We start from the raw sequence: 56563 nt of genomic DNA, 5'->3' as shown, positions 1-56563 counted from the left end.
CGGCGCGCTCGTGGAACTCGGCGACGCTGCGCGCCCCGGCGTAGGTGAAGGAGGAGCGGACGCCCGAGGTGATCATGTCGAGCAGATCCTCGAGCGAGGGCCGCAGGGGGTCGAGGTAGATCGTCGAAGACGAGATGCCCTCCGCGAAGAGGCGCTTGCGCGCGAGCTCGTACGCGTCGAGCCGCCCGAACCGCTCCTGCACGGCCTTCGCCGACGCCATGCCCCAGCTCTCCTTGTAGACGCGGCCGGCCGCGTCCGTCCGCAGCTCGCCCGGCGCCTCGATGGTGCCGGCGAACCAGGAGCCGACCATCACGGAGGAGGCGCCCGCCGCGAGGGCGAGTGCCACATCGCGGGGGTAGCGCACTCCCCCGTCCGCCCAGACGTGCGCGCCGAGCTCGCGTGCCCGCTCCGCCGTCTCGAGCACGGCCGAGAACTGCGGCCGGCCGACGGCGGTCATCATGCGGGTGGTGCACATGGCGCCGGGTCCGACGCCGACCTTGAGGATCGACGCGCCCGCCTCGACGAGGTCCTGCACCGCCTCCGCGGTCACGATGTTCCCCGCGGCGATCGGGACCCCGAGATCCAGTGCCGACACCGTCCGCAGCGCCCGCAGCATCGACTCCTGGTGCCCGTGGGCGGTGTCGAGCACGAGGACGTCGACACCGGCGGCGACGAGGGCGCGCGCCTTCGCGGCCACGTCGCCGTTGATGCCGACGGCGGCGGCGACGCGCAGCCTGCCGTCGGCGTCCAGCGCCGGGTCGTAGATCGTCGAGCGCAGCGCTCCGGTGCGCGAGAGCGTGCCGACCAGGGCTCCGTGGTGCAGCACCGGGGCGAAGTCGAGCCCCGCCTCGACCATGAGATCGAAGGCGGCGCGCCCGGTCGTGACGTCGTCGGCGTCGATCGACGGCGGGGCGTGGTGCACGAGGTCCCCGAGCAGCGCGTCGGGGAGCGCGGTCGCGAGCCGCGAGGCGGGCACGCAGCCCAGCACCGCACCGCCGGCGTCCTGCACCACGAAGCCGTGGCCCTCCACGGCGGGCAGGATCGCGAGCGCCTGCTCGACGGTCGTCGAGGGATCCGCGGTGAGCGCGCCGGAGAAGGCCACCGGCTGCTCCTTCACCCAGCGGATCGCCGCGTCGAGAGACTGCAGCGGCATGTCCTGCGGGAGGACGCCCAGACCGCCTCGCCGGGCGAGCGCCGCGGCGAGCCTCGGACCCGTCACCGAGTTCATGTTGGAGGAGACCAGAGGGATCGTCGCTCCGGTGCCGTCGCCCGGGGCGAGCGAGACGTCGAGCCTGCTCGTGACCGAGGATCGGCCGGGGACGAGGAACACGTCCGAGTAGGTGAGATCGCCTGAAGGGGTTCCGCCGGAGAAACGCATGCCTGGAACGCTACTCCGGCCCGCCCGCGGGGCCGGTGACCGAGATCCGGGCTAGGCTTGACGACCGGGACGGGACCAGGCGACGACGCCGGTGCTCACGGGCGAGGACGACGTTCTCGCGGTGTGGTGCAGGCGTCGAGGGATGCGCGGGCCCGTCCGGATGATCGAGGACGAATCAACGGAGAGAGTGGGCGATCGGCTGTGTCGAGCCAGTTGACCGGAGTGGGAACAGACCAGGGCGCGGAGGACTTCGGAGCCAACGAGTGGCTCGTGGAGGAGCTGTACGAGCAGTACAGCGCCGACAAGGCCTCCGTGGACGAGTCCTGGTGGCCGATCCTGGAGCGCTACGGTCAGCAGCTGGCGGCGAAGGCGCCGGCGGCTCCTCCCGCGCCGCAGCCTCCCGCCGAGAAGCCGGCCGCTGAGAAGCCGGCCTCTGAGAAGCCGGCCTCTGAGAAGCCGGCCGCCGCGGGTCCCTCGACCAGCGCGGGTGCCACGGTGACGCATCCCGTCACCGCGCCGCAGACCGGCGCCGCGCCCGCCTCGCGCACCACGTCCAAGGAGCCGAAGAAGGCTCCGATCCCGGCCGATGCACCGGTGGGCAAGCCCGCCGACGTCGACACGGAGGCGCAGGAGGAGGACGTCGTCACTCCGCTGCGCGGCATGGCGAAGAGCCTCGCGACCAACATGGACGCCAGCCTCACCATCCCGACGGCGACCAGCGTCCGCACGATCCCGGCGAAGCTGATGATCGACAACCGCATCGTCATCAACAACCACCTGCGCCGCACCCGCGGCGGCAAGGTCTCGTTCACGCACCTGATCGGCTGGGCGCTCATCCGCGCGCTCAAGGACTTCCCGAGCCAGAACGTCTACTACGACGAGCCCGGCGGCAAGCCCTCCGTGGTCGCCCCGGCGCACGTCAACCTCGGCATCGCGATCGACATGCCCAAGCCTGACGGCACCCGCGCCCTGCTCGTCCCGAGCATCAAGCGCGCCGACACCCTGAGCTTCACCGCCTACCTGTCGGCCTACGAGGACCTCGTCAAGCGCGCCCGCGGCAACAAGCTCGTCGCCGGCGACTTCGCCGGGACCACCCTGTCGCTGACCAACCCGGGCGGCATCGGCACGGTCCACTCCGTGCCCCGCCTGATGAAGGGCCAGGGCTGCATCATCGGCGCCGGCGCGCTGGAGTACCCGGCCGAGTTCCAGGGCTCGTCCGAGAAGACGCTCATCGAGCTGGGCATCGGCAAGACGATCACGCTCACCTCGACCTACGACCACCGCGTCATCCAGGGCGCGGGATCCGGCGAGTTCCTCAAGATCGTGCACGAGCTGCTGCTCGGCGGCCGCGGCTTCTACGAGGACATCTTCGCGGCGCTGCGCATCCCCTACGACCCGATCCACTGGTCGACCGACATCGCCGTCGACCTCGCCGAGCGCGTCTCGAAGACCTCGCGCGTGCAGGAGCTCATCAACTCGTTCCGCGTCCGCGGCCACCTCATGGCCGACGTCGACCCGCTCGAGTACGTGCAGCGCTCGCACCCCGACCTCGCCATCGAGAGCCACGGGCTCACCTTCTGGGACCTCGACCGCGAGTTCGTGACCGACGGCTTCGGCGGCAAGCGCCAGCTGAAGCTGCGCGACATCCTCGGCATCCTGCGCGACTCCTACTGCCGCACCGTCGGCGTCGAGTACATGCACATCCAGGACCCGGAGCAGCGGGCCTGGATGCAGCAGAAGCTCGAGCGCGGCTACGAGAAGCCCGGCCACGACGAGCAGCTGCGCATCCTCGGCCGCCTCAACGAGGCCGAGGCCTTCGAGACCTTCCTGCAGACGAAGTACGTCGGCCAGAAGCGCTTCTCGCTCGAGGGCGGGGAGTCGCTCATCGCGCTCCTGGACGCCGTGCTGCAGGGCGCGGCCGACGAGCAGCTCGACGAGGTCGCGATCGGCATGGCCCACCGCGGTCGCCTGAACGTACTGACGAACATCGCCGGCAAGACCTACGGTCAGATCTTCCGCGAGTTCGAGGGCACCCAGGACCCGAAGACCGTCCAGGGCTCGGGCGACGTGAAGTACCACCTGGGCACCGAGGGCGTCTTCCGCGGTGCCGGCGGCGAGGAGATCCCCGTCTACCTGGCGGCGAACCCCTCCCACCTCGAGGCCGTCAACGGCGTGCTCGAGGGCATCGTCCGCGCCAAGCAGGACCGCAAGCCCATCGGCACCTTCACCACCCTCCCGATCCTCGTCCACGGCGACGCGGCGATGGCGGGTCAGGGCGTGGTCGTCGAGACCCTGCAGATGTCCCAGCTGCGGGCGTACCGCACCGGCGGCACCATCCACATCAACATCAACAACCAGGTCGGCTTCACCACGCCTCCCCACGAGGCGCGGACCTCGGTCTACTCGACCGACGGCGCGAAGACCATCCAGGCACCGATCTTCCATGTGAACGGGGACGACCCCGAGGCCGTCGTGCACGTCGGGCAGCTCGCCTTCGAGTACCGCCAGCGGTTCCACCGCGACGTGGTCATCGACCTGATCTGCTACCGCCGCCGCGGGCACAACGAGGGCGACGACCCCTCGATGACCCAGCCGCTGATGTACAGCCTCATCGAGGCCAAGCGCTCGGTTCGCAAGCTCTACACCGAGGCGCTCGTCGGCCGCGGCGACATCAGCCAGGAGGAGTACGACCGCTCGCACCAGGACTTCCAGGACCGCCTCGAGCGCGCGTTCGCCGAGACGCACGCCGCGCAGACCGGAGCGATCCCGGTGATCTCGCCGGACGGCGACTCCGTGGCCGACCTCGAGCTGCCGGACGCGCAGCAGGGCGGCGACTACCCGGGCGAGCCCGAGAGCACCGGCGTGAAGGAGGAGGTCGTCCGCCTGATCGGCGACGCCTTCAACAACCCGCCCGAGGGCTTCACGGTGCACCCCAAGCTGCAGCAGCTCCTCGCGAAGCGCCAGGAGATGAGCCGCTCGGGCTCCATCGACTGGGCGTTCGGCGAGCTGCTCGCGCTGGGCTCCCTGCTGATCGAGGACACCCCGGTGCGCCTCGTCGGACAGGACACCCGTCGCGGCACCTTCGTGCAGCGTCACGCCGTCCTGCACGACCGCGGCAACGGCCAGGAGTGGCTGCCGCTGATGAACCTGTCGGAGCAGCAGGCGCGGCTCTGGATCTACGACTCCCTGCTGTCGGAGTACGCGGCGATGGCCTTCGAGTACGGGTACTCCGTCGAGCGACCCGACTCGCTCGTGCTCTGGGAGGCGCAGTTCGGCGACTTCGCCAACGGCGCGCAGATCGTCATCGACGAGTTCATCTCCTCCGCCGAGCAGAAGTGGGGCCAGCGCTCGTCGCTCGTGCTCCTGCTGCCGCACGGCTACGAGGGCCAGGGCCCGGACCACTCCTCCGCCCGCATCGAGCGCTACCTGCAGATGTGCGCCGAGCAGAACATGACGGTCGCCCGCCCGTCGACTCCGGCGTCGTACTTCCACCTCCTGCGCCGTCAGGCGTACTCGCGTCCGCGCCGACCGCTCATCGTCTTCACCCCGAAGGCCATGCTGCGACTGCGCGGTGCGTCGAGCCCGGTCGAGGACTTCACCGCCGGCCGGTTCGAGCCCGTGCTCGACGACGCCCGCATCCAGGACGCGTCGGCCGTGAAGCGCGTGCTGCTGCACGCCGGCAAGGTCCACTACGACCTCAAGGCCGAGCTCGAGAAGAAGCCCGACGACGGCATCGCCCTCGTGCGCCTCGAGCAGTACTACCCGGCGCCGATCGAGGGGCTGCGTGCGATCGCCGAGCGCTACCCGGACGCGGAGTTCGTCTGGGTGCAGGACGAGCCCGAGAACCAGGGCGCCTGGCCGTTCATTGCGCTCGAGGTCGCTCCGCAGCTCGGACGGCCGATCCGGGTCGTCTCGCGCCCGTCCGCTGCGTCGCCCGCGGCGGGCTCGGCCAAGCGGCACGCCTCCGAGCAGGCCGACCTGCTGGCGCGGGCCCTCACCCGGTGATCCCCGGCTCGTGAAACGACGTTCGGCTCGTCAGAACCCGGGGTTCTGACGAGCCGAACGTGTTCCTGCGAGCCGGAGCGGAGCCGGAGGCGCCTGCGCGGGCCGGACGCGAGCGCGTCGACCCGAGCGCGCGAGCTAGGCGCTGACTGTCTCCGTCGAGTGCGACGCCTGCGCCTCGCGCAGCATGCCGAGCACCTGGGCGCGGAGGTCCTCCGGCGCCGTCTCCTTGCACGCGCGCTGCACCGCGACGGTCAGCACGACGCCGACCTTCGCCTCACCGGAGCAGTCGGGGCAGTTCGCCATGTGCTCGCGGATGTCGGCGGCGTCCTCCTTGCACAGCTCGTTGTGCAGGAACTCCTCGAGTTCCGCCTTCGCCTTGGTGCAACCGCAGTCGGTCATTTCGTGCTCCCGGAAGTGAAAGCGGCGCGGAACCCGCGCTCGCGTGCGTAGTCGGTGAGTCGTTCGCGCAGCATGCGGCGGCCGCGGTGCAGCCGGCTCATGACGGTCCCGACGGGGGTCTTCATGATGTCCGCGATCTCCTGGTAGGAGAATCCTTCGACATCGGCGAAATACACGGCGAGCCGGAAGTCCTCCGGGATCGCCTGCAGGGCCTCCTTGACGGCGGTGTCGGGGAGGTGGTCGATCGCCTCGGCCTCGGCCGAGCGGCTGGACGTGGCGGTCGTCGACTCCGCGCCGCCCAGCTGCCAGTCCTCGAGCTCGTCGATGGCGCTCTGATAGGGCTCGCGCTGCTTCTTGCGGTACGAGTTGATGAACGTGTTGGTGAGGATCCGGTAGAGCCACGCCTTGAGGTTCGTGCCCTGCTCGAACTGCCGGAACGCACCGAACGCCTTCGCGAACGTCTCCTGGACGAGGTCCTGGGCGTCGGCGGGGTTCTTCGTCATCCGCAGACCCGCCGCGTACAGCTGGTCGATGAAGGGCAGCGCCTGCTGCTCGAAGAGCGCGCGGAGGTCGACGGGCGCGTCGGGCTCGACGGTCGCGGCGTCGTCGAGGGACTCCTCGACGGTCTCCTCGATCGTCTGCTCCGCCTCGTCGGGCGCCGGCGCCTCGGCGGCGGTGCGGGGGCGTGTGGTGTCGTCGCGTGTCATCACAAGCGATCCTAAGCCGCGCAGGCCCGCGGGCACCGGGATGGACGCCGCGCCCGGGAGGCGCACGGGACGCTCGAGGACCGCTTCCGCTGATGCTGACGCCATGCTCCGCCTCCGTTCCTCCGCTGCCGACTATCCTGATAACCGATGGTCTTCTCGCGTTATTCCGCTCCCGAGTTCGATCCGTACGGCGACGCCCGCGCGCTCCCCGGAGAGGACGACTGGTCCGCGCCCACGGCGGCCGGGCCGCTCGACGCGTTCGTCGAGCTCCCCGGCTCGAAGTCGCTGACGAACCGCGAGCTCGTGCTCTCGGCGCTGGCGTCGTCCCCGTCGACCCTGCGCGCTCCGCTGCACTCGCGCGACAGCGCTCTGATGATCGAGGCGCTCCGGTCGCTCGGCACCGGCGTCCGCGAGTCGGGCGCCACCGGCGCGTTCGGCGCCGACCTCGTGGTCGAGCCCGCGGAGGAGCTGCTCGGCTCCACGACGATCGACTGCGGACTCGCGGGCACGGTCATGCGCTTCGTGCCGCCGATCGCGGGTCTCGCCCTGGGCCCGACCACCTTCGACGGCGACGCCTACGCCTACAAGCGCCCGATGGGCGCGACCATCGCGTCGCTCCGCTCGCTCGGCGTCGACGTGGCCGACGACGGACGGGGCTCCCTCCCCTTCACGGTGCACGGCTCGGGATCCGTCCGCGGCGGCGCGGTCACCGTCGACGCCTCCCGTTCGAGCCAGTTCGTGTCGGCGCTCCTGCTCACCGGCGCCCGCTTCGACGAGGGCCTGCACCTGCGCCACGTCGGAGAGCGGCTCCCCAGCCAGCCGCACATCGACATGACGATCGCCTCCCTCGCGGCCCGCGGCGTCGTCGTCGGCACCCCCGCTCCCGGTGAGTGGACCGTCCAGCACCAGGAGATCTCCGGCGCCGACGTCCTGCTCGAGCCCGACCTCTCGAACGCCGCGCCGTTCCTCGCCGCCGCTCTCGTCACCGGCGGCCGCGTGCGCCTGCGCAACTGGCCCGAGACCACGACGCAGGTCGGCGCACACCTCGAGCGCTTCCTCCCCCTCTTCGGCGCGAGCGTCGAGCGCGACGGCGGCGACCTCGTCGTCACCGGCGGCGACGAGATCCTCGGCGTCGACCTCGACCTGTCGGAGGGGGGCGAGCTCGCTCCGGCGCTGGCCGCCCTGGCCGCGCTCGCGTCGACTCCGAGCACGCTCACCGGGATCGGCCACATCCGCCACCACGAGACCGATCGCCTCGCCGCCCTCGCGGCCGAGATCACAGGTCTCGGCGGCTCCGTCACCGAGCTCGAGGACGGCCTGCGGATCGAGCCCGCGACGCTGCACGGCGGTCGCTGGCGCACCTACTCCGACCACCGCATGGCGCACGCCGGGGCCATCATCGCCCTCGCCGTCCCCGGAGTGGTCATCGAGGACATCGCGACGACGTCCAAGACCCTCCCGCAGTTCCCCGAGCTGTGGCGCGCACTGGCGGGGTCGGTCTAGCCGTGTCCTGGTGGACCGACAGCGGTTTGGACGCCGACGGCGTCCTCGACGACTTCGACGGCTACGACGAGTCGGACGCCCGGGTCCGGCCGAACCCCAAGGGCACCAAGCCGCGCACCAAGAACCGGCCCAGCTACGAGGACGCCGAGATCGCGATGGTCCTCGGGGTCGACCGCGGCCGCTACACCGTGATGATCGGCGACGGCACTCCCGAGGAGCACGAGTTCACCGCGGCCCGCGCCCGCGAGCTGCGTCGCCAGGCGATCGTCGCCGGCGATCGGGTCGACGTGGTCGGCGACACGACGGGTGACGAGGGCACGCTCGCCCGCATCGTCCGGATCCGCGACCGCTCGACGCTGCTGCGCCGCAGCGCCGACGACACCGACGCCATCGAGCGCGTGATCGTCGCGAACGCCGACCAGATGCTCTGCGTCGTGGCCGCCGCCGACCCCGAGCCGCGCACGCGTCTCGTCGACCGCTACCTCGTGGCCGCGTTCGACGCGGGCATCACGCCGATGCTCTGCATCACCAAGACCGATCTCGCCGATCCCGGGCCGTTCCTGAAGAACTTCGAGGGCCTGGACCTGCGCGTGTTCCTCTCGAGCCAGGACGAGCCCCCGGTCGACGAGATCGCCGAAGCGCTGCTCGGGCACGAGACCGTCGTCGTGGGCCACTCCGGAGTCGGCAAGTCGACCCTCGTGAACAAGCTGGTGCCCGACGCGCACCGCGCCACCGGCCACGTGAACACGGTCACCGGCCGGGGGCGCCACACCTCCTCCTCCACCGTCTCGCTGCGCGTCGAGCGCGACGACCGGCACGGCTGGGTCATCGACACCCCTGGAGTCCGCTCGTTCGGCCTGGGCCACGTGAACACCGACAACATCCTCGGAGCGTTCACCACCCTCGCCGTCCTCGCGGAGGACTGCCCGCGCGGCTGCACCCACCTCCCCGACTCCCCCGACTGCGCGATCGTCGAAGCCGTCGAGAAGGGCCTGCTCGGCGCGAGCGGCCCCGAGCGCCTCGACTCGCTGCAGCGACTCCTGACCACCTTCGCCCCGACCGACGGAAGCAGACGATGACGAGCACCGCCCTCCCCCCGATCCCCGCCGACGAGAGGCTCGCCGCGGGCGACACCGCTCCGGACTTCACCCTGCCGGACCAGGACGGGACGCCCGTCGCTCTGGCCTCGTACCGCGGCACGCGCGTGATCGTCTTCTTCTACCCGCAGGCCGACACCCCCGGCTGCACGACCGAGGCCTGCGACTTCCGCGACAGCGTGTCGTCGCTCCGCTCGCAGGGCTACGAGATCCTCGGAGTCTCGCGCGACACCCCGGAGGCGCTGCGCCGCTGGGCGGACGAGCAGCACCTCGACTACCCGCTGCTGAGCGATCCCGACATGGCCGTGCACCGCGCCTACGGCGTCTGGGGCGAGAAGAACTCCTACGGGAAGACGATCGTCGGCGTGCTGCGCTCGACGTTCGTCGTGGGCGCCGAGGGCGAGCTGGAGTTCGCGCAGTACAACGTCCGCGCCACCGGCCACGTGCAGGCGCTGCGCAAGAAGCTCGAGCTCGCCTGAGCGGGGCTCAGAAGCCCTCGTTGGAGCGCGGGGCGTAGTCGGCGCCGAGGGCGCTCAGCTCCTCGGCGCTCAGCTCGAGGTCGACCGAGGCCACTGCGTCGTCGAGGTGGTGCATCTTCGTCGCTCCGACGATCGGGGCGGTCACGGCCTGCTGCTGCCGCACCCAGGCGAGGGCGATCTGCGCGCGGGACACTCCGCGCTCCTCGGCGAGGCGCGCGACCGTCGCCGCGGTCCGCCGGTCGGAGTCCTCCTGCTGGTGGTAGAGCGTCTTGCCGTAGAGGTCGGTCTCGGTACGTCCCGTCGTCTCGTCCCAGTCGCGGGTGAGGCGGCCGCGCGCGAGCGGCGACCACGGGATCACTCCGACGCCCTGATCGAGGCAGAAGGGGTGCAGCTCGCGCTCGTCCTCGCGCTGGATCAGGTTGTACTGGTCCTGCATCGACACGAAGCGCGTCCAGCCGCCGAGATCGGCCGTGTACTGCGCCTTCGCGAACTGCCACGCCCACATGCTCGACGCTCCGATGTAACGTGCCTTGCCGGAGCGCACGACGTCGTGGAGCGTCTCCATCGTCTCCTCGATCGGCGTCTCGGGGTCCCAGCGGTGGATCTGGTAGAGGTCGACGTAGTCCGTGCCGAGTCGGCGGAGACTGTCGTCGATAGCGCTGAGGATGTGGCGGCGCGAGAGCCCGCCGCCGTTGGGGCCGGGGCGCATGCGGCCGTGCACCTTGGTCGCGATGACGACCTCCTCGCGGACCGCGAAGTCGGCCAGCGCGCGACCCACGATCTCCTCGCTCGTACCGTCGGAGTAGACGTCGGCGGTGTCGAACGTGGTGATGCCCAACTCGAGCGCGCGGCGCAGGAACGGCCGGGACTCCTCCTCCCCCATGCTCCACGCGTGAGCGCCCCGCTCGGAGACGCCGTAGCTCATGCAGCCGAGGACGACGGCCGAGACCTGGAGGCCGCTGGAGCCGAGACGGGTGTGATGCATGGTGAGGCCTTCGCGTCGAGAGCAGGGACTCCCCAGCCTGGCAGCCGTGCCCGGGAAGGCGCTAGACGGCCTCGCGCCGGGTCGCCGCCACGACGCTCGGGAGGAAGATCGTGACCGCGGCGACGAGGGCCGGGCCCAGGAGCGCCCAGCCGATGTCCGGGACGGCGTACTGGCCTTGGAACGCGCCGAGTGCGACGGCCATCTGCACGAGCTGCAGAGTCAGCGCGGAACCGCGCATCCAGCTCCGGCGCCGGATCGCCCCGAGCGTGGTCGCGGCGGCCCAGCCGAGGGCGATGAGCCCCAGCACCACGATCGCGATGCCGCCGCCCGGAGTGTCGGAGCGCGTGGTCAGCAGCTCGACCAGCAGCCACCCCGCGAGCACGGCCAGGGCCAGGGTCTCGAGGGCCAGGATCGCGATGAGGAGGAGCAGCCCGAGGGGGTGCCGCGCGCTCTTCGGGCCGGTCGGAGGCGTGTTCGCGTCGATCATCACAGCCACATCCCATCCTGGACTCTTGATTCGGGTGAGCCACCATGAGAGGCTACTTGAGTTCGTTTCACCGCTCACAGGGTCGTGGGTTTCCGCAGATGTGAACAACCCGATCCTGTCGAGCCGCGAGGCCCGATCGCGACACGGGTGAGCTCGTCCGGATGAAACGGGCGTCACCCCGTCCACCACCCCGAACCGCCTTGCGCAGCCGCGTGAGGCCTCGTGGCGTGCGCCGGTGAGTGCGCCCTGATCCTCCGCCTCCGAACTCGATCATCGGCGTGACTCGATCATCTCACCCGAACACTGCGTGGTTCCTCCACGCACGCCTTCACACAAGGAGCACCTGCATGGACTGGCGCGACAAGGCCGCTTGCCTCACCGCTGACCCCGAGCTTTTCTTCCCCGTCGGGAACACCGGGCCCGCCGTCGACCAGATCGAGAAGGCCAAGTCGGTGTGCGCCCGCTGCACCGTCACCGAGGTCTGCCTCCAGTACGCCCTCGAGACCGGCCAGGACTCGGGCGTGTGGGGCGGACTCAGCGAGGACGAGCGCCGCGCACTCAAGCGCCGCGCCGCCCGCGCCCGCCGCGCCTCCTAGACGCACCGGCCGCACCGCGGCCCGCAGTTCCCGACCCCCGCTCGCCTCCCGGCGACGGGGGTCGTCCTGTTCCCGGAGTCAGTCGCGCGGGCGGGCGAGCCAGCGCAGCGGCATCTCGATGGTCACCTCGGTGCCGCGCCCGACGAGCGTGTGCCAGTCGATGGTGCCGCCGAGCTCGCCCTGGATGAGCGTGCGCACGATCTGGGTGCCGAGCCCCGAGCCGACCTTGCCCTCGGGCAGGCCCACGCCGGTGTCGCGCACCTTGACCGTCAGCACGTCCTCGCTGCGCGTGGCGACGATCTCGACATCGCCCTCGCGGCCGGCCAGCCCGTGCTCGACCGCGTTCGTGACGAGCTCGGTCAGCGCCAGGGCGAGCGGAGTCGCGTACTCGCTGGGCAGGTTCCCGAAGCTTCCACTGAGCTTGGGGTGCACCGTGGTGTTGTGCGTCGACGCCACCTCGGCGATCAGCATCAGCACGCGGTCGAAGACGGCGTCGAAGTCGACGTCCTGGTTGAGGCCCTCCGAGAGGGTGTCGTGCACGACCGCGATCGCCGCCACTCGGCGCATCGCCTGGGTGAGCGCCTCGCGGGCGAGGTCCGAGTGCGTGCGGCGGGCCTGGATCCGCAGCAGGGACGCGACGGTCTGCAGGTTGTTCTTCACCCGGTGGTGGATCTCGCGGATGGTCGCGTCCTTGGTGATGAGCTCGCGCTCCTGGTGGCGCAGCTCCGTGACGTCGCGGCAGAGGACGACCGCGCCGACCCGCTCGCCCCGATCGCGGATCGGGATCGCGCGCAGCGACACGGTCACTCCGCGCGCCTCGATGTCGGTGCGCCAGGGAGCCCGCCCGGTGACGACGAGCGGCAGGGATTCGTCGATGACGAGCTTGCCCTGGATGAGGCTCGTCGTGACCTCCGCCAGCGACTCCCCCTCGAGCTCGTCGGCGAAGCCGATGCGGTTGAACGCCGAGAGCGCGTTGGGGCTCGCGAAGGTCGTCACGCCGTCGACGTCGAGTCGGATGAGGCCGTCGGAGGCGCGCGGGGCGCCGCGCCGCGGTCCGGTGGGGGCGCCGAGGTCGGGGAAGTCGCCCGACGCGATCATCGAGAACAGGTCGTTCGCGCAGTCGTTGAAGGTCAGCTCCTGGCGACTGGGCGTGCGCGTCTCGCTGAGGTTGGTGTGCCGGGTGAGCACCGCGATCGGGCGTTCGGTGGTCTCGGGGTTCGAGGCGCCCAGGCGGCGGATGACCGGCACGGCGCGCACGCGCGTCGGGGTCTCCTCGAACCAGTCCGGGGCGGACGTGTCGACGATGCGGGCGGTCTCGAACGCCTCGACGACCTGCGCCCGCCACTCCGACTTGATGCGCTGACCGACGAAGTCGCGGTAGAAGAGGGTCGCCGCGCTGGAGGGTCGCGCGTGGGCGACCGCGACGAAGCTGTCGTCGGCGGTCGGCACCCACAGGACGATGTCGGCGAACGCCAGATCCGCGAGCAGCTGCAGGTCGCCGACCAGCAGGTGCAGCCATTCGACGTCCGCGTCCGTGGAGCGGCCGTGGGCGAGGACGAGATCACTGAGGGTCGACACGACGACCAGCCTAAGCGGTCGTTCAGGGCCACCCCGAACGGGTGAGCCGGGGCCTCGGAATCACCTCACAAGCCGCGTTGCGCGCCTGCTTATCCACAGTGGCGCGACCGGGACGATGGTGAGCATGTCTCGACTGCTTCGATGGGTCGTCCCCCGCGTCTGACCCTGAGCGCGACCCGCACCCGCCCGAGCAGAAAGGTGACCCGACCCATGGATCGCTCGTTCAGCCACTGGAGCACTCCGCATGAGCCGCCCCTCGCACTCCTTCGACTACCGCTCCCTTCCTCTCGAGGCCGGCGCCGCGGGACGGCCGACTGTCGCGTTCTTCGCCGCTCAGCCCGCGACGCGAGCGGAGCTGCCGGACCCGGAGCCGATCCTCGCGCGGCTCACGTTGCTGGTCGTCGAGATCCTCGCGGGCTCCCGTGAGATCGACCAGATCGCCCGCTGGCTGACCGACGACGTCTACCGGCATCTGCAGAAGCGCGTCGTGCTGGCGTCCCGCGCGAGGAGCCTGCAGAAGCGGCCGACGCACCGGATCCCGTTCACCGTCGGCCGGGTCGTGATGTCGGAGCCGCGCGACGGTGTCGTCGAAGCGGTCGTCCTCGTGCACAACCGCGTGCGCACCCGCGCCGTCGCGATCCGCCTGGAAGGCATGGATGCGCGGTGGCGCGCCACCGCCGTGAACGTGCTGTGACCGGCGCCTCGGCGCGGGCGGGGCACGCGAGCCGCGGATCCGCGACCGAGAACGCCGCAGGCCCCGCCCCCGCCGAAGCGGGAGACGGGGCCTGCGGAACGGGCGTCAGCGGCGCTTGGACTGCGCGCGGCGCTCCTGGCGGTTGGCGGGGGTGTCGTCCTCGCTCGGCGTCTGCCGGCCGAAGGCGCCGGTGGTGGAGGCGTCCTCCTCCTCGCCCTCGGGCAGCGCCGCGCGGGCCTCGGCGGCGCGGGCCTTGGCGGTGGCCGCCTGCTGCACCTGGCCGCGCTGGTTCCGGACCTCGACTCCGCCCGAGTCGCTCGGAGCCGAGTAGCTGAGCTTCTCGACCGGGGCGACGGGCTGCGCGAGACCCTTGGCGGCGACTCCGGCGACCTCGCCCTGCTTCTGGGTGACCTCGACCTCGAGGTTGAACAGGAAGCCGACGGTCTCCTCGCGGATCTGCCCCATCATCTGCTGGAACAGGGCGAAGCCCTCGCGCTGGTACTCGACCAGAGGATCGCGCTGCGCCATCGCGCGCAGGCCGATGCCGTCCTTCAGGTAGTCCATCTCGTAGAGGTGGTCGCGCCAGCGGCGGTCGATGACGGACAGCACGACGCGGCGCTCGAGCTCGCGCATCGCAGGCGAGCCCAGCTGATCCTCGCGGCGCTGGTAGGCGAGCTTCGCGTCCGAGAGGATCTCGCGGCGCATGAACTCCTTGTTGATGCGGCCGCGGCTGCCCGCCTCCTGCACGACCTCGTCGATCGTGAGGCTGATCGGGTAGAGCGTCTTGAGCTCGGTCCAGAGGGCGTCGAAGTCCCAGTCGTCGCCGTTGCCCTGGCCGGTGTGCACGTCGAGGATCTCGTCGATCACGTCGACGAGGAACTTCTGCGTGCGCTCGTGCAGATCGTCGCCCTCGAGGATGTGACGGCGGTCGGAGTAGATCGCCTCGCGCTGGCGGTTCAGGACGTCGTCGTACTTCAGGACGTTCTTGCGGATCTCGGCGTTGCGCGCCTCGACCTGCGACTGCGCGCTGCGGATCGCCCGCGAGACCACCTTCGACTCGATCGCGATGTCGTCCGGCACGTTGCCGCGACCCATGAGGGCCTCGGCGGCGCCCGAGTTGAACAGGCGCATCAGGTCGTCGGTCAGCGACAGGTAGAAGCGGCTCTCGCCGGGGTCGCCCTGACGGCCCGAGCGGCCTCGGAGCTGGTTGTCGATGCGACGGGACTCGTGGCGCTCGGTGCCGAGCACGTAGAGACCGCCGGCGGCCTGGACCTTCTCGGCCTCCTCGGCGACCTTCGCCTTGACGCCCTTGAAGACGTCGTCCCAGGCGGCCTCGTACTCGTCCGGGGTGTCGACGGGGCTGAGGCCCTTGGCGGTCATCTCGGCGACGGCGAGGAACTCGGCGTTGCCGCCGAGCATCACGTCAGTGCCTCGACCGGCCATGTTCGTCGCGACGGTGACGGCGCCGAGGCGGCCGGCCTGGGCGACGATGGCCGCCTCCCGCGCGTGGTTCTTCGCGTTCAGCACCTCGTGCCGCACGCCCTTCTTGGCGAGCAGGCGCGAGAGGTACTCGCTCTTCTCGACGCTCGTCGTGCCGACGAGGACGGGCTGGCCCTTCTCGTGGCGCTCGGCGATGTCCTCGACGACCTGCGCGAACTTCACCTGCTCGTTCTTGTAGACGAGGTCGGGGTTGTCGATGCGCTGCATCTTGCGGTTCGTGGGGATCGGGACGACGCCGAGCTTGTAGGTCGCCATGAACTCCGACGCCTCGGTCTCGGCGGTTCCGGTCATGCCCGAGAGCTTGGAGTAGAGGCGGAAGTAGTTCTGCAGCGTGACGGTCGCGAGGGTCTGGTTCTCGGCCTTGACCTGCACGCCCTCCTTCGCCTCGATCGCCTGGTGGATGCCCTCGTTGTAGCGGCGCCCGGCGAGGATGCGGCCGGTGTGCTCGTCGACGATCATGACCTCGCCGTTCAGCACGACGTAGTCCTTGTCCTTCTTGAACAGGGCGCGGGCCTTGATCGAGTTGTTCAGGAACGAGATCAGCGGGGTGTTGGCCGACTCGTACAGGTTGTCGATGCCGAGGTAGTCCTCGACCTTCTCGATGCCGGGCTCGAGGACGCCGACGGTGCGCTTCTTCTCGTCGACCTCGTAGTCCTCGCCCTCGACGAGGCGCTTGGCCAGCCCCGCGAACTCCGAGAACCAGCGGTTCGCCTCGCCCGATGCCGGGCCGGAGATGATCAGCGGCGTGCGCGCCTCGTCGATGAGGATCGAGTCGACCTCGTCGACGATCGCGAAGAAGTGGCCGCGCTGCACCATGTCCTGGGCCTGCCACGCCATGTTGTCGCGCAGGTAGTCGAAGCCGAACTCGTTGTTCGTGCCGTAGGTGATGTCGGCCGCGTACTGCTCGCGGCGCTGCTCCGGGGTCTGGCCCGAGAGGATCACGCCGGTCGTCATGCCGAGCGCGCGGAACACGCGGCCCATGAGCTCCGACTGGTAGGACGCGAGGAAGTCGTTGACCGTGACGATGTGGACGCCGCGGCTGGCGATGGCGTTGAGGTAGGCGGGGAGCGTGGCCACGAGGGTCTTGCCCTCACCGGTCTTCATCTCGGCGATGTTGCCGAGGTGCAGGCCCGCGCCGCCCATCAGCTGCACGTCGAAGTGGCGGAGGCCTAGGGTGCGGCGGGACGCCTCGCGGACGGCGGCGAACGCCTCCGGGAGCAGGTCGTCGAGCGATTCGCCGTTCGAGTAGCGCTCGCGCAGCTCGACGGTCTCGTTCTTCAGCTCCTCGTCGCTGAGGTGCGTGAAGTCCTCTTCGAGGGCGTTGACGGCTTTCGCGTAGTTCTCGAGGCGGCGGAGGATCCGCCCCTCCCCGACGCGAAGGACCTTTTCGAGAACTGAGGCCACGGGGTACTCCAAAACGTAGAAGGCAGGCGCCCGGCGCCAGAGCGCGGACCGCGACCAGCCTAGTCGCGGACCGCCGGGCGCGGATCGTCGGACGCGTCCGCCCTCGGCGGACGCACGGGTCCGCGCACGAGGACGGGCCCCGGCGCTGCACGCACCGGGACCCGTCCGAGGACCGCGAGGACCTAGACCGCGGTCTGCTCCGCGAGCTCGTCGGCCTCGTCGCCGAGGGAGATCACTCCGTAGTCCCAGCCCTTCCGGCGGTAGACCACGCTCGGGCGTCCGGAGTCGGCGTCGATGAACAGGTAGAAGTCGTGTCCGACGAGCTCCATGTAGTCGACGGCGTCGTCGACGCTCATCGAGACGGAGGCGAAGACCTTCTTGCGGATGACGACGGGGCAGTACGGCTCCTCCTCGACGTCGTCCACCGCCTCGGCGGGGGCGGTCTGCACCGGGATCACCCCGGTGCTGACGGCCTGGAGGACGGCGGCGTCGGCCGGCTGGATGCCGACTCCGCTGAAGTCCGCGGCCGCCGCGTCGCGCAACGACGTGGGCCGGTGCTGGCCTCGATGGACCTTCTTGCGATCCTTGGCTCGTCTCACGCGTTCGAGGAGCCGCCCGAGGGCCACGTCGAACGCCGCGTACTTGTCCGCTCCGTCGGCCTCGGCCCGCACCACGGGCCCCTTGCCGATCAAGGTGAGCTCGACGCGGTCGCCACCGCTCGCCCCCTTCGACTCGCTGTGGCGGCTCGCCCTGATCTCGAGCGCGAGCGCCCGGTCGGCGAGGTGGGCCACCTTCTCCGACTTCTCCGTCGCGTACGCGCGGAAGCGATCGGTGATGCCCAAGTTGCGTCCTGTGATGTCGATGTCCATGACAACCTCCCAGTCGAGTACGGCGTGCCGCCTTTCTCCGGGCGGACCGTTCACGCCGTGGAGCCCACCGTAGTCCCCGGTCACCGAAGTGTCACCGGACGTTCATCGGAAGACGCGTGCGGAGTTCCCGGGAGTCTCCCGACGATCCGGCGACCGCCGCAGCCCGGTGGCGCCCAGAGCGACGGCGCCGCGTACTGTTCCGCCCGCCGCCTCGACGGCGCGCCGGAGCTCGAGGAGCGTCGCGCCCGACGTGACCACGTCGTCGACGAGGACCGCTTCGAGCCCGTCGAGGCGGTGGCGCGCCGCGAACGCGCCGTCGAGGTTGCCGCTGCGCTCGCGCCGGTCGAGGCCCACCTGGTCCACGGAGCGACGCGTGCGCGTGATCGGACGCGCGACCTTCCCGCCGCAGCCGCGGACGAGGAGGTCGACGGGATCGTACCCGCGCCTCATCCGGCGGCCGTGCGAGCCCGGAGGGGCGACGAGCGTCGCCGCGCGGCCGTCGAGCGCGTGCGCGAGGGCCGGGCGCAGCCGGGCGGCGAGCGCACCGGCGGCGTCGCTCCGGCCCTCCTCCTTCAGGGCGACCACCAGTCGGCGCACGACCCCGGTGTACGGAGCGCCGGAGGTCACGACGAGCGGGCGCCCCGGCGGCCCGAGAAGGCGCACCGGGGGCGTCGGGAGGGCGGCGAGGGCTTCGGCGCAGTCGTCGCACGGCACGCGCACCACCGGGCGGCCGCAGGCGGGGCAGTCGACCGGGAGCAGGACCGCCAGGGCGTCGAGGAGGGAGTCGCGGAGCATGCGCCGAGCTTGGTCGGCAGCGGACCGGCAGGACACGCCGAGTGCCGGAGTCGGTCGCGGATCGTCCTGGGGAGGAGCCTCAGGACCCCATTCCGGTCTGTGTCGCGAGGAGCCGGACGTCCGTCGCGATCGTCTGCCACGCGGAGCCGCGCTGCTGGCGCAGCTCCCCGCCCTCGGCGAGGATCCGGATCTGCGTGGTCGCGTTGCCGGCCGCGATCTGCGTCGCTCCGCTCGTCGTCCCGAGGGGTGTCGCTCCTCCGCCGAGCTGGTGGAGGGTGACGACGTCCTCTCCTGTGGAGCCGCGGACGACCGAGACCACGTCGAGCTCGTCGGTCCAGCCCGCCGTCACCGCGGTGCCGAGGGTCGAGGCGAGGACGACGGGCTCGCCGACGGCCACCGGGTCGCCGCCGCCGGAGCGCGAGATCCCGGCCACGAGGACGGACGCCTGCTCGCCGTCCTGCACCAGGGCGAGCATCCGGGTGCCGTCCCTCGAGACCGAGAGCGAGGCGATCGTCTCGATCTCGGACCACGCCGTCGCGATCTGGAACGACTCCGTGCCGTCGGGCGAGTACGCGACGAGCTGGTTGGGCGCCGCCGACGGCACCGACCACACGTAGCCGAAGGGATCGATGGCCGGCGCGGTCAGCCCGGCGCGGGCGTCCAGGAGGACGTCCGCCTGATCCGGAGCGACGAGCGAGACCCCCGCGGCCGACAGCACCGCAGCGGCGGCCTCGGAGTCGGCGCCCCGCTGCTCGCCGAGGGCGACGGCTCGCGGCGAGAGCGCGCGCACCCGGTCCGACACCGCCGTCTCGGTCAGGCCGGCAGAGCCGAGGAAGCCGAACGCCTCGTCCGTGAGGACCAGCGGGCGGGTGTCGACGCGTGGACTGATCGGCAGTCCGCTCACCTCGACGGGCACCTCGATCGGGTTCTGCTCGACCGAGAGGGTCACGCCGGTCACGTTCGAGACCGAGGCGAGGCTGCGGCTGAGCTGGAGGCGCATGAGGCGCCACTGGCGCTCGTCGGCCTCGAGGGCGGCGGAGTTCAGATCGACCACGGCCTGCTGCGACTCGACCGGGACGGTCTCGGCGGCGAGCGCCGTGCCGGTCGGGAACGCCGAGGCGACGGCTCCGGAGTCGCTCAGCCAGGGCGTGGGGCCGCGCAGGAGCTCGGTGACGATCGTGGTGCTCGTCGAGCTGTCGGCGCGCGACGCGAACCAGCGGAGGTCCGGCACGAGGTACGTGTAGGACGGATCGAAGTAGTACAGCGCGTGGGTCGAGAAGACCTGCTCGAAGGTGGTGCGGTCGATGACGACGCCGCTGGGCGGCGCGCTGATGCGCCACTCCCCTTCCTCCTGGACGAAGCCGTAGTCGAGGCTCAGCGCCGTCGTCGACGAGACCTCGGTGTAGACGCCCGTCGCATCGACCTCGGCGACCGGCGTGATCGACAGCGTCAGCGTCGACGCCGACTGCTGTGCGGGCGAGCGCTGGCCCTCGTCCACCGTGACGTGCTCGCTTGGCGTCCAGTCGGCCCCAGAGGAGAGGAACTCCCGGGCGATCTTGTAGTTGCTCTGCGGGCTGGACGCCGCGTCGATGAAGCCGGTGAGGATCTCGCGCTGCGAGGCGCCCATCGCCGGCCCCGAGGGCAGGAAGTCGTATTGGAGGTCCTGCGGCGCGGCGTCCGGTCGCCCGACGCCCACGTCGCCGTCGCGCGGGATGCCCGCGCAGCCGACAAGCGCGAGCAGCAGGGCCGCGGCTCCGGCGAGCGCCCGGAGGCTCCGCCGGCTCACGGCACGGCCTCGGGCAGCGGGGGCATCACGATCGGACCGGTGAAGGCCTGCTCCCCCGCGTCCACGGGCGGGAGGGGCAGCGGCGAGGAGTCGATCCGCTCGCCGCGCCGGCGCGGGATGGTCAGGCGGAAGCACGCTCCGCGGTCGGGCATCGACCAGACCTGCAGCCAGCCGTGGTGCAGGGCCGTGTCCTCCTGGGCGATGGACATGCCCAGCCCCGTCCCTCCCAGCGTGCGCTTGCGGGAGGGGTCCGCGCGCCAGAACCGGTCGAAGACCCGCACGACCTCCTCCGAGCTCATCCCGTGACCGTAGTCGCGGACGGCCAGGGCGACCGCCGTCGCGTTGCTGTCGACGGTGACGACGATCTCGCGGCCGTCGCCGTGCTCGATCGCGTTGCCGAGGAGGTTGCGGACGATGCGGCGGATGCGGCGCGCGTCCATGTCGGCGTCGAAGTAGCCGCCGGGCGCGGACAGGGTCAGCACGGAGCCGTTCGCCTCGGCGATCCCGCGCATGCCGTCGATCTCCTCGCTCGCCAGGCGCACCAGGTTCACCGGCTCGAGCTCGAGCTCGGCCGATCCGGCGTCGTGCCGCGAGATCTCGAGGAGGTCGGCGAGCAGGCTCTCGAAGCGGGCGATCTGTCCGTGCAGCAGCTCGACCGTGCGCTCGGCGACCGGAGGGAAGCCCTCGCGCTGGTCGTAGAGGACGTCGCCGGCGAGCCTCATCGTCGTGAGCGGCGTGCGCAGCTCGTGGGAGACGTCCGAGACGAACCGCTGCTGGACGCGGCTCAGAGTCGCGAGCTCGCTGATCTGCTCCTGCAGGCTGTCGGCCATGCCGTTGAAGGAGCGGGCGAGCGTCGCGATCACGTCCTCGCCCTTCTCCGGCATGCGCACGTCCCTGTCGCCGGCGGCGAGCCGCTGGCTCGTCAGCGCCGCGACGCGCACGGGAGCGACCACGAGGCGGACGACGACGTAGCTCACGGCCCCGATCAGCAGGATCAGGAGGAGGCCGGCGATGTTCAGCACCTGCTGCACGAACTGCAGGGTGCGCTCGGCGTCGGCGAGCGAGTAGCCGATGTAGAGCTCGTACCGCCCGGCGGAGCTGGGCAGCTCGAGGGTCGAGCCGACCAGGATGCCCGGCTGCTCCTGGCCGTCCGCGTCGAGCGTCACGGACTGCCAGTACTGCCCCTCGGAGCCCGCCTGCACCCGCTCGCGGAGGTCGGGGCTGATGACGCCGTCCTGCAGCTCGCGGTTGTAGATGTCCTGCGGCGCGAGCGAGGACGCGTCCTGGTCCGGGGAGCGCACGATCGCGATGAGCGCGGAGGAGGACGCGTCCCGGATCGCGGTGCGGACCGAGCTCATCACCTCCTCCATGTCCTGCCGGGTCGAGACCGTGGCGGCGTCGAGGTAGCCCTGCGCGGCGCGGGTGGCGCGGGAGGTGTCCCCCGTGACCTGCGTCAGCCGCGACTGGAAGAGGTTGTCGCTGATGCTGTACGACAGGTACGCGCCGGTCGAGCCGATCGCCACTCCGCTGAGCAGCACCGTGATCGCGACCGCGCGGAACTGCAGCGAGCGCCTCCAGGCGCGCAGCACGCGACGGGGCCACCGGCGGACGCCGGAGACCGGGAAGCGGCGCGCGAGGGACACGGTCAGGCCGGCAGGACGGCGCCGGCGCGGTAGCCGACGCCGCGCACCGTCATCACGATCCGGGGGTCGTCCGGATCCTTCTCGACCTTCGCGCGCAGGCGCTGCACGTGCACGTTCACGAGGCGGGTGTCGGCCTTGTAGTGGTAGCCCCACACCTGCTCGAGCAGCATCTCGCGGGTGAAGACCTGCTGGGGCTTGGAGGCCAGCGCGAGCAGGAGGTCGAACTCGAGGGGCGTCAGGCCGATGCGGGTGTCGCCGCGGCGCACCTCGTGACCGGCGACGTCCAGGCTCAGATCCCCGACCTGGAGAACGGCGTTCGCCGCGACCTGCGCGGGCCGCAGGCGGGTCTTGATCCGCGCGACGAGCTCCTTCGGGTCGAAGGGCTTGACCATGTAGTCGTCCGCACCGGACTCGAGGCCCTGCACGACGTCCGAGGTGTCGGACTTCGCGGTGAGCATGATGATCGGCACGCCGGACTCGGCACGGACCGCCCGGCAGACCTCGATGCCGTCCATGCCCGGGAGCATCAGGTCGAGCAGGAGGAGGTCGGGGCGGGACCGGCGGAACGCCTCCAGGGCGCCGGAGCCGTCGGCGCAGAAGGAGACGTCGTAGTCCTCCGCCCGCAGCACGATGCCGATCATCTCGGCCAGGGCCGCATCGTCGTCGACCACCAGAATGCGCGCGCTCATCAGCCTGTCTTCCTCGTCCTCTTCTCGCGCTCACCCCCCTGGGCACCCGCGGATGTGCTCCAGGCTAACCGAGTCCGCCCGGGCTTCGGCCGGACGCCGGGCGGGAGCCGCCGACGGGCCTGTGACAGCATGGGAGGGATGACCGACGCAGCTCACTGGCCACCGCCCGCGGAGCCCTCCGACCCGGCCTCCGTGCAGGACGCTCCGGGCCCGCCGACGGGTGCGCCGATCCCTCCCGCTCCGGTCGCTCCGCCGGTGTGGACGCCGTCGAGTCCCTGGCAGCCGACGGGTGCTCCGGCGGGCTGGACCCCGCCGCCGCGACCCGGGCTCGTCCCGCTGCGCCCGCTCGGCTTCGGCACGCTCCTCGGCGCTCCCTTCCAGGTGCTGCGCCGCAGCCCGCGCACCACCCTCGGCGTCGCCCTCCTCCTCCAGGGCGTCGGCTCGGTGCTGGCCCTCGTGATCTACGGAGTCGTCGCCCTCCTCGCCCTCGGCCGGATCGACCAGGCGGACGTCGCCGATCGGGACGCCGTCGGGGCCGGGGCCGTCGCGATCGTGATCCTGGCCGCGCTCATCCCTCTCGGCGTCTCGCTCGCCACGGGAGCCCTCGTCCAGGGGGTCGTCGTGCTCGAGGTGTCGCGCGCCGTACTGGGCGAGCGTCCGACCCTCAAGCAGCTGCTGGGTCGCCTCCGGGGCCGCTTCTGGGCGCTGGTCGGCTGGACGGTCCTCCAGGGCGTCGGGCTGATGCTGCTCGTCCTGGTCGCGGTCGCCCTTGCGGTGCCCCTGTTCGTCGTCGGCGCGCAGGACGCGGGGGCCGGCGCGATCGTCGGCGGGGTCCTCGTGCTGCTCTTCGCCGGGGCGGCGGCGACCGCTCTCGGCGTCTGGCTCGGCACGAAGCTCGCCCTCGTGCCCAGCCTCATCGTCGTCGAGCGCCTCCCGTTGCGTCGAGCGGTCGCGCGGTCGTGGCGGCTCGTGACGGGCGGATTCTGGCGGACCCTCGGCGCACTGGCGCTGATGCTCCTCATCGTGCAGGTCGCGGGCCAGGTCGTCGCGACTCCGCTCAGCCTGCTGGTGCCGATCGGCGGCGCGCTGATCGCCCCGACCGATCCGAACGCGCAGATCGTCGCGTCCCTGGTCGTCACGCTGCTCTCCCTCGCCGTGGGACTGGTGATCGGAGCGGTCGGCACGGTGCTGCAGGCCGCGGTCACCGGGCTCGCATACCTCGACCGCCGGATGCGGCGGGAGGGCTTCGACCTCGTGCTGATGCGGCATGTCGAGGACCGCGCCGCCGGGCTCCCCAGCCCGGACCCCTTCCCCGCCCCGGAGCGGGCGCCGCGGTGATCCGCGCCGTCCTGGCCGCGGCTCCGCTCGACCCCGACGCCCGCGAGGCCCGCCGCCTCCTGCTCGAGGAGCTGGCGGATCCGCGCTACCGCGCGGCGGAGCCGAGCTGGTTCGATCGCGCCGTGCAGGCGATCCGCGACTGGTTCACGTCGCTCAGCGTCCCGACCGACGGACCGGCCGTCCCGATCGCCGCCGTGATCGGGGTGCTCGTGGTCCTGGCGCTCGTGGTCACCGCCCTGCTGATCGCCGGGCGACCGAGCCTGCGGCGACGCAGCTCGGTGCGCGGATCGGTCCTCGCGGAGGACGACGGCCGGTCGGCCGACGAGCTCCGCGCGCTGGCCGACGCGGCGGCCGCCCGCGGCGACTGGGACGAGGCGGTGATCGAGCGCTTCCGGGCCCTCGTCCGCGCTCTCGACGAGCGGACGCTCGTGCGCGCCTCGCCGGGCACGACCGCGCACGGCTTCGCCCGACGCGCGCAGGCCGTGTTCCCCGCGGCCTCGGGGGCCCTCCGACGCGCCGCGGACGACTTCGACGGCGTGCGGTACCTCGACCGTCCGGGCGGCACTGAGGACTACGCGCGCATCCGTGCGCTCGACGACTCGCTCGCCCGGGAGGCCGCTCCCCTCGACCCGCTCTCGAGCACGGCGGACCGCCGGTGAGCGCGACCGACACGGTGTCGACGCCCCCCCTCGGCGCGCTGCTGCGCCGGGGGCGCCTCTGGGCCGTGCTCCTCGCCCTCGTCGCGGTCGGGACCCTCCTGCTCACCTTCGCGACGGGAGCACCGTCCCTCGCGCCGGACCTCGATCCCGACAGCGCCGCTCCGGATGGTGCGCGCGCGGTGGCGCAGGTCCTCCGCGAGCAGGGCGTCGACGTGGTCCGGGCGGACGTGCTCGAGGACGCGACCGCGGCGGCCGGCCCGGGAACGACCGTTCTCGTCGACGACTCCGACGCCGTGCTCGACACCGACCAGTACGCGGACCTCGAGGATGCCGCCGCCGCGATCGTCCTGGTGCAGCCGACCGGCGACGCCCTCGAGGCGCTCCTGCCCGGCGCCGCCTTCGCCGGGGCGCCCCTCGACGGCGGCGATCTCGACGCGGACTGCAGTCTGCCCGCCGCCGCGCGCGCCGAGAGCATCCCCTCGGGCGGCCAGACCTACCGGCTCCTCGACGGCGGAGCGACAGGCTGCTTCCCCTCCGGCGACGACGCCTACGCCCTGGTCTCGGGCACGAGCCCCGGAGGAGCGGACGTCACGGTCGTCGGCGACGCGGCCCTCCTCCGCAACAGCACCGTCGACGAGGGCGGCCGGGCCGCGCTCGCCCTGAACCTCCTAGGGGCCCGCGACCGGCTCGTCTGGTACCGCGTGAGCCTCGACGACCTCCGCGGAGAAGCGGCCGTCGATCCCGCCGATCTCGCCCCTGGATGGGTCACGCCCGCGATCCTCCTGCTCCTCGGAGTGGGCGTCGCCGCGGCGGTGTGGCGCGGTCGCCGCTTCGGTCCCCTCGCCGTCGAGCCGCTGCCCGTCGTCGTGCACGCCAGCGAGACCGCTCGCGGCCGCGCGCGCCTCTACGCCCGCGGAGGGACTCGGCTGCGCGCTCTCGACGCGCTCCGCATCGGCACCCTGCGGCGGCTCGCCTCGATGCTCGGCCTGTCCGCCTCCGCCGGGGTCGACGAGATCGTGACGGGAGCCGCCGACCGGCTCGGCCGCGACCCGGTCGCCCTGCGCCGCCTGCTCGTCGACGACGCGCCCGCGGACGACCGCGCGCTCGTCAGCGCCTCCGACGACCTCCTCCGTCTCGAGAGCGCCGTGCGCGCCGCCCTCGCTCCGACTCCGCACCCCGCCCGACGACAGGAAGGCCCTCTCCGATGACCGACTCCACCCTCCCGCCGATCGCCGACGACGAGCTGCGCGGCGAGCTCGACCGCGTCCGCACCGAGGTCGGCCGCGCCGTCGTCGGTCAGGACGGCGCCGTCTCGGGACTGCTCATCGCCCTGCTCGCGGGCGGCCACGTGCTGCTCGAAGGCGTCCCCGGAGTCGCGAAGACGCTGCTCGTGCGCGCCCTGTCGCTGTCGCTCGGGCTGGACACGCGGCGCGTGCAGTTCACCCCCGACCTCATGCCCGGCGACATCACCGGCTCGCTCGTCTACGACGCCTCGACCTCCGGATTCGCGTTCCGCGAGGGCCCGGTCTTCACGAACCTCCTGCTGGCCGACGAGATCAACCGCACCCCTCCCAAGACCCAGGCCGCACTGCTCGAGGCGATGGAGGAGCGCCAGGTCAGCGTCGACGGGCGGACCCTCGCGCTGCCCGATCCGTTCCTCGTCGCCGCCACCCAGAACCCGGTCGAGTACGAGGGCACCTACGCGCTGCCCGAGGCGCAGCTCGACCGCTTCCTGCTCAAGCTCGTCCTCGAGATCCCGCCGCGCGACGTGGAGGTCGAGGTCCTCTCCCGCCACGCCGTGGGCTTCGACCCGCGCGACCTGGCCGCGGCCGGCGTGCATCCGGTGCTCGACGCCGGCCGCCTGCGCGCCGCTCAGGAGTCGGTCCGCCGCGTCGGGGCCGGTCCCGACGTGCTGGGCTACATCGTCGACATCGCCCGCGCCACCCGCGAGAGCCCGAGCGTGAAGCTCGGCGTGAGCCCTCGCGGCTCGACAGCGCTCCTGGCGGCCTCGCGCGCCTGGGCCTGGCTGAACGGCTACGGATCGATCACTCCGGACCACGTGCAGGCGATGGTCCTGCCGGTCCTGCGCCACCGGATCCAGCTGCAGCCGGAGGCCGAGCTCGAGGGCGTGCGCACCGAGGCCGTCCTCGGCGGCATCCTGCAGCAGGTCCGGGTCCCGGTCTGACCCGTGCACCTCACCGGACGCTCCGTCCTCGTCCTCCTCGTCGGCCTCGTGCCTGTCGTCCTGCTCGGTGGGAGCGCGCACGCCGCCGTCGTCGTGCTCGCGCTCTGGCTGCTCGCCTGGTGCGTCCTGGTCGGCATCGACCTCCTCGTCGCGGGGTCGCCGCGCGCGATCGTACTGGAGCGGAGCGTCCCCGACCGGGTCCGCCTCGGTGAGCGCGCCGAGGCGGAGCTGCTGATCACGAACACCGGCCGTCGCCGCATCACGGGCGTCGTCCGAGACGCCTGGGAGCCGTCCGCGGGGGCGCTGCGCACCCGCACCGCCCTCCGGCTGCCACCTGGCGAGCGCCGCGCGGTCACGACGGTGCTCGAGCCGCGCAGGCGCGGCGAGCGCCGGGCGCTGCACGTGACCGTCCGCTCGAACGGGGTCCTCGGCCTCGCCGGGCGGCAGGCGACGCGCTGGGCCCCCGCGACGGTGCGGGTGCTCCCCCCGTTCCGGTCGCGCCGGCACCTGCCCTCGCGCCTCGCCCGGCTGCGTGAGCTCGAGGGCCGCACGAGCGTGATGATCCGCGGGCAGGGCACCGAGTTCGACAGCCTCCGCGAGTACGTCCGCGGCGACGACGTCCGCTCCCTCGACTGGAGGGCCACCGCCCGCCGCCGCGAGCCCGTCGTGCGGACCTGGCGCCCGGAGCGGGACCGCCGGGTGGTCGTCGTGCTCGACACCGGTCGCACCTCCGCGGCCAGGATCGCGGACGAGCCGCGGCTGGACACCGCGATCGAGGCGGCACTGCTCCTGTCGGCTCTGGCTGCCGGTGCCGGCGACCGGATCGACGTGCTCGCGTTCGACCGCACCCGTCGGGCACGGGTCCACGGCGCCACCGGCAGCGAGGTGCTCGGCCGCGTCGTCGACGCGCTGGCGCCGGTGCAGCCCCAGCTGATCGAGACCGACTGGTCGGCCGTGCCCGCGCAGCTGCGCGCCCTGGTCTCGCAGCGCTCGCTCGTCGTCCTCCTGACCGCGCTGGACTCGGTCGGGGCGTCCGAGGGCCTGCTCGCGGTGCTCCCTCAGCTCACCCGCACCCACACGGTCGTCGTGGCGTGCGCCGTGGATCCCGAGCTCGTCGAGATGGCGGCCGATCGCAGCGACCGCGCGGCCGTCTACACCGCCGCGGCGGCGGAGCGCTCGCTGAGCGACGCGGACCGCCTCTCCGCCGCCGTCCGCCGGCTCGGCGGCGACGTCGTGCTCGGCACTCCGGAGAAGCTCCCGCCGGCGCTCGCCGACCGCTACCTCGCGCTCAAGGCGGCCGGGCGGCTCTGAGAACGCGTCAGGCGTCGGCGATGCTCCGGGAGCCGCGGGCCGCACGGTCGAGGTCGCCGGTCTCGCCCGCGCGCGCCGCACGGCCGCCGAGCACGATCATGTAGGCGAGGAAGGCGAGCAGCGCCGCCGAGCCGATCCCGATCTTGACGAACCACGGCCACGGGGCCGGCGTCACGAAGCCCTCGATGACCCCGGCGACGAACAGCACGAAGACCAGCCCGATCGCGACGGTGAACAGGCTCCTCGCGTCCTCGGCCAGGGCCTGCCCGCGCGTGCGCGCTCCCGGCGCGATCCAGGCCCAGAAGATGCGCAGTCCCGCCGCCGCGGCGACGAACACCGCGGTCAGCTCGAGCTGACCGTGCGGGGCGATGTAGAGGAAGAAGGTGTCGCCCTCGCCGTAGTGGAACATGACGGCGACGGAGGTGCCCAGGTTCTGCGCGTTCTGCAGGATGATGTACGGCACGTAGACGCCGACGATCCCGAAGGCCACGCACTGCGCCGCGATCCACGCGTTGTTGGTCCAGACCTGGCCGGCGAAGGACGCGGCGGGGTTCTCGGAGTAGTAGTCGACGAAGTCGTCCTCGGCGAAGCGCCGCAGCTGCTCGTCGTCGCCGAGCGAGGCCAGCAGCCGTGCGTCGCCGAGGATCCACACCGCGAACAGGGTCGCGATCAGCGCCGTGGCGAGCGCGACCGCGAGGGTCAGCCAGCGGAGTCGGTGCAGCGCCGCGGGGAGCGTCACGACCGCGAAACGCGCGACCGCCGCCAGCGGGTCCTCGCCCGTCCCGGTGAGCCGACCGCGCGCCCTCGACAGCGAGACCGCGAGCCTGGCGCCCGCGGCGGTCGAGCCGGCCGTGGAGGCGATCGCGGCGAGATCGGCGGAGGCGGACTGGTACCGCTCGACGAGCTCGTCCGCCTCGTCGCCGGTCAGCCTGCGCTTGCGCGAGAGCTCGTCCAGGCGGCGCCAGTGCTCCGCACGAGCGGTCGAGAGAGCGTCGATGTCCATCTGTTTAGATGATAGCCATGGGCACCGATCGGGCGGACGACGACGACGGCCTGGTCACCGGCGAGGCGATCGCCCTCGAGGTGCCCGTCACGAGCTTCGTCCTGCGCGCGTGCGGCGCGATCATCGATCTGATCGCCGAGCTCCTGCTCGCGCTCATGCTCTTCTACCTGGTCTCGGTCCTCGCGGGCGACGGCGGGCTCGACGCGTCGGCCACCGCGGCGGTCGGCGTCGCCGCCCTCGTGACCTCCCTCGTCCTCGTCCCCGTCGTCGTCGAGACGGCCACGCGCGGACGCTCGCTCGGCAAGCTCGCCGTCGGCGCCCGGGTCGTCCGCGACGACGGTGGTGCGATCTCGTTCCGCCACGCCCTCGTGCGCGGCCTGACCGCCGTGCTCGAGATCGTGATGACGGCGGGCGGTCTCGCCGCCGTCGTCGGGCTGCTCTCGCGCCGCTCCCGCCGCCTCGGCGACGTCCTCGCCGGCACCCACAGCCAGCTCGAGCGCGTGCCCGCGGCGGCTCCGCTGCAGGCCGAGGTCCCGGCTCCGCTCCTCGGCTGGGCGGCGACCGCCGACGTCGCCCGTCTGCCCGACGCCCTCGCGCGCCGCCTCGCCCAGTTCCTCCGGCAGCGCGGCGGCATGACGGAGCCGTCCCGCTCCCGGCTGGCCGCCTCCCTCGCCCACGAGGCGTCGGCCTTCGTGTCGCCGGTGCCCGCGGCTCCGGCCGAGGACTTCCTGCTGGCGGTCGCCGCCCTGCGCCGCGCCCGCGAGGAGCGCGCCCTCCGCCTGTCGGCCGACCGCCTCGAGCGGCTGGCGCCCGTGCTCTCGGCGGGGCCACGGGGCTTCCCGCCGCGCACGGATCAGCCCTCGATCGACGGCTCGCGGTAGCGGATCACGCTCCAGCCGACCGGCACCGAGAGCCGCCGGTCGTGCTCCTCGCACAGGTCGTAGCCGTGCGGATCGGGTGCGGGGCTGAGCGGGCCGACCGCGACGAGGGAGTCGCCGTAGTCGTAGGTCAGCGTGACGACGGCCGGGGCGCTGCAGCCCGTCCGCGAGCACTGCCGTCCGTTCATCGCGCCCACAGTAGCAATAGGCTGGAGGCATGCCCCGTGCTCGTCGTTCCACCGCCCGTCAGGCGGCTTCGGCCCGGGGCGGATCCCGCGACAGGCACGGGCGCGGCATCCGCGGCCCGGTCACCGGGCCCCACCTGCCCCTCCTGCAGACCCGCACCGACTTCTTCGAGCTGACGGTCGGCTCCGCGATCGACTACCTCCGCGGCGCGTGGCCGGACGAGCTCGCGGGCATCCACGTCGATGTCGCGGCCACCCCCGACGTCGATCCGGCACGCCTGGCGGCCACCGGGATCGCCCGCTGGCGCGTCGATCACGCCGAGCGCCGCATCACGCTCTACCGCGTTCCGATCGAGCGCCTGGCCAAGCTGCACCGGCGCGACGACCAGCACCAGCGGCTGCTCATCGAGAGCTACGTGTTCCGCGCTGTGGCGGAGCTGCTCGGCCGCGATCCGTGGGACATCTCCCCGGACCGCTTCCGCCACCTCTAGGTCCTGTCGAACACGAGATCGCCGTCGCGGTCGACGGAACCCCGGCGGCCCGGACCGCCCTAGTGCGAGTACACCGTGATCGGCGACGAGAGCGGACCGGGCGGCACGATCGGGTAGGCCGCGATCCTGCCGTCGCTCGCGATCGACACCGACGCCTGCACGGGCTGATCGCTCGAGACGACGAGCTGGTCGATGCCCTGATCGACGGTGACGGAGGAGTAGGGCCCGATCTCGACGGTGCGCGAGCCGGACGCCGCGTCCAGCACGACCGAAGCGGTCGTGTCGCTCGCGTTCGCGAGGTGCAGGCGGGCGCCGGGCTCGCCGGTGCTCGCCACTCCGAACGGCGTCGAGACCGAGGTGCCGGAGGCGAACCAGGCGTAATCGGTGCCGGCTGTCCCGGTCGAGGTGGTGCGCCCCGCGGCGACGACGGGCTCGTCCGAGTTCAGGGTGATCCGGTAGGAGCCCTCGGCGAGTCCGGACAGCGGCACCTCCCCGACCCGGCCCGCCGGCACCACGACCTGCGTCGACGTGCCCGCGCCGCTCGGATCCTCGTTCGCCACTTCGATCGACACGGTGCTGTCCGCCTCGCCGGGCGCGAGGATGCGCAGCACGGGGCTGCCCGCTCCCCCGCTGCCGTCGTCGCTCGACGTCTCGGCGGGAGGCGAGGCGATGCGGTAGCCCGAGATGACGGTCAGCGTCGACGGCGACGCGGAGGGGGCGGTGGTCTCGATGCCGACCGGGGTCAGTCCCGAGATGGCGGTGCTCTGCAGGCTGGCCGCGATCTCCCCGCCGCGCGCGGTCATCCGCACCACCGGCTGCACGACGTCGGGAGCGAGACCGGCCAGGGGCAGGGCGCGGACCGTTCCGGCAGGGACGACGATCCCGGACGCGCCGGTGGCCTCGAGGGGGCCGTTCTCCCCGTAGAGCGCCAGATCGACGGTGGCCGCGACCTCGCTCGCGTTCGCGAGAACGAGCACCGAGGTGGAGCCGATGTCGGTCGATCCGCCGACGATCCAGCTGTCGGCCGAGGGCGCTGCGCAGCCGAGCGCGCTCAGGCCCGACACCGTCTCGTTCGCGATCGACTGGGTGGTCGCTCCGCCGGGAACCGGATCGGACTCCGCGGGGACGAGGAGACCCGTGACTCCGCTGCCGGGCGCCGCCAGATCGGGCTCGTCGAGGGCCGTCGAGCTCTGGACGACGTCGTCGGGCCACACCGAGGTGCCGGAGCCCTCGAACGCGCGGAGCTCCTCCGGCTGCGTCGCGTCGAGCAGATCGCCGCCGCAGACGAGGGTGCTGTCGGCGGCCACGGGCGTCACGACGACGCCGTCGGCGGCCCGTGTCGCGGCGGGCAGCGGGAGCAGCTGGGGCAGGACGACCGCGGTCGCGGCGAGGACGACTCCGGCGACGCCGACCGCGGTGCGCAGGGCGCTGCGGCGGCGTCGGGCGGCGGAGGCGCGGCGATCGCGGGGCGGTGTCGGCGCCGTCGTCGCGACGGAGTCCGTGGTCGCGACTCCGGGCCGGCCGGTCGAGCCGGCGCGGGCGCTCCGGCGGTCGGCGCGGGAGGAGCGGCCCGAGGGCGGGGTGGCGGGCATGCTCGTCTCCTGGTCGCGGGGGTCAGACATCGTCGGTCCCGTCGTCGAACTGGCCGGTGGCCTCGCCCGGTTCGTCGTCGATCCCGGCCACCGGCGCGCCGGAACGGCCGCGCTCGAGCGAGAGCCCGGTGGGGACCGCCAGGAGGAGCGCGACGAGGAGGATCAGCAGGAGTCCGGCGGTGTAGGCGATGCCGAACGGACCGACCACGTCCTGCGGGGCGGCCTCGGCGCGGCCGCCCTCGGGATCGACGGCGCTCCAGAGCAGGCCGTAGCGGGTGTCGCCGACGGCCGAGAACGCGGCGTTGCCGTCGAGCGAGACCGCGGCGCGGGCGCGGACGGCCGAGGCCGCGTCGCCCGCGTCCTCACTGCCCGCCTCGGTGAGGACCACGAACCGGACGCCGAGCTCGTCGAGCGCCGACACCACGTCGTAGCCGGTGCGCGACACGAGGTTGCCCGCGAGCTCGTCGATCTCGTCGGTGCTCTCGGCCCCCGTCGCGGCGAGCGTCGACTGCTGGTCGAGCGTCGCTCCGGCGCCGCGCTCGAGGCGGGCGAGGATCCCGCCGTCGGCCTGCGGCACCAGCACGACGGTGCCCACCCGCGGGTCGTTCTGCGCCTCGGCGGCCACGTAGGCCGGCAGCGAGCGGTCGGAGGTGCTCGCGATGGACGAGTGACCCTGCGGGAAGGCGAGGGCGAACGGGCCGACCGCGAGTGCGGCGGCGACCGTGACCACGAGCGCGGGCACCAGGCGGAAGGACGGCAAAGCGCCGAGCGAGAGCGAGAAGCCGATGACCAGACCGAGCCAGTAGAGGCTGAGCGGCGATCCGCTCCACACGGCCACCGGCTCGGAGCCCGCCGTCGCGACCTGGATCCCCTGCGCGAGGGAGGCGGTCAGCAGTCCCGCGGAGGCGACGCCCACCCCGCCCAGAGCGGACAGGTTGTTCGGCAGGAGGAGGGAGGCGAGCGCCGCCACGATCAACGGCAGCACCAGCACGGCCGTCGCCAGCGGCGCGGCGGCCTCGGTGATCCCGATCTGCGACAGCAGGTCGACCCAGCCGGCGGTCAGCGCCGACGGCACGCCCGCGAGCAGGGAGAACAGGTCGGCGCGTGCCGACGGGAGCGGGACTCCGGGGTCGGCGAGGATCGCGAGCCAGTCCCCGCGGGGAGCGTGGGCCACGACGAGCGGGAACAGCAGGGCGGCCGCCGGGATCGGCAGGCCGGCGAAGCGCCCGACGCGCCGGCCGGAGGTCGCGAGGATCACGATCCAGACCGCCAGGAGCGGCAGGGACAGGATCGGCGCGCACGCTACGACCGCGGCGGCCAGGAGCGACGCGGTGGCGGACGCCGACCACGAGCGGTAGGCCCCGAAGCCCGCGAAGAAGAGCCACGGCAGCAGCACGTGCACGAGGATCGGCCCGGGGCGCCCGTCGGACTGCGCAGCGGCGAACGCGGGTGCGAGGATCCAGACGAGTGCGCCGAACGCCCGCGCGAGCGGCCGCGGGGTGATCCGGGCGATCATGAGCCAGGCGCCCATCGCGGCCAGCGGGAACGCCGTCAGGTACAGCAGCACCATCGCGTAGCTGGGCGACCAGAAGGTCAGCGAGCCGAGGACGGCGAGGACGCCGGCGAAGGGGTCGGCCGCTCCGATGAAGCCCGAGCCGAGGTCGCGCCAGCCGTACGCCGCGTTCCGCCAGAGCTCGCCGACCGTCGGCGACAGGGTCAGCAGACCGCCGCCGCTGAGGGCAGGAGCCGCGATCAGCGGGGTGTAGACGACCAGGCCCGCGAGCGCTGCGACGAGGACGACCCACACTCCTCCGCTCTGGAAGAAGTGCAGCGGGTGGCGGTCGCGACCGGCCTGCACCCGAACGGCGTCGTGCCGTACGGAGCGCAGCTGCCGCACGGTGTCGAGCGGGATGCGCAGCGGCGCGATCGACTTCCAGCCGACGTTCTTCGAGGAGCGGAGGATTGTGCGGGCGCGGAGCACCTTGGTGCCGCCGAACGCCACGACGACGGCCGCGAGCAGCTCGCCCCCGACGAGTCCCGGCTGCTTGCGCAGGAGCCGGACGACCGCCCGGCCGACGGCGAGCGGAACGAGCGAGAGCCAGTGGAGGACGAGGAGCGCCACGGGCGCGTAGGCCAGGCGGCGGTGCAGCTGGGCGGTGCGGTGCTGGCGCGCCCGGCGGCGCTCGCCTCCGTCGATGCGGCGGCCGTCGGGGCGCTGGAGGCCGATGCGGGCGGTGGTGACCCGCGCGTCCGGCACCCGGCTGACGCGGTGGCCGGCGAGGCGGGTGCGGATCGAGAAGTCGAGGGCGTCGTCGACGACCGGGAGCCCCGGATCGAAGCCGCCGAGCTCCTCCCAGAGGCTGTGGCGCACGAGCATGCCGCCCGCGGCGACCGAGAGCACGTCGGGATTGGCGTCGTGCTGGCCCTGGTCGAGCTCGTCCTCGACGAGGTGGACCGTGGTGCCGTAGTTGGTGATCGACTCGCCGTAGCTGCGGATGTAGCCCGATCGCGACCAGTCCATGACCTTCGGGCCCGCGACCGCCACGGACGGCGCGACCTCGACCGCGCCGAGGAGGGCGGCGAGCGCACCGGGCTCGGGTGCCGAGTCCTGCGCGAGGAGCCAGAGCCACTCGTCCTCCCCCGCCGGGGGCTGCATCACGCGGACGGCGCGAGCCACGGCCTGGCCGAAGGGGAGGTTCTCGGCGACCTGCACCAGCTGCGAGGGACCCCAGGAGGCGAGCAGCTCACCCGTGGTGTCCTTCGATCCCCCGTCCACGAAGACGGTGGCGTCGGGCTGCCGGGTCTGGGCTCGGAGCGCCGCGAGGGTGCGTTCCAGATACGCGGCGCCGTTGCGCGCGACGAGGACGGCGGTTACTCGGGGATACATCGCGGACCACCCTAGGCGATGGCGGCGGAGCACTCGCCAGCGGCTCGCCGCCCCGCCGCGAGGGCGCGGATCGACCGCGCCCGGGTCGTGGCGGCCCTACGCGCGGCGGCGGAGCTTGCGGCGCTCGCGCTCGGAGAGCCCGCCCCAGATGCCGAAGCGCTCGTCGTTCTCGAGGGCGTACTCGAGGCACTGCGAGCGCACCTCGCACGAGGTGCAGATCTTCTTGGCATCACGCGTCGAGCCGCCCTTCTCGGGGAAGAACGCCTCGGGATCCGTCTGCGCGCAGAGCGAGTCCGCCTGCCAGGAGAGGGCGCCGCCGGGCGCCTCGGTCTCGGGGTCCAGGCCGGGTCGGACACCGGGCACGCCGAGACGCACCGGATCGACGAACCAGTCCTCGGGAACCCCTGCGCGGCCGGCCGCTCCCCGCAGCTCGCCGGAGGCGTACTGACCGCCGCGGTCGGAGAGGGTGCCGCCGGGTTCCGAGACTCCGCGTCCTGAGACGCTGTCGGGAATTGCCATGCCGTCTCCTACCCCGCCGGTTCCGATGATCGGCGACCCGCTCCTCCCGGAGGCGCCGCCCACGTAATTACATCGGTGTCATTCCCGAAGGTCAAGTCGCAGACTGTAAACCCTCAACAACCCGTGGAGGGTTCACGACACTCCGGCGTGTCGCAAGCGTGACGCCGGAGTGCCGTCCCTCAGGCGGTGGCGGCGCTCCGGGCTCGCCAGGCGCTGTCGACCATGTCCGAGAGGGAGTGGCGCATCTCCCAGCCGAGGTCGCGGCCCGCGCGCTCGCCCGAGGCGACGATGCGCGGCGGGTCACCCGGGCGGCGGGGAGCGGTCTCGGGCTCGAAGTCGATGCCGGTCGTCTCGGCGATGGCGCGCATGATCTCGCCGACCGAGGCGCCGTCGCCGCTGCCCAGGTTGTAGACGGGCTCGATCGGCTCGCCGGCGGCCAGACGACGTGCCGCGGCGACGTGGGCGAGAGCGAGATCCGCGACGTGGATGTAGTCGCGCACGCAGGTGCCGTCGGGCGTGGGGTAGTCGGTGCCGTAGATCTTCGGCGTGCGGCCGGCCAGCAGCGCTTCGAAGACCAGGGGGAAGAGGTTGTGCGGACTCGTGTCGTACACGTCCGGGTATCCGGAGCCGACGACGTTGAAGTAGCGCAGCGACGCGTGCCGGACGCCCCAGGCGCGTCCCGCGTCGGCGAGCAGCCACTCGCCGATGAGCTTGGACTCCCCGTAGGGCGACTCCGGGCTCTTCGGGGTCTCCTCGGTGACGAGGTCGACGTCGACCGCGCCGTAGACCGCCGCGCTGGAGGAGAAGACGATCGAGGAGACACCCGCGCGCTCCATCGCCGCGAGCACGCGGAGGGTGCCCGTGACGTTCTGCTCGTAGGTGTGCAGCGGCTTCTGCACCGAGACCCCGGCGTACTTGAAGCCGGCGACGTGCACGACGCCCTCGATCGGGTGCTCGGCGAAGACCCGGTCCAGCAGCGCCTCGTCGAGGATCGAGCCGCGGTGGAAGGGGACCCCCTCCGGCACGAACGAGTCGTGGCCCGACGACAGGTCGTCCACGACGACGGGGTCGATGCCCTGCTCGGCGAACGCGCGCACGACGTGCGCCCCGATGTATCCGGCTCCCCCGGTGACCAGCCATGCCATGTGCGACTCCCTCGATCGTCGGCGGCCCTGCTCGGCGCCGTCGCTACTGTAGCGGCGACGTCGGAACACGTCGCTCTGGCGGGATGTGGTCGGCCCGCGATATCCTGCCGCCGTGCTCCGCTCCGTCGCCCTCGTCGCCCTACCCGGTCTCGCCCCGTTCGAGTTCGGGGTCGTCTGCGAGGTGTTCGGCATCGACCGCACCGCTCAGGGCGGGCCCGCCTTCGACCTGCGCATCGTGACGACGGATCCGGGGCCGGTCACCACGAGCCTCGGCTTCGACATGGTCGTCGAGGGCGATCTCTCCGGGGCGGAGGACGCGGACCTCCTCGCGATCCCGGCCCTCCCCCGCGGCCCGGTGGACGAGCGCGTGCTCGACCTCCTCCGGCGGGCGCACGCCCGGGGCGCGTGGATCCTCAGTGTGTGCAGCGGGGCGTTCGTGCTCGCCCAGGCGGGGATCCTCGACGGTCGACGCGCCACGACGCACTGGATGCACACGGACGAGCTCGCCGAGCGGTTCCCGTCGGTCCGGGTCGACCCCGACGTCCTCTTCGTGCAGGAGGGGCGCATCGTGACCAGCGCCGGCACCGCCGCGGGGATCGACGCCTGCCTGCACATCGTGCGGGAGGAGTGGGGCGCCGCCGCCGCCAACGTGGTCGCGCGCAGGATGGTCGTGCCGCCGCAACGGCACGGGGGCCAGGCGCAGTACATCCGCACGCCGATCCCGGAGGCTCGGGCGGATTCGTTCGCGGAGGTCACCGAGTGGATGCTCGACAACCTCGACCAGGAGCTCGCCGTCGAGACCCTCGCCCGCCGCGCCCTGATGTCGCCTCGCACCTTCGCGCGGCGGTTCCGGGCCGACCTCGGCACCACTCCGCTCGCCTGGCTCAACCGTCAGCGCCTGCTGCGCGCGCAGCAGCTGCTCGAGGAGACCGATCTCACCCTCGAGACGATCGCGGGACGGGTCGGGTTCGGCACGGCGGCCGTGATGCGCCACCACTTCGTCCGCGTGCTGCAGACGACGCCCGCGGCCTACCGCCGCACGTTCGCCTGCGCCGAAGCGTCCTGATCCGGCGGACGGAGGGCTACTGCGTGGCGACGAAGAGCGTCCCGCGGCCGCTCACCGAGAGCGTCCCCTCGGACGGCGTGACGAAGACGCTGCCTCCGCGCTCGACGCGCGTCCGGCCCTCCGCGCCCTCGACGACGAAGGATCCCGCGGTGGCGATCGCGATCGCCGGACCGTGCAGCTCCAACTCCACGGCGTCCTCCGACACCGGCTCCACGACCGCGAGCACGAAGTCCGGCACGTCCGGTCGGTAGATGCGGACGCCGGGCGCGACCTCGTGGGCCGGAAGGTAGGGCACCGGCAGCGGCGAGAACTCGAGCACGTCGACGAGCTCGGGCACGTCGATGTGCTTGGGCGTCAGCCCGCCGCGCAGCACGTTGTCGGACGCCGCCATCAGCTCGACGCCGGTGCCGTGGAGGTACGCGTGGATGTTGCCCGCGGGCAGGTAGAGCACCTCGCCGCGCGAGAGCCGCACCCGGTTCAGCAGGAGCGACAGCACGATGCCCGGATCGCCCGGGTAGCTCCCGGCGAGGTCGGCGACGGTGCGGGTCTCGAGGCGGTCGTCCCCGTCGGCGGCCGCCACGACGGCGTCGACGAGAGCCGACACCTCGCTCCGGTCGCCGTCGGCGAGCAGCCAGGACACGGCGCGGCGGAGCACCTGCTCGGCGTCGCCGTCGAGAGTCGCGGCGAAGGCGCGGATGACGGCGCCCTGCGCACCGGCGGCGCGCTGGGAGAGCTCCTCGAGCAGCGCCTGCGCCCGGGCGGGATCGCGGAAGCCGCACAGCGCGTCGAAGCTCTCGGTGAGCGCGTAGATCAGCTCGGGCTTGTGGAACGGGTCCTTGTAGTTCCGGTCCGCCGCGTCGCGCGGGATCCCGGCCTCGTCCTCCTCGACGAAGCGGCGCTGCGCGGTCTCGGCCGAGGGATGCGCCTGCAGCGAGAGCGGGCCGCCCGCGGCGAGGATCTTGAGCAGGAACGGGAGGCGCGGAGCGCCGGACACCGGGTCGGTCGAGCCGTGCGATCCGGCGAGCGCCGCCTCCGGCTCCCGCGCGATCCAGTCCGCGAGGGTGTCCGCGCCGACCGACGCGGGGTCGAGGATGCGGGACGGCGATCCGGGGTGCGCCCCGAGCCACAGCTCCGCCTCGGGACCGCCCGACGCCGGGGTGCCGAGTGCGTCCGAGATGCCGGTGAGGGACCCCCAGGCGTAGTCGCGGGGGGTGTTGCCGATCGGGATGAACACGGGCCGGGCCTTTCCGTCCGGGGAGCAGAGGAGGAGCCGCGCGCGTACCGGGGCCTCCCGGGGCCGCTCCGCCCCGACGCTAGCAGGATCCACAACGGCGACCGCCGGTGGCGGGGCTCCCCTTGGCGCTCCCCTCCACCGTTCGTGCCGTCGCGGACCCGCGTTCGTACGCTGGCACCAGCCGCGTCGCCGCCGCTGGATCGGCAGGGGCGGTCCGACTCGAACCAGGGAGCGACGGAGCACATGGACAGCACGATCTTCGAGACGCTGGCGGCCGATTTCTACGGCTTCGCCGGCGGTCTCTCCCCCGCCGAGAAGGACCTCCTGGTGGGCCTCCGCGCCTTCCTCGAGGAGCAGGTGCGCCCGATCGCCGACGACTACTGGGAGCGCGCCGAGTTCCCGCGCCACCTCGTGCCGGGGATCCACGCGACGGGCGCCGTCGGGCTCTCGTGGCCCGGAACGCGCGCGATCGAGAACTCGGCCGTGTTCCGCGGCTGGGTCGCTCTCGAGCTCGGCCGGGTCGATGCGGGCATCGCCACCTACGTGGGCGTGCAGAACGGACTCGTCATGGGCACCGTCGGCGTGACCGGATCGGACGAGCAGCGCGCCGAGTGGCTGCCCAAGCTCGCCTCCGGCGAGGTCATCGGCGCCTTCGGACTGACCGAGCCCCACTCCGGCTCGGACTCGGCCCAGGGGCTGCGCACGACGGCGCGCCGCGACGGCGACGACTGGATCCTCGACGGGGAGAAGCGCTGGATCGGGAACGCGACCTTCAGCGACGTCACCGTGATCTGGGCCAAGGACGCGGAGGACGGACAGGTCAAGGGCTTCCTCGTGCCCACCACGACTCCGGGCTACCGCGCCACGGCGATCGCCCGCAAGCAGAGCCTGCGCACGATCCAGAACGCCGACATCGTCCTCGACGGGGTGCGCGTGCCGGAGTCGCTCCGCCTGCAGAACGCGAACTCCTTCCGCGACACCGCGAAGGTCCTCCGGCTGACCCGCGCCGAAGTGGCCTGGCAGGCGATCGGAGTCGCCATCGGCGCCTACGACGCGGCCCTGCGGTACGCCCGCGAGCGCGTCCAGTTCGGCAAGCCCCTCGTCGGCCACCAGCTCGTGCAGGACCTCCTCGTCAAGAGCATCGGCAACATCACCGCGAGCATCGCCCTGGTGACCCGGGTGTCCGAGATGCTCGACGCCGGCGAGCAGCGCGACGAGCACTCCGCCCTCGCGAAGGCCTACACGACGGCGCGCATGCGCGAGACCGTGGCGTGGTGCCGGGAGGTGATGGGCGGCAACGGCATCGTGCTCGACTACGGCGTCGCCCGCTTCTTCGCCGACGCGGAAGCCCTGTACTCCTACGAGGGCACGCGCGAGATGAACACCCTGATCGTCGGACGCGCGATCACCGGCACGGCGGCGTTCGTCTGAGCCGGAGCGTCGCGACCGCTCTCTAGACTGATCGCCATGCCCCGACGCGCCGCGCCCTCCGCTCCCCGAGCGCTCGCGGTCGCGATCCTCACGGTGCTGATCGCGGGCCAGGCTCTGCGCAACCTCGCCGGCTGGTGGGGCTGGGGCCTGGTCGTCGGAGCGCTCCTCATCGCGGCGGTGGTGCTCGTGCTGCGCGAGCGGCCGAGGCTGCTCTGGAGCCGGACGCCCAAATCGCTCCTGGCCTTCCTCGCCCTGGTCGTCCTGTCACTGCTCTGGTCGGCGTACCCCGGCGCGAGCGCGATCGGCGTCACCGCGCAGCTCGCGACGACCTTCGGAGGCGTCGTCGTCGGTCTGACCCTGGGCGCCGGCGCCTTCGTGACGGCCCTCGGACGGGCACTGCGCATCACGGTCGGCCTCTCGCTCCTGTTCGAGCTCGTCGTGGCGGTCGTCGTGCGGCAGAGCGTGCTCCCGCTGGTGATCGACCTGCCCGCATCGGGCCCGATCCCCGACGCCTTCTACTGGTCGCAGGCGGCGCTGTTCACCGGCGAGCCGATCCAGGGCATCGTCGGCAACCGCAATCTGCTCGGCTTCGCCGCACTGCTGGGCCTCGTCGTCGTCCTGATCGAGCTCGCCGCGCGCACGGTCGGCCGCCGCTGGGGCGTGCTCTGGGCACTCGTCTTCGCCGCGACGCTGCTGCTCACCCGCTCCTCGACCGTCCTGCTCTGCCTCGTCGCCGTCGGGCTCGCCGCCGTCTTCGCGCTCTGGGCGCGCCATCGGGGCGAGGACGGGCGGCGGCCGGTGTACGTGACCGCCGCGGCCGTCGGCGCCGTGCTCGTCGTCGGAGTCGCGTCGGGCTGGGGCGCGCTGCTCTCCCTCCTGGGCAAGAGCGAGGACGCCACCGGGCGCCTCGACATCTGGAGCGCCGTCTGGGACCTCGCCGCCCAGCGCCCCGTGCTCGGGTGGGGCTGGGTCAGCTACTGGGCACCGTGGGCCGCGCCGTTCGACACGCTCGCCGAGCGCAAGGGCGTCCTCTACCTCCAGGCCCACAACGCCGCGCTCGACGTCTGGTTCCAGCTCGGAGTCGTGGGGCTCGTGCTCTTCTGCGCCCTCACCGTGTCGACGCTCTGGCGCTCCTGGTTCCGCGCCGTGGACCGGCCCCGCCGCAGCGCCACGGCAGCGCTGCCCTACTCCGTGCTCTCGCTGGCGCCGCTGCTGATCGTGGTCGCCCTGCTCGCGCAGTCCCTCGCCGAGAGCCGCCTGCTGATCGAGAGCGGCTGGCTCCTGCTCACGGCCCTCGCCGTCCTGACGAAGCAGCCCGCGAACGAGGCGGAGGAGGCCCTGTCGGCCGAGCGCCCCGCCGTCGCGGGCGAGCGTCCGGGGCGATGACGGACCGGCGGCCCTCCGCTCTCCCGCCGTACCTCTCGGACGCGGTGGCGTCCCCCCGGTTCGCCGCCGCTCTCGCGCAGTCGACTCTCGTCGTCGTCCTGTGCGCCCCCGCGGTGCGCGGCATGATCGGCTGGCCCGGGTACATCGCCGGCATCGCGACGCTCACGGTCCTCGCCGCGGCGATGCTCGTGCTGCGCCGGGGCACCCTCGACTGGGAGGGTCTCCTGCCGACGAGCATCCTCGTGTTCCTGGGCTGGATCGCGCTCAGCGTGCTCTGGAGCGGGTACCAGTGGGCGACCGTCTCGAGCGTCGCCTATCAGCTCGCGCTCGCGTTCCTGGCCATCGCGATCGGAGTGACGCGCGACATCATCCAGATCATCCGCTCGGTCGGGGACGTGCTGCGCTTCGTGCTCGCGGCGTCGGTCGCCGTCGAGGTGGTCGCGGGCGTGCTCATCGACCGTCCCCTGCGCTTCCTCGGCGTCGAGGGGCAGCTCGCGGTGGGAGGCCCGATCCAGGGGCTGGTGGGCACGCGCAACCAGCTGGGCCTGGTCTGCCTGCTCGCGATCGTGACCTTCGCGGTCGAGCTGATGACCCGCTCCGTCGCCCGCGGTCCGGCGATCGCGTCGCTCGCTCTGGCCGGCGCCACGCTGCTCTTCACCCGCTCGGCGGTCAGCGCCGGGGTGCTGGTGGTCGCGGCCGTCGTCGCGCTCGCCCTGCGCTGGGTGCGCCGGGGCGACAGCGAGCACCGGCGCACCCGGCAGTACGTCACGGTCGGTGTCGCCGTCGGCGCGGCACTCGCCGCGTGGATCTTCCGCTCGCGGATCATCGAGATGCTCAACGCCGGCAGCGAGTTCGAGTTCCGCCTCACCCTCTGGCAGCAGGTCGGACGCTTCGTCGACCTCGCCCCGCTGATCGGCTGGGGCTGGGTGGGCTACTGGCGCACGGAGCTGTACCCGTTCACCGCGATCGACTTCCTCTCGGGCCGGCCGCACTCCTCCAGCCTGAACGCCCTGTTCGACCTCGCCCTCCAGGTCGGCGTCGTGGGAGCCGTGCTCTTCACGGCGCTCGTCGGCCTCGCGCTCTGGCGCTCCTGGCTGATCGCCTCCGAGCGCAAGGCCGTCGTGCACGTGTGGCCCGTGATGGTCCTGACCGTGCTCGTCGTGACCGCTCTCGCCGAGAGCTCGATCCTGCTGGACGCGGGCTGGCTCCTCGTCGTGGTGTGCGCCATGCGCGCGGCGCAGGGCCTCAGCTGGCGCCGCCTGCTCCGCCCCCGCGACTGACCCGGCGGCGGGCCACGGAGCGGAGCACCTCGAGGTGCTCGGCTCGGCAGCTCTCCCAGTCGAACTCGGCCGCTCGGGCGATGCCGAGCGGCGCGAGCTCCTCCCGACGCGCGATCGCCTCGACGATGCCGTCGGCGATGGAGCGGGCGTCGAGCGGATCGACGTACACCGCGGCGTCACCGCAGATCTCGGGCAGCGACCCGGCGTCGGCGGCCGCCACCGGGCAGCCGGACGCCATGGCCTCGATCGGAGGGAGGCCGAAGCCCTCGTAGAGGCTCGGGAAGGCGAGGACCGCCGCCCGTCGGTACAGCTCCGCGAGCTCCTCCGGAGCGACGTGGCCGCGCCACTCGACGAAGTCGGGCAGCTCGCCGAGCCGGTCGAGGTCGCCTCCGGTCAGCACGAGGCGCAGGTCGTGGCCGTCGGCGCGGAGCAGCCGCATCGCCTCGAAGAGTCGCGCGTGGTTCTTGTGCGGCCACGCCCGGGCCGGGAAGAAGACGAAGTCGTCCCGCTCGCCCGTGTTCGGACGGAAGCGGGAGGTGTCCACTCCGAGGTGCGACACGTGGATCCGCTCCGCCGGGATCCCGAGGAGCTCGACGATCCGCCCCTTGGTGAACTCGCTGATCGTGATCACCGCGTCCGCTCGCCGGGCGGTCGCCTCGTACGCGACCCGGCGGAACAGGCGCTCCACGCGCGGGAAGAGCTCGGGCAGGTCGCGGTGCTGCAGGTCGAACAGCATCTGGACGTGCCCCTGCCGCCTCGACGGCCACGGCAGCGGCACGGTGAAGGGGAAGTACAGGGTCTCGTCGCGCGCGAGCCTCCGGCGCAGCCGAGCGGTCCGGAGCAGCGCCTGCAGCATGCCGACCGCCCGCCTGCGGTGACCCGCGCCGCTGACGACCCCGCCGGCGACGAGCTCCGCGACGCCCTCGCTGAACCCGCGCGCGTTCTCGGGCACGAGGACCTGCACGCGCAGGTCCTCCTCCCCCGCCCGCGGCACGAGGAGGCGCGTCAGAGCACGGGCGTAGGTCTCGCCTCCCCCCATCCCGCCGGGGTCGACGGTGAGGACGGCGAGCGTGACGGGGAGCTGGTCGGGCATGGCGTCCAATCGGTGTCTCGACCGGCCAGGATAGCCGCGCTCGGCACCGCCCCGCCGGTGCCGATCCGGACCTCCCCGAGGCCCGTGGGTAGTATGTAGCCCGCTGTCATCGACCCACGACGAAACGGACCACCACGTGCCCCGCGCTTTGATCACCGGAATCACCGGCCAGGACGGCCTCTACCTCGCCGAGCTGCTGCTCTCGAAGGGCTACGAGGTCTTCGGCCTGGTCCGCGGGCAGAACAACCCGAAGTACGAGCTCGTGCGCCGCGTCGTTCCGGAGGTGACGCTCCTCACCGGTGACCTCACCGACGTCTCGAGCCTCGTCCGCGTGCTCGCCGTCGCCCAGCCCGACGAGGTCTACAACCTCGGTGCGATCTCGTTCGTCGCGTACTCGTGGGAGAACGCGTCGCTGACCTCCGACGTCACCGGCAAGGGCGTGCTCAACATCCTCGAGGCGACCCGCCTCTACGCCGGCGACGACATGTCGCGCGTGAAGTTCTACCAGGCCTCCTCCTCCGAGATGTTCGGCAAGGTGCAGCAGGTGCCGCAGCGCGAGGAGACCCTGCTCTGGCCGCGCTCGCCCTACGGCGTCGCGAAGGTCTTCGGTCACTACATGACCATCAACTACCGCGAGTCCTACGGCATGCACGCCTCGTCGGGCATCCTCTTCAACCACGAGTCGCCCCGGCGCGGCCCGGAGTTCGTGACGCGCAAGATCAGCCTCGCCGTCGCCCGCATCAAGCTCGGCCTGCAGGAGACCCTGGAGCTCGGCAACCTCGACGCGAAGCGCGACTGGGGCTTCGCCGGCGACTACGTCGACGCGATGTGGCGCATGCTGCAGCAGCCCGAGGGCGACGACTACGTGGTCGCGACCGGCGAGACCCACGAGATCCGCGAGTACCTCGACATCGCCTTCAACCACGTCGGCATCGAGGACTGGACCCCGTACGTCACGCAGAACCCCGCGTTCATGCGCCCGGCCGAGGTCGATCTGCTGATCGGCGACCCGGCGAAGGCCCGCGACGTCCTCGGCTGGGAGCCCAAGGTGTCCTTCCCCGAGCTCGTCGCGATGATGGTCGAGAACGACCTGGTCGAGCAGACCGCGCTGATCAGGTAGTCGTGCCCTCCGCTCTCGTCACCGGGGCGAGCGGCCAGGACGGGGGCTACCTCGTCGAGCGCCTGCTCGAGGACGGCTGGGACGTCTCCGCGCTGGTGCGCGGCGACGATTCCGCCCTCCCCTCGGCCGTCCGGCCCTTCGAGGGGGACCTCCGCGACGCCGCGGGCCTCGGCCGCATCGTCGCGGAGGCGGCGCCGGACACGGTCTTCCACCTCGCCGGGCTCTCCTCCGTCGCGCTGTCCTGGCAGGAGCCCGTGCTCACCGCCGAGGTCACCGGCACCGCCGTCGCCGCGCTGCTCGAGGCGTCCCTGTCGCTCCAGGAGTCGAGCGGGCGCGCCGTGCGCTTCGTGCAGGCGTCGTCGTCCGAGATCTTCGGAGCCGCGACCGAGAACCCGCAGACGGAGTCGACCCCGATCCGCCCGGTGTCGCCGTACGGCGCCGCCAAGGCGTTCGCCCACCTCCTGGTCGGCGTGTACCGCGGACGCGGACTGCACGCCTCCTCCGGGATCCTCTACAACCACGAGTCGCCCCGCCGCCCCGACGCCTTCGTGACGCGGAAGATCACCGCCGGCGTCGCGGCGATCGCCGTCGGGGCCGCGAGCGAGCTGTCGCTCGGCAACCTCGACGTCCGCCGCGACTGGGGCTGGGCCCCGGACTACGTCGACGCGCTCGTGCGGGCGTCCCGCGCCGACGAGGCGGGCGACTACGTCATCGCGACCGGAGTCTCGCACTCCGTCCGCGAGTTCGTCGCGGCCGCGTTCGCCGCGGCCGGCATCGACGACTGGGAGCACCTCGTCGTCCTCGATCCGCGCTTCGCCCGGCCCGTCGACGCCCCGGAGATGCGCGGCGACGCCTCGCGCGCCCGCTCCGTCCTCGGCTGGCAGCCGACGGTGGCCTTCGAGGAGATCGTCGCGCGGATGGTCGCGCACGATCTCGACCTCGCCCGACGCGCCAGCTGAGCCGCCGGCCCGCCGTCTCCCGGGTCGTGGAGCGGACGGAACGTACAATGATCCAGCTGCCGTGACGGCAGTGCTATGGCTGGGAGACCGATGAGCAGCAAGAAGTCGACGATCACGCGAGCGGCGGACCGCGTCGACGCGATCGCGCAGGAGCCCTTCCACCGCAGCGGCACGCAGCCCGGCGGCGGGAAGGCCGGCGGCTTCGTCTCGGCGTTGATCGACATCCTCCGCCACCGCGAGCTCCTCCGGCTGCTCGTCAATCGCGAGCTCAAGCAGCGGTACAAGGACTCGAGTCTCGGCTTCCTCTGGACGCTGATCCGCCCGCTCGTCATGCTCGCGATCTACTACATCGCGATCGGCCAGTTCCTCTCGGCGGCGCGCAACGTGCCGGAGTTCGCCATCTTCGTGTTCTCGGGCCTCACGATCTGGGGTCTCTTCGCCGAGATCGTCAGCAGCGGCACGGTCTCGATCCTCAGCAACGGCGGGCTGATCAAGAAGGTCTACCTGCCGCGCGAGATCTTCCCGGTCGCCACGATCGGCTCCGCCCTGTTCAACTTCGCCGTCCAGTTCCTCGTGCTCATCGTCGGGGCGATCCTCCTCGGCGGGATCGACGTCAACTGGAACCTCCTCTACATCCCGGCGGCGATCGCGGTCGTGCTGGTCTACGGACTCGCGCTGGCCCTCGCGCTGTCGGCGCTGAACGTCTACCTCCGCGATGTGCAGTTCCTCGTCGAGGTCGGGATCCAGATCTTCTTCTGGCTCTCGCCGATCGTCTACGCCTGGGCCTTCGTGGTCGAGTCCGTGCCCGGCTGGGTCGCCCAGCTCTACCTGCTCAACCCGATGACCAACGCCGTGCTGGCCTTCCAGCGCGCCATCTGGTCGGCCGGATCGCAGACGGTGGACCTCGGCACGGAGGACGCGCCGATCCTCGTCGGGCCGCAGCCGTGGCCCGGTCACATGGAGCTCCGCCTCCTGCTCATCTTCCTCGTCGGGGTCGTGCTGGTGTGGATCGCCCACCGCATCTTCCGCCGCCTCGAGGGCAACTTCGCTCAGGAGATCTGATCCCATGACACTCGAATCAGAGGTGTCCCTCCCCGACTCCGCGACGATGCCCACCATCATCCGCGTGCAGAACGCGTCCAAGCGCTTCGTCATCCGCAAGGACAAGAGCATCAAGGAGCGGATCGTCAACTTCGGCCGCGGGCGCCAGCACCGCGACGACTTCTGGGCTCTGAAGGACATCGACCTCGAGATCCCGCTCGGCTCGACGGTCGGCCTGATCGGCGCCAACGGCTCCGGCAAGAGCACGCTGCTGAAGCTCATCGGCGGCATCATCCAGCCGACCACCGGCACCGTCGAGCGCCGCGGCCGCCTCGCCGCCCTGCTCGAGCTCGGAGCGGGCTTCCACCCCGATCTCACGGGTCGCGAGAACGTGTTCCTCAACGGAGCGATCCTGGGGCTGTCGCGCAAGGAGCTCGAGGACAAGTTCGACTCCATCGTCGACTTCTCCGAGATCGCCGACTTCATCGACACCCAGGTGAAGTTCTACTCCTCGGGCATGTACGTGCGGCTCGCCTTCGCGATCGCGATCCACACCGATCCCGATCTCCTCCTGGTCGACGAGGTCCTCGCCGTCGGCGACGAGCCGTTCCAGCGCAAGTGCATGGATCGCATCCGCGCCTTCCAGCGCGCCGGCAAGACCATCGTCCTCGTAACGCACTCCCTCGAGCAGGTCGGCGAGCTGTGCGACCGGACCGTCGTCCTCGAGCACGGGAACGTGATCTACGACGGCGAGACCGCCCGCGGTCTCGAGGTGCTGCGCAACGGCTTCGAGTCCTCGCGCCAGGAGCGCGTGGAGCGCGAGACCGCAGAGGCCATCGTCGAGGCGGAGGAGACGGGCGAGGAGCCCGAGCAGATCCAGCCCGCCGAGATCGTGAGCATCGAGCTCGACGGCGGCACGCTCGAGGAGGGGAACCGCACCCTGCGCCCCGGCGACGACCTCCGCGTCTCGGTGACCCTGCGCCCCCTGAGCAGCACTCCCCTCGAGAACTGGTTCGTCGGGATGGGCGTGGACACTCCCATGGGGCAGATCGTCTTCGGCACGAACACGATGCGCCTGGGCTTCGAGCACCCGCCGCTGACCGAGCAGACGACGATCGTCTTCGATCTGCCCGACATCCGCTTCGGCGGCGGCACCTACGCCGTGCACGCCTCCGCCTCCACCCTCAGCAACGGCGAGTTCACCCGCGTGCCGGTCGGCGCGCGGTTCACGGTCGAGCGCAGCGACAAGCGGGTCGGCCTCGTGAGCGTCGCCGCCACCGCGACGGTCGGCGGAGTCACGCGGGCGTGAACCGTCCCGTCCGCCTCCGCGTCGATGCCACTCCGCTCGCCGCGACGGCGATGACGGGCGTCGGGCACGTCCTCCTCGAGACGGTCCGCGCTCTCACCGACGAGCGCTTCGCGGACCGGATCGAGCTGACCCTGTTCGCTCCGCTGTCCGAGCGGGCGGCGGTGCGACGCGCGGCCCCCGCCGGCGTCCGCGTCGTCGGAGTCCCGCTCCCCCGCCGCCTGGTCGGGCTGCTGACCCGGACGCCCGTCCCGATCGACCTCCTGATCGGACGCGGGGTGTACTTCTTCCCCAACTTCCGCAACTGGCGGACGCTGAGCCCCTCGATCACGTTCCTCCACGACGTCTGCTTCGCCGCGGAGCCGGCACTGGTGCCCGTGGAGCGGAGGCGGTTCCTCACCGCCCACGTCGCCGGCTGGCTCCGTCGCACGAGCCTCGTGGCGACCGGGACCCCCTCGGCCGCCCGTGAGATCGAGCAGCTCCTCGGGGTCGGCGCCGAGCGCATCCGGGTCCTCCCCACGACCGTCGACTCCGCCGTCTTCCGGCCGCGCTCGCGGGAGGAGTCGGCTGCGGTCGCCGGAGCGCTCGGCGTCGAGCGCTACGTGCTCTTCGTCGGCGCCCGAGAGCCGCGCAAGAACCTGCCGCACCTGATCCGCTCGTACGCCGCGGCGGAGCGTCCCGAGGGCCACTCGCTGCTGCTCGTCGGTGCGACCGGATGGGACGACGACGAGATCGTCGAGGCGGTCGAGAGCGCGACCAGGGCCGGTGCCGACGTCCGCATCGTCGCGCAGCCGGTCTCCGACGAGATGCTCCCCGCACTGATCTCCGGGGCGGACGCCCTGGCGCTCGTCTCGCACCACGAGGGCTTCGGACTGCCCGCGCTGGAGGCCGTCGCGTCCGGCACTCCGGTGATCGCGTCGGACATCCCCGGCATCCGCGACGCGCTCGCGGGCCACGAGGACGCCGCCGTGTTCGTCCGCCCCGGAGACCGGGACGCACTGGTCCGCGCTCTGCAGGACGCGATGCGTCTCCCGCGGCGGGTGGATCCCGGCGCGATCCGTCCGTGGACCGATGCCGCGGAGGCCCTGGTGTCGGCCGCGGAGCAGCTCGACCGATCGCGCTAGCGGGCGGTCGGTCGACCGCCCGCCGGCGCGCTCAGCGGGCGTCCGTGGCGACGAAGTCCCAGAGCTCGGCGGCGTACTCCGCCCACGACGAGTTGTCGCGACGCGACGCCTCCCCGCGCAGGCGTTCGAGCAGCGCATCGTCGGTCAGGAGCTCGCGCATGCCCCGGGCGATGTCGTGATCGTCTCGCGAGTCGACCGTGACCGCGCCGCCCTGGGAGGCGATCTCGGCCATGCTGCCGTACCGCGCGGTGAGCACCGGGGTGCCGACCGCCAGCGACTCGGCGACGGGCAGGCCGAAGCCCTCGTTGAGCGACGGGAAGACCGTGAAGCGGGCGAGCCGGTAAGCGCTCCACAGGAGCTCGTCGGTGATCGCCGAGAACGAGGCGACCTCGCGCCCCTCGATCCGGAGCCGCTCCAGCTGGGCGTCGAAGCCCTCGCTGTTCCACGCGTTGCCGCCGATGAAGACCAGGCTGAACTCGTGGCCCTCCCGCCACAGCAGCTCGGCCGCGTGCAGCACGGCGAGGTGGTTCTTCCGCGGCTCGTGGCTGCCGACGCAGACCACCAGCGGGAGGTCCCCGGTGACCAGCTCCGCCGAGGCCCGGGCGAGGGAGGCGTCGTCGACGCTCCCCGCTTCGGACGGCAGGAGGATCCGCTGGATGTCGGGGCCTTTCCGACCGACTCCGGCCAGCATCTCGCGCCAGCCGCGGTACTCGACCGCGGCCGCCTCCGAGATCGTCGCGACGCGGTCCATGTGGCTCACTGCGACGAGCGTCCGCGAGAACGCGGCGCTCATGCCGATGTGCGCCGTCTCGGCGGTCGTCAGCGGGACGCAGTCGAAGCCGATCGTCGACGTGCGGTTGCCGCTGAACTCGGCGAGTGCTGCGATGCGGGACGTGCGCTCGTCCTCGGTCGCCAACTCCGGCAGCACGTAGCGCGAGCGCCAGGGCACCAGGATGTCGCTGGAGGGATCGGCCTTCGCGTCGGGCACGGTGCCGTAGAGGGCGTTGCGCCGCAGCGGCGGGTCGAGCTCGCGGAGGGTGCGGTCGGCGCCGTCCCAGCCGACGAGCACCATCTGGTGCTCCTTCGACCACTCGGCGATCGACTTGCGGACCACGCGCTGGATGCCGGTCGCGAGACCGGTCCGGGCGGTGTGGTGGACGTCGACGACGACCGCCGCGGTCACGACGCGCACGCGCGGCATCTGCAGTCGATTGAGGATGAAGCCGTTGGCCCGCTCGCGCAGCACCGAGCGCAGCAGGGCCCGCGCACCGTCGAGCCGCACCAGCCGCACGGCGTCGATGACCTCGTCCCGGACCGGCAGGGCGCCGGTGACGACGGCGAGGGTCAGCCAGATCTCCTCGGTGGACGGCGCCTCGAGGACGCCGGCGAGCTGACGGACCAGGCCGTCCAGCTCGGCCTCGGGAGCCAGCTCGGGCGCGAGGGTCTCCAGGAGCACGCTCAGGCGGTCGACCGCCACGGACTTACGCACGGTCGACCGCCTTCTCCTCGTCGGCGCCCACCAGGACGCCCCACAGCTCCTCGGCGTAGTCGTCCCAGGTGCGCCGCGGCCGCGCGAGGGCCTCCGCACGCAACTGCGCGATCTTCTCGTCCGACTGCAGCAGCTCGCGCATGGCCGCGTGGATCGCATCGTCGTCACCGGGGTCGACCGTCACGCAGCCTCCGTCGGCGGCGATCTCGGCCAGCGAGCCGATGCTCGAGGTGAGAGCGGGGACACCGAGGGCGAGCGCCTCCGCGACCGGCAGGCCGTAGCCCTCGTGGGTCGACGGGAAGACGAGGAACCGGGCGTTCTCGTAGGAGGACACGAGCTTCTCGTCGCTGGCACCGCGCCAGAGCTCGACGCTGCGGCCGGCCTGCTGGGCCTCGCGGATCCGCACGTCGAAGACCCGGGTCGACCAGTCGTTCCCGTTGCCGATGAAGCGGAGCGTGAACACCAGGCCCTCCCGCCAGAGGCGCTCGGCCGCGTGCAGGACGGCGAGGTGGTTCTTGCGCGGCTCCGTGCTGCCGACGGCGAGCACGAGCGGGCCGACGGTCGAGGGCGCCAGCGACGCGTCGACCAGGTTGGGACGATCGACGGGCAGGGCGACGGTGTCGACCTGCGGTCCGGTGAGCCCCTGCGCCGGGAGGGCGTCGACGAAGCCGCGGAACTCGTCCGAGGCGGACTCGCTGATGCCGGCGACGCTGCTCGCGTGCTTCACCACCGACAGGTAGTTGACGAAGCGCGCCGTCTCGATGCCGGGCACCGTGTCGGCGCTGACCACCGGGATCGCGTCGTAGCCGATGAGCCCCACCCGGTTGCCCGAGTAGGCGGCGAGCGAGGCGTACGGCGCGCACAGGTTCAGACCGGGGACCTCGGGGATCAGGACCGTCGACCGGAACGGCACGACGAAGCGGACGACCTCGGGGTCGCCGTCGCGCCACGGCTCGGAGCGGATGTTCTCGTAGTCGATGACCCGCGAGAGCTCGATGTCGCTGAGCCGTCGCATGGCCATGGAGCCGTTGACCCAGGCGATCGGAGTGACGTCGTGGTGGCCGTGCCACCGGCGCATCGTGTTGCGCACGACCCGCTGGATCCCGGTCTGGTGAGCGTGACGGGCGCAGAAGTCGACGTCGGCGATCACCGCGTCGGTGACGATCTCGAGGCGCGAGCCGAGGTCGGCGTAGCCGGTGGAGGCCCGGGCGCCGGCCGACAGGAAGACCCGGAGGGCCTCGTGCGGCTCGCAGAGCTCGAGCGAACGGCGGAACCAGAGGAAGAAGTGCTCGACCGGGAAGACCGCGAGGAAGGAGGTGAGCGCCAGCCAGGTCAGGTCGTCGGACGCGCGCTCCTTGGTGCGGCGGGCGATCGCGTCCAGCAGCGGACCGGGACCTCGGCCCGCGAGTGCCTCGATCTCGACGGCCTCCAGGAGGAAGGGCGCGAGCTGCTCGAGGCGCTCGAGGAGGAGTGCGCGGCGCAGAGGCGCGTCGAGGTCCTCGGCGCTCATCCGCGACGCCCGAAGCGGCGCTGCGCGTACCGGACCGAGTGGCCGACCGCACCGCGGAGTCCGAGCTGCGACGCGCGGATCTGGAAGAGGCGCGCGGCGCGCAGAGGCTTGGTGACTCGCCACGAGAGCGTCTGCTCGAACGGCGCCGACGCCACGACGCCGCCGACGTGCATGTGCTTCAGCCACGCGTCGAGGGGGTCGTTGAGGAGGGCGTCCCGCTCGGCGCGAAGCTCCTCGAGGGTCTCGACCCGGGGGCTGCGCGGCGCCGCAGCCGTCTCGGCGACGTCCCCCGCAGATCCTGCTTCTGGCTTCTCGTCGCCCGCTCGAAGGCGCGGGTCACCGCTCACGTCTGTCACCCCGACAGTGTACTCGGAGCCGAGCACGGGCTCGGGGAGCGCGCCGACGGGCTCAGGTCGGTCGGCGGATCGGAGCCGTGTCGTTCACGGCCGACGCGTCGTCCTCGAAGAGCGCGGCCGCCGCGACCTCGGCTTCGCGCGACTCGACGACTCCGCCGGAGCGGTGGTGGCCGAAGACCCAGTACCGGTAGAGGACGAAGCGGAATCCGGTCGCGAGCGCGAGGCCGATCACGTTCGCCGAGATGTTGTCCGCGACGAGGTTGTCGAACCCGAGAACGTAGTGGGACACGTACAACGGCAGGAGGTTGACCGCCATCCCCGCCACGGCGACGGTGCTGAACTCCGCGAGTTCGCGGACGTAGTTCGCCCGCCGGTGCTCCCGGAAGGTCCAGTACCGGTTCCCGATCCAGGTGACGACGGTCGCCGCCGCCACCGCGACGACCTTCGCTCCGAGCGGACCCGAGAGCAGGTGGTCGCCGCTGAGGCGCAGCAGGTTGAAGACCGCCACATCGACGATCAACCCGAGGAATCCCACCACGCCGAACTTCAGCGCGTAGGCGATCAGGCTCCGGTAGGCCGCCCGCAGGCGCCCCGGGCGCGCAGCGCCGCGTTCCTCGGCTCCGCCCACGTCAGGCGGCGGAGCTCTGGGGCGGGCGGGTCCGCGAGCCCTCACGCAGGCGGATCCGGGCGAGGATCCAGAGCGCCTCGAAGCCGTCCTTCACGGTGATCTTCTTGCCCTCCTCGCGCGTCCGCGCCCTGTAGCTGATCGGCACCTCGTAGGGGCGGTGTCCCCGGGCCAGCAGCTTCGCGGTCACCTCCGCCTCCATGCCGAAGCCCTTCTCCTTGATGCCGAGCGAGCGGTAGAGCTCCAGCGGCATGAGCTTGAAGCAGGTCTCGACGTCCGAGACGTAAGCGTTGAAGAGGATGTTCGTGACGAGGTTCACGCCCTTGTTCCCGATCACGTACCAGTACGAGAACGACGTGTGCGAGCCGAAGGTGCGGCTGCCGTAGACCAGCTGCGCCTCGCCGTCGAGCACCGGCTGCAGCAGCGTGGGGATCTCGCTCGGGCGGTACTCCTCGTCGGCGTCGCAGATGATGACGTAGTCGCCGGTCGCCTCCTGGACCGCTCGGCTGATCGCCGCGCCCTTGCCCTGGTTCACGCGCTGGTGGAACACGCGGATCCGCGGGTCCTCGAGCGCGTCGAGGATCTCCTTCGTGCGATCGACGCTGCCGTCGTTCACGATCACGAACTCGATCTCGATCCCCTCCTGGAACCGGATCGCGAGGACGCGGTCGACGGCCTTCTGGAGGGTCGCCTGCTCGTTGTAGACGGGCATCAGGATGGACAGCTTCACGGGTCGGTGCTCTCTCTACTTCGCGGCGAGGACGCCGGTCGACGCGAACCACTCGATGGTCCGCGCGAGTCCGTCCTCGACCGGGATGCTCGGCTGCCAGCCGAGGATCTCGCGGGCCTTGCTGATGTCGGGCTTGCGCCGCTCAGGATCGTCGATCGGACGGGGTCCGTAGGAGATGCGGGAGTCGCTGCCGACGAGGGCGACGATGCGCAGGGCGATCTCGCCCAGCTCGAGCTCGTCGACCGATCCGATGTTGATCGGGCCGGGGTCGGTGGAGTCGGCCATCAGCAGGACGCCCGCGACGAGGTCGTCGACGTAGAGGAGGGAGCGGGTCTGCGTGCCGTCGCCGTGCATAGGGATCGAGGACCCGGCCAGCGCGGCCTTCACGAACGCCGGCACCGCGCGCCCGTCGTCGACGTCCATGTGCGGCCCGTAGGTGTTGAAGATCCGGATCACGCCGGTGTCGACGCCGAAGTGCCGACGGTAGGCGAAAGTGATCGCCTCCGCATAGCGCTTCGCCTCGTCGTAGACGCTGCGCGGGCCGTTCGGGTTCACGTTGCCCCAGTACTCCTCGTGCTGGGGGTGCACGTGCGGATCGCCGTAGACCTCGGAGGTGGAGGAGAGGACGAAGCGCGCGCCGTCGCGCTTCGCGACCTCGAGGAGGGCCTCCGTCACCGACGAGCCCGCGTGCAGCGTCTCGATCGGGTGCGCGAGGTAGCGCGGAGGCGACGCCGGCGACGCGAAGTGCAGCACCACGTCGAAGGGTCCGGGGATCGCCGTCGCGTTCACCGCGTCGTCCTCGACGAAGGTGAAGCACGGTTCGCCGCGGAGCGGCGCGAGGTTGCGGATCGTCCCGGTGATCAGGTTGTCGAGGACGACCACCTCGTGACCCCGTCGCAGGATCTCGGCTGCGAGATGGGATCCGAGGAAGCCCGCCCCGCCCGCGAGGAGGAACCGTCGTCTCTGCTCGACCACTGCGGGCTCCATCATCGCTCGTCGTCCGTTCCGCGGGCTCGGAAGGACAGCCCGAAATGCTAGCACGCGGCATCCGAGCGGGACTCGAGCGGCTGGGCTATCGTCGTCCCGGCCGCGCGACCAGGAGCGTCGGCCACGACGGAGGACTGTGACCACGCGCGAGCTCAGCTCATCCACCGCCACCGGCCGTCGTCGTCCCCGAGCGGACACCCTCGTGTTCTGGACGCTCGCGGTGGCCGGCCTGGTCCTGCGCATCCTCTTCCTGCTCAGTCCCGGGCACGTCTTCGACACCGACCACGCCACGGTGTTCCTGATGGCGAGGCACGTCGCCGAGGGCGAGATCCCCGCCTTCTTCTGGGGCCAGTCCTACGGAGGCACGCTCCTCCCGATCACGGCCGGAGCAGCGATGGTGGTACTCGGATCCCACGTCGAGGTGCTCGCGGTCGGCTCGGTCCTGTGGTTCCTCGGCGCCGCGATCCTGCTGAGGCACATCGTCGCCCGCGCAGGTGGAGCACTGGCCGGGACGACCGCCGGACTGCTGTTCTGGTTCCCCGGGGTGGTGATCCTGACGGTCAGCACGAGGGATCCGGGCTTCTACGGTCCGAGCCTGGTGACGGCGCTGGGCCTCATCGCGATCGCCACGGCTCCGCTGACCCGGCCGTACCTGTCCTGGATCGGAGCGGGCCTGCTCGGAGGACTCGCGCTCTGGTCCTCTCCGATGAGCCTGGCACTCGCCGCACCGGCCGCGCTCTGGCTGGTGCTGCGCGACATCCGGCACCCGCTCCGTCCGGTGATCGGCGCGTGCGCCGCGCTCGTGGCGGGCGCGCCCTGGATCGTGGAGGCGCTCCGCTCCGAGGGGGCGACGGAATCGCTCGGAGGAGGCACCTGGAAGCCCACCTTCCAGAGCGTCGTCTCCCTCTTCGACTCCATGCTCCCGGCCGCGTTCGGCGACGCCGCCGATCCCACCTTCAGCGCGGGCGTGGGCTGGGCGGCGGCAGTCCTGCTGGTCGTTCCGCTGATCGCCGGCCTCATCGTCCGGAAGGCGGGCTTG

At 72.2% G+C, this 56563-nt stretch carries 49 protein-coding genes (2 of these 49 cut by a window edge); 23 read left to right on the top strand and 26 right to left on the bottom strand.

Translation table 11 applies throughout. The annotated features are described in order from the left end of the window. Positions 1-1378, bottom strand: partial view of a GuaB1 family IMP dehydrogenase-related protein gene (locus ASF48_RS06690; protein ID WP_055788254.1) — the 5' portion only. Its footprint begins 62 nt before the window's first position; the window shows 1378 of its 1440 coding nt (coding positions 1-1378); its start codon is at positions 1376-1378; its stop codon lies beyond the left edge, outside the window. Between the two features lie 201 nt (positions 1379-1579). On the opposite strand from ASF48_RS06690, the gene ASF48_RS06685 reads away from it, so the two are divergent. Beyond that, on the top strand, positions 1580-5383 hold the full coding sequence (locus ASF48_RS06685; RefSeq protein ID WP_082481030.1) for a multifunctional oxoglutarate decarboxylase/oxoglutarate dehydrogenase thiamine pyrophosphate-binding subunit/dihydrolipoyllysine-residue succinyltransferase subunit: 3804 nt from the start codon (positions 1580-1582) through the stop codon (positions 5381-5383). A 135-nt stretch (positions 5384-5518) separates the two neighbouring features. On the opposite strand, the gene ASF48_RS06680 is transcribed toward ASF48_RS06685, so the two are convergent. Next, complete coding sequence (locus tag ASF48_RS06680) at positions 5519-5782, bottom strand: zf-HC2 domain-containing protein (RefSeq protein ID WP_055788251.1); 264 nt, start codon at positions 5780-5782, stop codon at positions 5519-5521. Beyond that, entirely contained in the window at positions 5779-6489 is a 711-nt protein-coding gene (locus tag ASF48_RS06675; protein WP_082481029.1) for a sigma-70 family RNA polymerase sigma factor, read from the bottom strand. The genes ASF48_RS06680 and ASF48_RS06675 overlap by 4 nt, the downstream gene beginning before the upstream one ends. A 147-nt stretch (positions 6490-6636) precedes the next feature. Here ASF48_RS06675 and aroA point away from each other — a divergent pair, with 147 nt between their 5' ends. Genes aroA through bcp form a run of 3 tightly spaced genes read left to right on the top strand, consistent with a single transcriptional unit; the run spans position 6637 to position 9568 of the window. After that, positions 6637-7992 carry a 3-phosphoshikimate 1-carboxyvinyltransferase gene (aroA, locus tag ASF48_RS06670; RefSeq protein ID WP_055788248.1) on the top strand — a complete coding sequence of 452 codons (1356 nt, stop codon included), beginning with the start codon at positions 6637-6639 and terminating at the stop codon, positions 7990-7992. Between the two features lie 2 nt (positions 7993-7994). Further along, on the top strand, positions 7995-9071 hold the full coding sequence (rsgA, locus tag ASF48_RS06665; RefSeq protein WP_082481028.1) for a ribosome small subunit-dependent GTPase A: 1077 nt from the start codon (positions 7995-7997) through the stop codon (positions 9069-9071). Continuing rightward, positions 9068-9568 carry a thioredoxin-dependent thiol peroxidase gene (gene bcp, locus ASF48_RS06660; protein ID WP_055788242.1) on the top strand — a complete coding sequence of 167 codons (501 nt, stop codon included), beginning with the start codon at positions 9068-9070 and terminating at the stop codon, positions 9566-9568. Before rsgA ends, bcp begins: the two co-directional genes overlap by 4 nt. 7 nt (positions 9569-9575) lie before the next feature. Here bcp and ASF48_RS06655 read toward each other — a convergent pair whose 3' ends face one another. Next, positions 9576-10553, bottom strand: coding sequence for an aldo/keto reductase (locus ASF48_RS06655; RefSeq protein ID WP_055788238.1), 978 nt, complete (start codon positions 10551-10553; stop codon positions 9576-9578). Positions 10554-10614: 61 nt separating this feature from the next. Beyond that, the gene (locus ASF48_RS06650) at positions 10615-11049 is read right to left on the bottom strand and encodes a hypothetical protein (RefSeq protein ID WP_442965559.1); all 435 of its coding nucleotides are present in this window, start codon (positions 11047-11049) and stop codon (positions 10615-10617) included. 338 nt (positions 11050-11387) lie between these two features. On the opposite strand from ASF48_RS06650, the gene ASF48_RS06645 reads away from it, so the two are divergent. Continuing rightward, positions 11388-11636, top strand: a complete 249-nt coding sequence (locus ASF48_RS06645; RefSeq protein ID WP_055788231.1) for a WhiB family transcriptional regulator — start codon at positions 11388-11390, stop codon at positions 11634-11636. Positions 11637-11714: 78 nt separating this feature from the next. On the opposite strand, the gene ASF48_RS06640 is transcribed toward ASF48_RS06645, so the two are convergent. Continuing rightward, on the bottom strand, positions 11715-13214 hold the full coding sequence (locus ASF48_RS06640; protein ID WP_055788228.1) for a sensor histidine kinase: 1500 nt from the start codon (positions 13212-13214) through the stop codon (positions 11715-11717). A gap of 244 nt (positions 13215-13458) precedes the next feature. Between ASF48_RS06640 and ASF48_RS06635 the strand changes: the two genes are divergently transcribed. Further along, positions 13459-13908, top strand: a complete 450-nt coding sequence (locus ASF48_RS06635; RefSeq protein ID WP_230671506.1) for an Rv3235 family protein — start codon at positions 13459-13461, stop codon at positions 13906-13908. A gap of 105 nt (positions 13909-14013) precedes the next feature. Here the strand turns inward: ASF48_RS06635 and secA are convergent, their stop codons facing one another. The 6 genes from secA to mtrA all read right to left on the bottom strand — a co-directional run bounded on the left by secA (position 14014) and on the right by mtrA (position 22594). Then, positions 14014-16812 (bottom strand): preprotein translocase subunit SecA, encoded by a 2799-nt coding sequence (gene secA / locus ASF48_RS06630; RefSeq protein ID WP_055788225.1) that lies wholly within the window; start codon positions 16810-16812, stop codon positions 14014-14016. A 182-nt stretch (positions 16813-16994) separates the two neighbouring features. Further along, entirely contained in the window at positions 16995-17681 is a 687-nt protein-coding gene (hpf, locus tag ASF48_RS06625) for a ribosome hibernation-promoting factor, HPF/YfiA family (RefSeq protein WP_055788221.1), read from the bottom strand. Positions 17682-17783: 102 nt separating this feature from the next. Beyond that, positions 17784-18476: a ComF family protein gene (locus tag ASF48_RS06620; protein WP_055788218.1), complete on the bottom strand. Its 693-nt coding sequence runs from the start codon at positions 18474-18476 to the stop codon at positions 17784-17786. Between the two features lie 79 nt (positions 18477-18555). Further along, a complete protein-coding gene (locus tag ASF48_RS06615) occupies positions 18556-20262 on the bottom strand; it encodes an LpqB family beta-propeller domain-containing protein (protein ID WP_055788215.1) in 1707 nt (568 codons plus the stop codon). After that, a complete protein-coding gene (gene mtrB / locus ASF48_RS06610; protein ID WP_055788210.1) occupies positions 20259-21905 on the bottom strand; it encodes an MtrAB system histidine kinase MtrB in 1647 nt (548 codons plus the stop codon). The genes ASF48_RS06615 and mtrB overlap by 4 nt, the downstream gene beginning before the upstream one ends. 2 nt (positions 21906-21907) lie before the next feature. Next, the gene (gene mtrA / locus ASF48_RS06605; protein WP_055788207.1) at positions 21908-22594 is read right to left on the bottom strand and encodes an MtrAB system response regulator MtrA; all 687 of its coding nucleotides are present in this window, start codon (positions 22592-22594) and stop codon (positions 21908-21910) included. A gap of 138 nt (positions 22595-22732) precedes the next feature. Between mtrA and ASF48_RS19640 the strand changes: the two genes are divergently transcribed. From ASF48_RS19640 to ASF48_RS06580, 5 genes are read left to right on the top strand one after another with little or no spacing between them, the layout of a single operon-like run. After that, a complete protein-coding gene (locus tag ASF48_RS19640; protein WP_162238024.1) occupies positions 22733-23932 on the top strand; it encodes a hypothetical protein in 1200 nt (399 codons plus the stop codon). Beyond that, positions 23929-24591 (top strand): DUF4129 domain-containing protein, encoded by a 663-nt coding sequence (locus tag ASF48_RS19635; RefSeq protein ID WP_055788204.1) that lies wholly within the window; start codon positions 23929-23931, stop codon positions 24589-24591. Before ASF48_RS19640 ends, ASF48_RS19635 begins: the two co-directional genes overlap by 4 nt. Next, positions 24588-25799 (top strand): DUF4350 domain-containing protein, encoded by a 1212-nt coding sequence (locus tag ASF48_RS06590; protein WP_055788200.1) that lies wholly within the window; start codon positions 24588-24590, stop codon positions 25797-25799. The genes ASF48_RS19635 and ASF48_RS06590 overlap by 4 nt, the downstream gene beginning before the upstream one ends. After that, complete coding sequence (locus tag ASF48_RS06585; protein WP_082481027.1) at positions 25796-26776, top strand: AAA family ATPase; 981 nt, start codon at positions 25796-25798, stop codon at positions 26774-26776. The genes ASF48_RS06590 and ASF48_RS06585 overlap by 4 nt, the downstream gene beginning before the upstream one ends. Before the next feature lie 3 nt (positions 26777-26779). Next, positions 26780-28087: a DUF58 domain-containing protein gene (locus ASF48_RS06580; RefSeq protein ID WP_055788197.1), complete on the top strand. Its 1308-nt coding sequence runs from the start codon at positions 26780-26782 to the stop codon at positions 28085-28087. A gap of 7 nt (positions 28088-28094) precedes the next feature. On the opposite strand, the gene ASF48_RS06575 is transcribed toward ASF48_RS06580, so the two are convergent. After that, entirely contained in the window at positions 28095-29090 is a 996-nt protein-coding gene (locus ASF48_RS06575; protein WP_055788194.1) for a stage II sporulation protein M, read from the bottom strand. Between the two features lie 17 nt (positions 29091-29107). Here ASF48_RS06575 and ASF48_RS06570 point away from each other — a divergent pair, with 17 nt between their 5' ends. Then, positions 29108-29971 (top strand): RDD family protein, encoded by an 864-nt coding sequence (locus ASF48_RS06570; RefSeq protein WP_200930971.1) that lies wholly within the window; start codon positions 29108-29110, stop codon positions 29969-29971. Here the strand turns inward: ASF48_RS06570 and ASF48_RS06565 are convergent. Further along, complete coding sequence (locus tag ASF48_RS06565) at positions 29944-30156, bottom strand: DUF3499 family protein (RefSeq protein ID WP_055789065.1); 213 nt, start codon at positions 30154-30156, stop codon at positions 29944-29946. The two genes, ASF48_RS06570 and ASF48_RS06565, sit on opposite strands and share 28 nt — an antisense overlap. Before the next feature lie 29 nt (positions 30157-30185). On the opposite strand from ASF48_RS06565, the gene ASF48_RS06560 reads away from it, so the two are divergent. Continuing rightward, on the top strand, positions 30186-30644 hold the full coding sequence (locus ASF48_RS06560) for a metallopeptidase family protein (protein ID WP_055788187.1): 459 nt from the start codon (positions 30186-30188) through the stop codon (positions 30642-30644). Positions 30645-30703: 59 nt separating this feature from the next. Here the strand turns inward: ASF48_RS06560 and ASF48_RS06555 are convergent, their stop codons facing one another. The 4 genes from ASF48_RS06555 to galE all read right to left on the bottom strand — a co-directional run bounded on the left by ASF48_RS06555 (position 30704) and on the right by galE (position 36787). Beyond that, positions 30704-32236, bottom strand: a complete 1533-nt coding sequence (locus ASF48_RS06555) for a DUF5719 family protein (RefSeq protein ID WP_055788183.1) — start codon at positions 32234-32236, stop codon at positions 30704-30706. A gap of 22 nt (positions 32237-32258) precedes the next feature. Beyond that, positions 32259-35123 (bottom strand): glycosyltransferase family 2 protein, encoded by a 2865-nt coding sequence (locus ASF48_RS06550; protein WP_055788180.1) that lies wholly within the window; start codon positions 35121-35123, stop codon positions 32259-32261. 96 nt (positions 35124-35219) lie between these two features. Next, positions 35220-35552, bottom strand: coding sequence for a WhiB family transcriptional regulator (locus ASF48_RS19765; protein WP_280523133.1), 333 nt, complete (start codon positions 35550-35552; stop codon positions 35220-35222). Between the two features lie 269 nt (positions 35553-35821). Then, positions 35822-36787: a UDP-glucose 4-epimerase GalE gene (galE, locus tag ASF48_RS06540; protein WP_055788177.1), complete on the bottom strand. Its 966-nt coding sequence runs from the start codon at positions 36785-36787 to the stop codon at positions 35822-35824. A gap of 112 nt (positions 36788-36899) precedes the next feature. Here galE and ASF48_RS06535 point away from each other — a divergent pair, with 112 nt between their 5' ends. Then, positions 36900-37853, top strand: coding sequence for a GlxA family transcriptional regulator (locus ASF48_RS06535; protein WP_055788173.1), 954 nt, complete (start codon positions 36900-36902; stop codon positions 37851-37853). Positions 37854-37869: 16 nt separating this feature from the next. On the opposite strand, the gene manA is transcribed toward ASF48_RS06535, so the two are convergent. Beyond that, positions 37870-39087, bottom strand: a complete 1218-nt coding sequence (gene manA / locus ASF48_RS06530; protein WP_055788169.1) for a mannose-6-phosphate isomerase, class I — start codon at positions 39085-39087, stop codon at positions 37870-37872. Positions 39088-39330: 243 nt separating this feature from the next. Here manA and ASF48_RS06525 point away from each other — a divergent pair, with 243 nt between their 5' ends. From ASF48_RS06525 to ASF48_RS06515, 3 genes are read left to right on the top strand one after another with little or no spacing between them, the layout of a single operon-like run. Further along, positions 39331-40518, top strand: coding sequence for an acyl-CoA dehydrogenase family protein (locus ASF48_RS06525; RefSeq protein ID WP_055788165.1), 1188 nt, complete (start codon positions 39331-39333; stop codon positions 40516-40518). Positions 40519-40554: 36 nt separating this feature from the next. Next, positions 40555-41904 carry an O-antigen ligase family protein gene (locus tag ASF48_RS06520; RefSeq protein ID WP_082481025.1) on the top strand — a complete coding sequence of 450 codons (1350 nt, stop codon included), beginning with the start codon at positions 40555-40557 and terminating at the stop codon, positions 41902-41904. After that, entirely contained in the window at positions 41901-43184 is a 1284-nt protein-coding gene (locus ASF48_RS06515; RefSeq protein ID WP_055788162.1) for a hypothetical protein, read from the top strand. The genes ASF48_RS06520 and ASF48_RS06515 overlap by 4 nt, the downstream gene beginning before the upstream one ends. On the opposite strand, the gene ASF48_RS06510 is transcribed toward ASF48_RS06515, so the two are convergent. Beyond that, the gene (locus tag ASF48_RS06510) at positions 43150-44277 is read right to left on the bottom strand and encodes a glycosyltransferase family 4 protein (protein ID WP_055788158.1); all 1128 of its coding nucleotides are present in this window, start codon (positions 44275-44277) and stop codon (positions 43150-43152) included. The genes ASF48_RS06515 and ASF48_RS06510 overlap by 35 nt on opposite strands. A 136-nt stretch (positions 44278-44413) precedes the next feature. Between ASF48_RS06510 and ASF48_RS06505 the strand changes: the two genes are divergently transcribed. The 5 genes from ASF48_RS06505 to ASF48_RS06485 all read left to right on the top strand — a co-directional run bounded on the left by ASF48_RS06505 (position 44414) and on the right by ASF48_RS06485 (position 49827). Beyond that, the gene (locus ASF48_RS06505) at positions 44414-45397 is read left to right on the top strand and encodes a GDP-mannose 4,6-dehydratase (protein WP_055788154.1); all 984 of its coding nucleotides are present in this window, start codon (positions 44414-44416) and stop codon (positions 45395-45397) included. 2 nt (positions 45398-45399) lie between these two features. Continuing rightward, positions 45400-46356, top strand: coding sequence for a GDP-mannose 4,6-dehydratase (locus ASF48_RS06500; RefSeq protein ID WP_055788151.1), 957 nt, complete (start codon positions 45400-45402; stop codon positions 46354-46356). A 90-nt stretch (positions 46357-46446) separates the two neighbouring features. Then, positions 46447-47418 (top strand): ABC transporter permease, encoded by a 972-nt coding sequence (locus tag ASF48_RS06495; RefSeq protein ID WP_055788148.1) that lies wholly within the window; start codon positions 46447-46449, stop codon positions 47416-47418. Positions 47419-47422: 4 nt separating this feature from the next. Beyond that, positions 47423-48706 carry an ABC transporter ATP-binding protein gene (locus ASF48_RS06490; protein ID WP_235577187.1) on the top strand — a complete coding sequence of 428 codons (1284 nt, stop codon included), beginning with the start codon at positions 47423-47425 and terminating at the stop codon, positions 48704-48706. Then, positions 48703-49827, top strand: coding sequence for a glycosyltransferase family 4 protein (locus tag ASF48_RS06485; RefSeq protein ID WP_055788144.1), 1125 nt, complete (start codon positions 48703-48705; stop codon positions 49825-49827). The genes ASF48_RS06490 and ASF48_RS06485 overlap by 4 nt, the downstream gene beginning before the upstream one ends. Before the next feature lie 31 nt (positions 49828-49858). Here the strand turns inward: ASF48_RS06485 and ASF48_RS06480 are convergent, their stop codons facing one another. From ASF48_RS06480 to ASF48_RS06455, 6 genes are read right to left on the bottom strand one after another with little or no spacing between them, the layout of a single operon-like run. After that, positions 49859-51316, bottom strand: coding sequence for a glycosyltransferase (locus tag ASF48_RS06480; RefSeq protein WP_157603071.1), 1458 nt, complete (start codon positions 51314-51316; stop codon positions 49859-49861). Beyond that, positions 51309-52826 (bottom strand): glycosyltransferase family 4 protein, encoded by a 1518-nt coding sequence (locus tag ASF48_RS06475; protein ID WP_055788139.1) that lies wholly within the window; start codon positions 52824-52826, stop codon positions 51309-51311. The genes ASF48_RS06480 and ASF48_RS06475 overlap by 8 nt, the downstream gene beginning before the upstream one ends. After that, positions 52823-53182 (bottom strand): hypothetical protein, encoded by a 360-nt coding sequence (locus ASF48_RS06470; protein WP_139344413.1) that lies wholly within the window; start codon positions 53180-53182, stop codon positions 52823-52825. The genes ASF48_RS06475 and ASF48_RS06470 overlap by 4 nt, the downstream gene beginning before the upstream one ends. Positions 53183-53234: 52 nt before the next feature. Beyond that, positions 53235-53810 (bottom strand): GtrA family protein, encoded by a 576-nt coding sequence (locus tag ASF48_RS06465; RefSeq protein ID WP_082481024.1) that lies wholly within the window; start codon positions 53808-53810, stop codon positions 53235-53237. Position 53811: 1 nt separating this feature from the next. Continuing rightward, positions 53812-54537: a glycosyltransferase family 2 protein gene (locus ASF48_RS06460; RefSeq protein WP_055788132.1), complete on the bottom strand. Its 726-nt coding sequence runs from the start codon at positions 54535-54537 to the stop codon at positions 53812-53814. Between the two features lie 15 nt (positions 54538-54552). Then, positions 54553-55527 (bottom strand): NAD-dependent epimerase/dehydratase family protein, encoded by a 975-nt coding sequence (locus ASF48_RS06455; protein WP_055788129.1) that lies wholly within the window; start codon positions 55525-55527, stop codon positions 54553-54555. A gap of 133 nt (positions 55528-55660) precedes the next feature. On the opposite strand from ASF48_RS06455, the gene ASF48_RS06450 reads away from it, so the two are divergent. Beyond that, positions 55661-56563 carry the 5' portion of a hypothetical protein gene (locus ASF48_RS06450; RefSeq protein WP_055788126.1) on the top strand. Its footprint extends 579 nt past the window's final position, so 903 of the gene's 1482 nt are visible here — the first part of the coding sequence; the start codon lies at positions 55661-55663; its stop codon lies off the right edge, out of view.

Source organism: Rathayibacter sp. Leaf299 (assembly GCF_001423055.1).
Classification (GTDB): domain Bacteria; phylum Actinomycetota; class Actinomycetes; order Actinomycetales; family Microbacteriaceae; genus Rathayibacter; species Rathayibacter caricis.
Note: the sequence above shows the minus strand (reverse complement) of the source record. Positions and strands in the feature narration are given on the sequence as shown.

What these genes read in the sequence shown, in the direction of transcription:
- bcp (WP_055788242.1), top strand. Translation starts at nt 9,068, where the DNA reads ATGACGAGCACCGCCCTCCCCCCGATCCCCGCCGACGAGAGGCTCGCC.
- ASF48_RS06510 (WP_055788158.1), bottom strand. Translation starts at nt 44,277, where the DNA reads ATGCCCGACCAGCTCCCCGTCACGCTCGCCGTCCTCACCGTCGACCCC.
- ASF48_RS06565 (WP_055789065.1), bottom strand. Translation starts at nt 30,156, where the DNA reads ATGAACGGACGGCAGTGCTCGCGGACGGGCTGCAGCGCCCCGGCCGTC.
- ASF48_RS19640 (WP_162238024.1), top strand. Translation starts at nt 22,733, where the DNA reads ATGACCGACGCAGCTCACTGGCCACCGCCCGCGGAGCCCTCCGACCCG.
- galE (WP_055788177.1), bottom strand. Translation starts at nt 36,787, where the DNA reads ATGGCATGGCTGGTCACCGGGGGAGCCGGATACATCGGGGCGCACGTC.
- ASF48_RS06490 (WP_235577187.1), top strand. Translation starts at nt 47,423, where the DNA reads ATGACACTCGAATCAGAGGTGTCCCTCCCCGACTCCGCGACGATGCCC.
- ASF48_RS06495 (WP_055788148.1), top strand. Translation starts at nt 46,447, where the DNA reads ATGAGCAGCAAGAAGTCGACGATCACGCGAGCGGCGGACCGCGTCGAC.
- ASF48_RS06585 (WP_082481027.1), top strand. Translation starts at nt 25,796, where the DNA reads ATGACCGACTCCACCCTCCCGCCGATCGCCGACGACGAGCTGCGCGGC.
- hpf (WP_055788221.1), bottom strand. Translation starts at nt 17,681, where the DNA reads ATGGACATCGACATCACAGGACGCAACTTGGGCATCACCGATCGCTTC.
- ASF48_RS06520 (WP_082481025.1), top strand. Translation starts at nt 40,555, where the DNA reads ATGCCCCGACGCGCCGCGCCCTCCGCTCCCCGAGCGCTCGCGGTCGCG.
- ASF48_RS06550 (WP_055788180.1), bottom strand. Translation starts at nt 35,123, where the DNA reads ATGTATCCCCGAGTAACCGCCGTCCTCGTCGCGCGCAACGGCGCCGCG.
- ASF48_RS06475 (WP_055788139.1), bottom strand. Translation starts at nt 52,826, where the DNA reads ATGAGCGCCGAGGACCTCGACGCGCCTCTGCGCCGCGCACTCCTCCTC.
- ASF48_RS06525 (WP_055788165.1), top strand. Translation starts at nt 39,331, where the DNA reads ATGGACAGCACGATCTTCGAGACGCTGGCGGCCGATTTCTACGGCTTC.
- aroA (WP_055788248.1), top strand. Translation starts at nt 6,637, where the DNA reads ATGGTCTTCTCGCGTTATTCCGCTCCCGAGTTCGATCCGTACGGCGAC.
- ASF48_RS06575 (WP_055788194.1), bottom strand. Translation starts at nt 29,090, where the DNA reads ATGGACATCGACGCTCTCTCGACCGCTCGTGCGGAGCACTGGCGCCGC.
- ASF48_RS06645 (WP_055788231.1), top strand. Translation starts at nt 11,388, where the DNA reads ATGGACTGGCGCGACAAGGCCGCTTGCCTCACCGCTGACCCCGAGCTT.
- ASF48_RS06655 (WP_055788238.1), bottom strand. Translation starts at nt 10,553, where the DNA reads ATGCATCACACCCGTCTCGGCTCCAGCGGCCTCCAGGTCTCGGCCGTC.
- ASF48_RS06515 (WP_055788162.1), top strand. Translation starts at nt 41,901, where the DNA reads ATGACGGACCGGCGGCCCTCCGCTCTCCCGCCGTACCTCTCGGACGCG.
- ASF48_RS06680 (WP_055788251.1), bottom strand. Translation starts at nt 5,782, where the DNA reads ATGACCGACTGCGGTTGCACCAAGGCGAAGGCGGAACTCGAGGAGTTC.
- ASF48_RS06570 (WP_200930971.1), top strand. Translation starts at nt 29,108, where the DNA reads ATGGGCACCGATCGGGCGGACGACGACGACGGCCTGGTCACCGGCGAG.
- ASF48_RS06620 (WP_055788218.1), bottom strand. Translation starts at nt 18,476, where the DNA reads ATGCTCCGCGACTCCCTCCTCGACGCCCTGGCGGTCCTGCTCCCGGTC.
- mtrA (WP_055788207.1), bottom strand. Translation starts at nt 22,594, where the DNA reads ATGAGCGCGCGCATTCTGGTGGTCGACGACGATGCGGCCCTGGCCGAG.
- ASF48_RS06455 (WP_055788129.1), bottom strand. Translation starts at nt 55,527, where the DNA reads ATGATGGAGCCCGCAGTGGTCGAGCAGAGACGACGGTTCCTCCTCGCG.
- ASF48_RS06675 (WP_082481029.1), bottom strand. Translation starts at nt 6,489, where the DNA reads ATGACACGCGACGACACCACACGCCCCCGCACCGCCGCCGAGGCGCCG.
- ASF48_RS06635 (WP_230671506.1), top strand. Translation starts at nt 13,459, where the DNA reads ATGAGCCGCCCCTCGCACTCCTTCGACTACCGCTCCCTTCCTCTCGAG.
- ASF48_RS06560 (WP_055788187.1), top strand. Translation starts at nt 30,186, where the DNA reads ATGCCCCGTGCTCGTCGTTCCACCGCCCGTCAGGCGGCTTCGGCCCGG.
- ASF48_RS06555 (WP_055788183.1), bottom strand. Translation starts at nt 32,236, where the DNA reads ATGCCCGCCACCCCGCCCTCGGGCCGCTCCTCCCGCGCCGACCGCCGG.